Source organism: Rhodopseudomonas sp. RCAM05734, assembly GCF_052658035.1.
On sequence record NZ_CP199742.1, the window covers coordinates 5,319,922 to 5,376,005 of the forward strand.

Consider the following 56,084-nt stretch of genomic DNA (forward strand, 5'->3'; position numbering starts at 1 on the left):
TCTTCCGACAGCAGCTGGCGGTCCTTGAGCGCGGTGAGACCCGGCTCAAGAACGACGTAGTATTCAAAGTACAGGATCCGCTCGAGATCCTTGAGGGTCATGTCGAGCAGCTGGCCGATGCGCGAGGGCAGCGACTTCAGGAACCAGATGTGGGCAACGGGGGCCGCCAGTTCGATGTGGCCCATGCGCTCGCGACGGACGCGCGACAGGGTCACTTCGACCGAGCACTTCTCGCAGATGATGCCCTTGTACTTCATGCGCTTGTACTTGCCGCACAGGCACTCGTAATCCTTGATCGGCCCGAAGATGCGGGCGCAGAACAGGCCGTCGCGCTCGGGCTTGAAGGTCCGGTAATTGATGGTTTCCGGCTTCTTGATCTCGCCGTAGGACCACGACAGAATCTTCTCCGGAGACGCGATCGAAATCCGGATCTGGTCGAAGACCTGAGCCGGCGTCGTCGGATTGAAGAGATTCATAATTTCTTGGTTCATAGTCTTCTCCTCGCGTGCCGGTCGCCACCAGCAGCAAATTCGAATTTCTCGGGTCGCGGCGCGCCTTGCTCAACGTCCGGGCAAAACGCGGGTGCCCGGCCAGACAGGCCGGGCATTCGCTTTTAAATTACTCAGCCGCCTCGGACGGGGTCGGCGCCTGCTTCGAGTTGTGCAGGTCGACGTTGAGGCCCAGCGAGCGCATTTCCTTGACCAGCACGTTGAACGATTCCGGAATACCGGCCTCGAACGTGTCGTCGCCGCGCACGATGGCTTCGTAGACCTTGGTACGGCCCGCGACGTCGTCCGACTTCACGGTCAGCATTTCCTGGAGGGTGTACGCCGCGCCGTAAGCCTCGAGCGCCCACACTTCCATTTCGCCGAAACGCTGTCCGCCGAACTGCGCCTTGCCGCCCAGCGGCTGCTGGGTGACGAGCGAGTAAGGACCGATCGAACGCGCGTGGATCTTGTCGTCCACGAGATGGTGCAGCTTGAGCATGTAGATGTACCCAACCGTCACCTTGCGATCGAACTGATCGCCGGTCCGTCCGTCATAGACGGTGGACTGGCCCGACGCGTCGAGGCCTGCCATCTTCAGCATTTCCTCGATGTCGGCTTCCTTCGCACCGTCGAACACCGGCGTCGCAATCGGCACGCCGGGCTTCAGGTTGCGCGCGAGCTCCAGGAGCTCGCTGTCGTTCAGCGACTTGATGACCTCGTCGTCGCCGTAGATCTTCTTCAGGGTCTCCTTCAGCGGCTTGAGATCCTGCTTGGCGTAGTAGGCGTCAACGGTCTGGCCGATGCGCTTGCCCATGCCTGCGCAGGCCCAGCCGAGATGGGTCTCGAGGATCTGACCGACGTTCATGCGCGACGGCACGCCGAGCGGGTTGAGCACGATGTCGGCATGCGTCCCGTCTTCAAGGAACGGCATGTCTTCGATCGGAACGATCTTCGACACCACGCCCTTGTTGCCGTGACGGCCGGCCATCTTGTCGCCCGGCTGGATCTTGCGCTTCACCGCGACGAAGACCTTGACCATCTTCATCACGCCGGGCGGCAATTCGTCGCCACGCTGCAGCTTTTCGACCTTGTCAAGGAAACGCTGTTCGAGGCCCTTCTTCGACTCGTCGTACTGCTTCCGCATCGCTTCGATTTCGGACATCAGCTTGTCGTTCGCGGTGGCGAACATCCACCACTGCGACTTCGGATACTCCTCGAGCACGGCGCGGGTGATCTTGCCGTCCTTCTTGAAGCCCTTCGGACCGGCGATGCCGACCTTGTTCTCCAGAAGATCGGTCAGACGGCCGTAGACGTTACGGTCGAGAATGGCCTGCTCGTCGTCGCGATCCTTGGCGAGGCGTTCGATCTCTTCCCGTTCGATCGCCAGCGCGCGCTCGTCCTTGTCGACGCCGTGACGGTTGAACACGCGGACTTCGACGATGGTGCCCTGCACGCCCGGGGGCACGCGGAGCGAGGTGTCGCGAACGTCGGACGCCTTTTCGCCGAAGATGGCGCGCAGAAGCTTTTCTTCCGGCGTCATCGGGCTTTCGCCCTTCGGGGTGATCTTGCCGACCAGGATGTCGCCGGCGCGGACTTCGGCGCCGATGTACACGATGCCGGCTTCGTCGAGGTTCTTCAGCGCTTCTTCCGACACGTTCGGAATGTCGCGGGTGATTTCCTCAGGGCCGAGCTTGGTGTCGCGGGCCATCACTTCGAATTCCTCGATGTGGATCGAGGTGAAGACGTCTTCCTTCACGATCCGCTCGGAGAGCAGGATCGAATCTTCGAAGTTGTAGCCATTCCACGGCATGAACGCGACCAGCACGTTGCGGCCGAGCGCGAGCTCGCCGAGGTCGGTCGACGGACCGTCCGCGATGATGTCGCCCTTGGCAACGCTGTCGCCCACCTTCACCAGCGGACGCTGGTTGATGCAGGTCGACTGGTTGGAACGCTGGTACTTCATGAGACGATAGATATCGACGCCCGACTTGGTGGGATCGAGATCTTCGGTGGCGCGGATCACGATGCGCGTGGCATCGATCTGGTCGATCACGCCGGTGCGGCGTGCCGCGATCGCAGCACCCGAGTCGCGCGCCACGACGGCTTCCATGCCGGTCCCGACGAACGGCGCTTCGGCGCGTACCAGTGGCACGGCCTGACGCTGCATGTTCGAGCCCATCAGCGCGCGGTTGGCGTCGTCGTTCTCGAGGAACGGGATCAGCGCCGCAGCGACCGAAACCAGCTGCTTCGGCGACACGTCCATGTAGTCGACCTTGTCGGCCGTGATCGCCAACACGTCGCCGGAGTGACGGCAGACGATCAGGTCGTCGGTGAAGCGGCCCTTGGCGTCGAGGGTCACGTTCGCCTGCGCGACGTGGTAGCGGCCCTCTTCCATCGCCGAGAGGTACACGACCTCGTCGGTGACGCGACCGTCCTTGACCTTGCGGTAGGGCGTTTCCACGAAGCCGTACTTGTTGACGCGCGCGAAGGTCGCCAGCGAGTTGATCAGGCCGATGTTCGGGCCTTCCGGCGTCTCGATCGGGCAGATGCGGCCGTAATGGGTCGGATGCACGTCGCGGACTTCGAAGCCGGCGCGCTCGCGGGTCAGACCGCCCGGTCCAAGCGCCGACAGACGGCGCTTGTGGGTGATCTCCGACAGCGGGTTGGTCTGATCCATGAACTGCGACAGCTGCGACGAGCCGAAGAATTCACGCACGGCAGCGGCTGCCGGCTTGGCGTTGATCAGGTCCTGCGGCATCACGGTGTCGATGTCGACGGACGACATGCGCTCCTTGATGGCGCGCTCCATGCGCAGCAGGCCGACGCGATACTGATTTTCCATCAGTTCGCCGACCGAACGCACACGGCGGTTGCCGAGATGGTCGATGTCGTCGATCTCGCCCTTGCCGTCGCGCAGATCCACCAGCGTCTTGATGACGGCGAGGATGTCTTCCTTGCGCAGCGTGCGATGGGTGTCGGGCGCATCGAGTTCGAGGCGCATGTTCATCTTGACGCGGCCGACCGCGGACAGGTCGTAGCGCTCAGAGTCGAAGAACAGCGACTGGAACATGTTCTGGGCGGAGTCGATGGTCGGCGGCTCGCCGGGACGCATCACGCGATAGATGTCGAACAGCGCGTCTTCACGCGTCATGTTCTTGTCGGCGTTCAGCGTGTTGCGGATGTAGGCACCGATGTTGACATGGTCGATGTCGAGCAGCGGCAGATCCTTGTAGCCCTCCTCGACCAGCGCCTTCAGCGACTTCTCGGTGATCTCTTCGCCCGCCTCGGCATAGATCTCGCCGGTCTTGGTGTTGACGAGATCTTCGGCGAGATAGTTGCCGACCAGTTCCTCGTCGGACATGCGCAGTGCCTTGAGGCCCTTCTCGGCGAGCTGACGGGCAGCGCGCACGGTGAGCTTCTTGCCGGCTTCGAGCACGACCTTGCCGGTATCGGCATCGATCAGGTCGTTGATGGTCGAGTAGCCACGGAAACGCGTGGCGTCGAACGGTACGCGCCAGCCTTCCTTGATCTTCTTGAACTGGATCTTCTTGTAGAACGTCGAGAGGATCTCCTCGCCATCCAGACCCAGCGCGAACATCAGCGACGTCACTGGAATCTTGCGGCGACGATCGATGCGCGCGAACACGATGTCTTTGGCGTCGAACTCGATGTCCAGCCAGGAACCGCGATACGGGATCACGCGGGCGGCGAACAGCAGCTTACCCGACGAGTGGGTCTTGCCCTTGTCGTGGTCGAAAAACACGCCGGGCGAACGATGCATCTGCGAGACGATGACGCGCTCGGTGCCGTTGACGACGAAGGTGCCGTTCATAGTCATGAGCGGGATATCGCCCATGTAGACGTCCTGCTCCTTGATGTCCTTGACGGAGCGCGCGCCGGTTTCCTCGTCGATATCGAACACGATGAGGCGCAGCGTCACCTTCAGCGGCGCAGCATAGGTCATGCCGCGCTGGCGGCACTCGTCGACGTCATATTTCGGCGGCTCGAATTCGTAGCGAACGAATTCCAGCATTGAAGTGTTAGAGAAGTCCGAGATCGGGAAAACCGACCGGAACACCGCCTGCAGACCCTCGTCAAGGCGACCGCCGACGGGTTCATCGACCATCAGGAACTGGTCGTAGGACGCCTTCTGAACCTCGATGAGGTTCGGCATCTCTGCGACTTCTTTAATATGACCGAAGAACTTGCGAACGCGCTTGCGACCTGTGAACGTCTGCTGACCCATCGTGGCCTCTCATTGCGTCGCCCGTAACGGGCGAACCTTCCGAAGCACGACTGGCGTCGCCCCCGGGTTGAATTTCCAAAACGTTCGCGACCCCGGCTCAAATTCAGGACTAAAATCCCGATGTCGAACGCTTAAATCGCGGAACGCAAAACGACGTGCGGAGCGCTTGTCTACGCCCTGCCCGTCGAAACCGTCTTCTTACGGACTGAAAAAGCCCGAAATGGCCCATCTCCCAACGGCTTAGCCAGAAACGTTGCCGTCCCCGCGCGCAAACCGTGCTTTCGTGCTGCCGTCCCGATATGGGATGGCAATAATGGAGATTCGAGGGTGGTTCCCACGAAACCTCACACAATCTTGTGTACAATTCAATTCCGTACCAAGGGGCAGTCGCCATGGCGACCGCCCCCGGAACGAAAAGTCGCTCTTACTTGAGTTCGACCTTGGCGCCAGCCTTCTCGAGCTGAGCCTTGATCTTGTCGGCTTCTTCCTTGTTGACGCCTTCCTTGACGGCCTTCGGGGCGCCTTCGACCAGGTCCTTGGCTTCCTTGAGGCCAAGACCCGTGATCGCACGGACTTCCTTGATGACTTCGATCTTCTTGTCGCCGGCGGCAGCCAGCATGACAGTGAACTCGGTCTTTTCTTCAGCGGCAGCAGCCGGAGCGCCGGCAGGGCCAGCAACAGCGACGGCAGCAGCGGCGGACACGCCCCACTTTTCTTCGAGCAGCTTGGCGAGGTCGGCAGCCTCGAGCACGGTCAGGCTCGAGAGTTCTTCAACGATCTTATTGAGGTCAGCCATTGATCTATTTCCTTAAGCGTATCTTGGTTCGAACCAGGGTTTGAATGCGAAGGGCGTCAGGCCGCTTCGCTCTTTGAGGCATAGGCCTGAACGACGCGTGCGAGCTTGGACGCAGGCGCAGTCGACAGCCGAGCGATCTTGGTCGCGGGCGCCACAAGGAGGCCAACGATCTTCGCGCGCAGTTCGTCGAGCGACGGCAGCGCGGCCAAAGCCTTGACGCTGTCGACGGTCAGGACGGTTTTACCCATCGAGCCACCAAGGATGACGAAGTTCTCGTTCAGCTTGGCGAATTCGACGGCAACCTTCGGTGCAGCTACCGGATCGTCCGAGGTGGCGATCACGGTCGGACCCTTCAACAGGGACCCGATGGCAACAACATCCGTGCCTTCAAGAGCAATTTTGGCGAGACGGTTTTTCGAGACCTTCACGGAGGCGCCAGCCAGCTTCATCTGCGTACGCAGCTTCTGCATCTGGGCCACGGTGAGGCCGGAATAATGGGCGACGACCGCAACGCTGGTGGTCTTGAACAGACCGTTCAGCGCTTCGACCGCGTCCTTTTTTGCCGCTCTTTCCACAGCAAGCTCTCTCCGGTTGGCGACCTTTGCCTCAGAACTTTGTCTGGGCAGGGCCGCCGGGTTACACCCAATCGACCCGCCCTAACCTGACCTCAAGACACCAGTCTTTTACAAAGACCAGGTCTTCGGACACGTCGGGCGCGACGATGTTGAAAAGCCTGCCCTCCCGAACCGTTTCCAGCGCGGGGTGTCGAGGTTCGAACCATATTCGTTGCCCGTCGCATGGCGCGACGCTGGCGAAATCCGGTCTTCACCCGTCTATGCTGGCTGCAAATATTATCGATTAAGCCGTTGATGAAACTTGCGTTTCCTCGCGAGCGCCAGCAGTCTCGGACAGGATCGAGATGATCGGCAAGCCGGTCACCCCTGCCCGCCTTCGTCCAGCAAGGACAGTCCACCATCCCCTTCGAGCAATCCATGCGGATGTCTTGAAGGAAACGATCTCCAGGTCCATTGTTTTCGGAATGCGTGCACAGACGTGCCGACTCAAGCCAGCGCGCCCGGAACCAATCCTTTAACGAGTCTTTTCAATGTTGCCAAGGGGGTTTTTGCCCGGCGGCATCTTTTATGCAGGGCGGCTCTTGTGCCTTCCCCGCGCCGTCGCGCGGGAAAGGAAAAGAAGCCGCCACAGCCCTACCCCTTCGGGCAGGCGGCGCCTGCATCGGCCCAGGCCTTGAACAGTTCACCGAACTGCTTCTGGGTGCCCGGCGCCGGGGTGCGGTTGCCGCCGGGGTGCCAGCCCCAGCCGACCAGCTCGTCTTCGGCCATGTGCTTGACCAGCGCCGCCATGTCCTTGCCGCCGTTGCGCGCCTTGTCCTTGATCTGCACGCAGATCTGGCCAAGCGTCTTGCCCTGCCAGGCCATTTCCGCGGGCGCCAGCGCCCACTTCGGATTGCCCGGCACGTTGGCGGCGTCGAAATTGGCCTCGTGATGACAGGTCGCACAGGCCAGCCCGCCGGCCGCGCCGACGCCACCTTCGCCGCGCACCACCAGCGGGATGTGCGGACGCATCTTGTCGGTCTGCGTCGGGCGTTCGGTGGCCGGATGGCAGTTCATGCAGCGCGGCGAGTTCAGCACCTTGCCGGCCTCCTGAAACAGCGCCACCGCGCGCTGGTTCTTGTCCTTGATCTTGGCGAAGGCCGAGACCGGCTGCAGCCTGTCCGGACCGGTTGCGGTTGCCGCATCGGCCTGAATGTCCGGCACGGCGACAGCCAGCACGCTGGCCGCAATGGTGCCGGCGGCGAGCGCCAGCATCGATTGCTTGAACAGGCTCATGCCGACGCTCCCGGTACGATCGGCAGTTGCCGCGGCCTTCCCACACCGAGTTTCGCCATGGCATTGGCCACTGCCGGCCCGAGCGGGGGCACGCCGGGCTCGCCGACGCCGCTGGGCTTTTCGGTGGACTTTACGATGACCACCTCGATCTCCGGCATCTCGTTGATGCGCAGCGAGCGATAGCTGTCGAAGTTGCCGGAGACCGGCACGCCGCCCTCGAGCTTCTGCTCGGCATAGAGGATGTGGCCAAGGCCGAAGCCGATGCCGCCTTCCATCTGTGCGCGGATGATGTCGGGGTTGACGGCGACGCCGCAATCCACCGCGCACCACACCTTGTGCACCTTCGGACCGTCGTCGGTCATCGACAGTTCAACCACCTGCGCCACGAAAGTATTGAAGCTCTCCACCACCGCGACGCCGCGGGCGCGGCCTTCCGGCACCTTGTAGTTCTTCCAGTCGGCCAGTTCCGCAACGGCCTTCAACACGCCGGCATGGCGCGGCTTCTTGCCCATCAGTTCGAGACGGCCCTCGACCGGATCCTTGCCGGCGGCCTCAAGAAGCTCATCGATAAAAGCCTCGACGGCGTAACCGGTATGGGTGTGGCCGACCGAGCGCCACCACAGCACGGGCACGCCGACATCGACCTGGTGCATGTCCATCTTGAAGTTGGCGACCTCGTAAGGGATCTCGTTGGAGCCCTCGTAGGAGGTCGGGTCGAGACCGTCCTTGAACATGATGGATTCAAAGAACGAGCCCTTCATGATCGACTGGCTGACGATGGTGTCGCTCCAAGCCTCGATCTTACCGTCGCGCACCGTGCCGCGCATCCGGTGGATGCTGTAGGGGCGATAATAACCGCCGCGCATGTCGTCCTCGCGGGTCCAGACCAGCTTGACGCCTTTGCCCGGCCCGATCGCCTTGGCGACCTCGGCAAGTTCGATCGCCTGGTGCGTGGACTGCTGGGCGCGGCGGCCGAAGCTGCCGCCGGCGAGCAGGACATCGATCTTCACCTTCTCCATCGGCAGGCCAAGCACCTTCGAGATCGCCTTGTGGTCAGGGGTCGGGAACTGACAGCCGTAACGGGCATAGGCGGTGTCGCCGTCCCACTTCAGGTAGCCGTTGAGCGGCTCCATCGCGGCATGGGCCAGATAGGGGAACACATACTCCACTTCGACGACGCGACCGCCCTTGGCCATCGCCCCCTCGAAATCCCCCTCGTTCTTGACGACCTTGCCCGATGTCTTCGACTTCTCGCGGAATTCCGCGAGCGGCTGCGCCGAGCCGCGGGTCTCCGCCTTGCTGTCGTCCCAGACGATCTTCAGCGCGTCGCGCCCCGTCTTGGCCGGCCAAAAACCCTTCGCATAAACCGCGACGCCGGTCGGCACTTGCTTGACGTCGACCACGCCGGCGATCGACTTGGCCGCGGTGGCATCGAAGGATTTTACGGTGCCGCCGAATTTCGGCGAACGCGCGATCACCACCGTCAGCATATCCGGCTCGTTGATATCGAGCGTATAGAATGCCTTGCCGTTGCTCTTGTCGGCGCTGTCGAGGCGCTTCACGACGCCTTCCTTGCCGATCAGCTTGAACGTCGAGGGATCCTTCAGCTTGGGATCGGCCGGCACCGGCATGGCCATCGCCTTGTCGGCGAACTCGCCGAACCGGCCCTCTTTGCCTGAGGCGTGCTTGATCACGCCGTTCTCGACGGTGATCTCATCCGCCGGCACCTGCCAGGCATCCGCGGCAGCGGCGACCAGCATCTGCCGTGCGGCGGCGCCGACCTGACGCATCTGGATGTAGGAGTTGGCGATCGCGCTGGAGCCACCGGTGCCCTGCAGGCCGAACGCCAGATTCTTGTAGAGCTGCGGGTTCGACGGCGCGTGGTCGGCGCGCATCTGCGACCAGTCGGCGTCGAGTTCCTCGGCGACCAGCGTTGCCATGCCGGTGAAGGGCCCCTGCCCGAACTCGATGCCCTTGCACAGCACCGTCACGGTGTTGTCGGGTTTGATAATCAGGAACGTATTGGGCACAATATTGTAAGCCGGCGCCGCGGGAGCCGCTTGCGCAAACGCATTGCCGCCGCGTGCGACATAGGCGCCGATCACCAGGCCCGCACCGGCCTTGAGGATGGAACGGCGCGACAGCGACGTGTCGTGGATCGTTTTGTCATGAATGGTCATGGCTCAACCCTCCAGCGTTTTGGCGGCGCCATGAATGGCAGCGCGGATGCGGACATAGGTGGCGCAGCGGCAGATGTTGCCGTTCATGGCCAGATCGATGTCGCGATCGGTGGGAGCTGGGTTGAGCGTGAGCAAAGCGGTGGCGCTCATCACCTGGCCGGACTGGCAGTAGCCGCATTGCGGCACGTCGAGCGCCACCCACGCGCTCTGCACCGCCTTGGCCTCCTTGCTGTCGAGACCTTCGATGGTGGTGACTTCGCTGCTACCCACCGCCGACACCGGCAGCGAGCAGGAGCGCACCGTCTGGCCATCGAGATAGACCGTGCAGGCGCCGCATTGCGCGACGCCGCAGCCATATTTGGTTCCAGTGAGCCCCGCGCCCTCGCGGATCGCCCAGAGCAAGGGCGTATTGGGGTCGACATCGACCTGGTGAGTCTGACCGTTGATCTTGAGCGCGAACGCAGCCATCGCTGAGCTCCCTGGTAGGTCGAATGTACGCCTACATTCGACTGCTTCTAAATGACCAGCGACAACTACAACGAGACGACGGTTTCAAACACTCAATTATTTTTGTGCTTCTGCGGAACCAACTACAGCTTACGGACTTCGATTGGGATCCATATATATGCCGCGTGTCATATGATGACGGGGTACGGCAACGTCTTGCCTGCAAAATATGCAGACAGATTGGCGATGACGCAGTCCTGCATCGCCGTGTGCGAATCCAGCGTGTGACCGCCGATATGCGGCGTCAGCACGACGTTCGGCAGCGCCGTCAGCGCATCGGGCGCGTGCGGTTCCTTCTCGAACACGTCGAGGCCGGCGCCGGCGATGGTCTTGTCGGTCAGTGCGCCGACGAGCGCCGCCTGATCGATCACCGAGCCGCGCGAAATATTGATGACAAAACCGTTCGGGCCGAGTTTCTTCAGCATCGCGGCGTCGACGATGTGGTGGGTGTCGGCACCGGCGCGTACTGCGATCATCAGCACGTCGCACCATTCCACCAGCGCGTCGAGGCTCGGCATATAGGCATAGGGCACGTCGTGCCGGCTGCGGCTGTAGTAGGCCACCTCGGTCTCGAACGCCGCCGCGCGCGCCGCGATCTTGCGGCCGATCTCGCCCATACCGTAAATGCCTACCTTGCGGCCGGGATTGCCGGGGAGCGGTGACATCAGCGGCGACGGCCTTGCGGCCGACCAGCCGCCCTCGCGCAGATAGTGGTCGGCCGGCAACAGCCGCCGCGTCACCGCCAGCATCAGCGTCATCGCCAGGTCGGCCACCGAGGCCGCATTCGCCGCCGGACTGTTGCCGACCACGATGCCGCGCTCAGCCGCGGCCTTGAAGTCGATACCGTCATAGCCGGTGCCGTAGCAGATGATGGCGCCCAGCGAAGGCAGCATGTCCATCACGTCGCCAGGCAGTTTCTGGCCGCCAGCGGTGATGAGCGCGCGGACATTCCTGAGCTGCTCGGGCGTGAAGGTCTCGAGCGGCGGCTTGCCGGCAGCATCGATCAGGTCGAAGCGCTCGCCGATGCGCGCCATCATCGCCTTCGGAAAACGCGAATAGATCAGTACCTGCTCCGCCATGCCGCCATTCCTGCTCTGAATCAAAAAGAAAGGACGGCCCCGGTGTCACCCGATCCGCCCCATGGTTTGCCGCGACGGCATGCGCCGACAGCCCAGCTTTTCGCTTTGGCTCTGTCTACGAGATATTCAACCGGAAAGCACCCTGCCCGGACGCAATCGGATTTCCACACGCCTGCCGCGCGCCATGCGAGGACGATCCTCGTCACAGACACGTCGGCACCCGTCGGCTACGCAGCGGATCGCGATCTCCTGCCGACCACATCAGGCGTCGGCGCGGCCTTCCGCAACGGGAGCGGCAACGCCGGCCTCGGTTGCCCAATGCACCCGAACGCTGGCGCGCGGAAAGACGACGACTTCCGAGGAATCGCCGGGTCCGGGCACCGACCGCGTCGGGCGCCGATCACTTTTTACGAAAGCGAGAATTTCAGCCATGGCACGGCTCCAATTGCTCTTCCGGAATGCGCCGAGAATCGACGGCGCGTTCCTCAAGCCTCGGCCTGCATGGTTAACGGAGTTTTAAGCAATGCATCCCGTGCAAACACGGATGGACCGGGCAAACGAAAGGGGCGGAACCGGTCGCCCGGTGCCGCCCCTGGATTTTGTCAGTCGGAGAATAGCTTAGCCGAGCACGGTGGCCGGCTCGACCTTCACGCCCGGGCCCATGGTCGAGGACACCGCAACGCGCTGAACGTAGGTGCCCTTCGAGCCAGCCGGCTTCGCCTTCGCAACCGCGTCGGCAAGCGCCTTGATGTTCTCGATCAGCTTGACCTCGTCGAACGACGCCTTGCCGATACCGGCCTGCACGATGCCGGCCTTCTCGACGCGGAACTCGACCGAACCGCCCTTGGCGCCCTTGACCGCCGACGTGACGTCCATGGTCACGGTGCCGATCTTCGGGTTCGGCATCATGCCGCGCGGACCGAGCACCTTACCCAGGCGACCGACCAGCGGCATCATGTCGGGAGTGGCGATACAACGGTCGAAATTGATTTCGCCGTTCTGCACCTTCTCCACCAGGTCCTCGGCACCGACGACGTCGGCGCCAGCGGCGCGGGCTTCGTCAGCCTTCGGGCCACGGGCGAACACGCCGACGCGCAGGGTGCGGCCGGTGCCATGCGGCAACGTGACGACGCCACGGACCATCTGGTCGGCGTGACGCGGGTCGACGCCGAGATTCATCGAGATTTCGATGGTCTCGTCGAACTTCGACTTGGCACGTTCCTTCACCAGCTTGATGGCGTCGGTGATGGTGTACAGCTTTTCGCGATCGATGCCCTCGCGGGCGGCCTTCAAACGTTTTCCAATTGCCATGACCGTTACCCCGCCACCTCGACGCCCATCGAACGGGCAGAGCCCTCAACCATCTTCATGGCTGATTCAATGGTGTCGCAATTCAGATCTTTCATCTTCGCTTCGGCGATTTCGCGCACCTGCGCCTTGGTCACCGAGCCGGCCTTGTCACGGCCAGGCAGCTTGGAGCCCGACTTGAGATCGGCGGCCTTCTTGATGAAGAAGGACATCGGCGGCGTCTTCAGTTCGAACGTGAAGGAACGATCTGCGTAGATCGTGATCACCACGGGGATCGGGGTAGCCTTCTCGATCTTCTGCGTCTGCGCGTTGAACGCCTTGCAGAATTCCATGATGTTGAGGCCGCGCTGACCAAGCGCGGGACCGATCGGGGGCGAGGGGTTCGCCGCACCGGCCGGCACCTGAAGCTTCAGGTATCCGGTCACTTTCTTTGCCATGTGTCACTCCTGTTGTGCCGGCTTGCGGCCGGCGGTTGCAGGTACCGTGGTTGGGTCGACGAGCGGCTGGCGACCGCCCTCTTCCTCCCACAGCTAACGACGCGAAGCGTACTTCGCGTATTGCGATCAGACCTTTTCGACCTGACCGAATTCCAGTTCGACGGGGGTGGCGCGACCGAAGATCGACACCGCCACCTTGACGCGCGAACGCGCCTCGTCGATTTCCTCGACCACGCCGGAGAACGACGCGAACGGGCCGTCGGCGACCTTGACGTTCTCGCCGATCTCGAACGACACCGACGCCTTCGGGCGCTCCACGCCTTCCTGCACCTGGTGCAGGATGCGCATGGCCTCGGCTTCCGAGATCGGCATCGGCTTGTTTTCCGCGCCGAGGAAACCGGTGACCTTCGGGGTGTTCTTGATCAGATGAAACGCTTCGTCGGTGAGCTGCATCTTCACCAGCACGTAGCCTGGGAAGAACTTGCGCTCGGCTTCCATCTTGCGGCCGCGGCGCACTTCCGTGACCTTCTCGGTCGGGACCAGCACCAGCTCGAACAGATCCTCAAGACCCCGCTGCTTGGCCTGCTCGCGAATCGATTCCGCGACCTTCTTCTCGAAGTTCGAATAGGCGTGAACGATATACCAGCGCATGCTCATGGGGTCAGGTCCGCACGCTTGTCATCAATGGATGCCGAGCAAAAAGGTCACGATAAGGCGGATAATCTGATCCGCCGCGAAAAAGAAGATCGAAGCCAACGCCACCATCACGAACACCATGATCGTGGTGATCGTCGTCTCGCGACGCGACGGCCAGGTTACCTTGGCGGTCTCTGACCGCACTTCCTGCAGGAATTTGAACGGGCTGAAAGCCATCGTTTTATGATCCGCGTCCGTCCTCAGACGATTGTCAGGTTTCAGGAATCCGAACAGCCCTCTGGCGCCCTACCCTCTTCCAAGGATGGGCCGCCAAGCGGGCCATTTTGTTTCGGAAAATCAAAGCCGCGTCGGAAGTCCGTCAAGCGGGCCGACAGCGAGTGCTGCGTTGTATGGCGAGTCCGGTCAAAGGTCAAGATGCCGGGCCGGGAGCAATCCTGCTGCCGCCGAACCACCCAAGTGGCGGCAAAAATCGCCGAAAATCCGGTTAAAGCCTTGAAATTGCTGGCAGGGGCGGCAGGGCTCGAACCTGCGACAACCGGTTTTGGAGACCGGTGCTCTACCAACTGAGCTACACCCCTAAAGGGAAACGGCGCAGAAGCTGTTTCCGCGCCGTTTGAAGCATAAGCGATGCCCCGTTTGCAAGGGGGCAACTGGGGAATGACGATATCCTGCCATTCCCCTCGCCGGATTACTCGATGATGCTTGCGACGACGCCTGCACCCACCGTGCGGCCACCCTCGCGGATAGCGAAGCGCAGCTTCTCTTCCATGGCGATCGGCACGATCAGGTGCACTTCCATGGCGATGTTGTCGCCCGGCATGACCATTTCGGTCCCTTCCGGCAGATGAACCACACCGGTCACGTCGGTGGTGCGGAAGTAGAACTGCGGACGGTAGTTGGTGAAGAACGGGGTGTGACGACCGCCCTCTTCCTTGGTGAGGATGTACGCCTCAGCCTTGAACTTGGTGTGCGGCTTGACCGAACCCGGCTTGCACAGCACCTGACCGCGCTCGACTTCCTCACGCTTGGTGCCGCGCAGCAGCGCGCCGATGTTGTCGCCGGCCTGGCCCTGATCGAGCAGCTTGCGGAACATTTCCACGCCGGTGCAGATGGTCTTCTGGGTGTCGCGGATACCGACGATCTCGATTTCCTCGCCAACCTTGACGATGCCGCGCTCGACGCGGCCGGTGACGACGGTGCCGCGGCCCGAGATCGAGAACACGTCTTCCACCGGCATCAGGAACGGCTGGTCGATCGGGCGTTCCGGCTGCGGGATGTAGGCGTCGACCGCCTTCATCAGCTCCAGGATCGCGTCGTGACCGAGCTTCTGGTCGGAGTTCTCGAGGGCGGCCAGCGCCGAACCCTTGATGATCGGAATGTCATCGCCCGGGAAGTCGTACTTGGAGAGAAGTTCGCGAACTTCCATTTCCACCAGTTCGAGCAACTCGGGATCGTCGACCATGTCGCACTTGTTGAGGAACACGACCAGCGCGGGAACGCCGACCTGGCGGGCCAGCAGGATGTGCTCGCGGGTCTGCGGCATCGGGCCGTCAGCGGCCGACACGACGAGAATGCCGCCGTCCATCTGCGCCGCACCGGTGATCATGTTCTTCACATAGTCGGCGTGGCCGGGGCAGTCGACGTGGGCGTAGTGGCGGTTGGCGGTCTCGTACTCGACGTGAGCGGTCGAGATCGTGATGCCGCGGGCCTTCTCTTCCGGCGCCTTGTCGATCTGGTCGTAGGCCGTGAACGTCGCACCGCCCGTCTCCGCCAACACCTTGGTGATCGCCGCCGTCAGCGACGTCTTGCCATGGTCGACGTGACCGATCGTACCGATGTTGCAATGCGGCTTGTTACGTTCGAATTTTGCTTTGGCCATTGATCCACCTGCTGCGGCCAGCGCGGTTGCGCGGCACCAAACCGGCGGCTGGTTACTCAAGAAAACGGCCCTGTTCAAGCCTGAACTTCTGGGCCAAGCTTTGGCAACCCCCGCCGGGTCTCGCCCTATCTAGTCCGGCGCACAAAAATATCAATCGGGAGAGCTTGATGACCGCCCAAACTGCCAGACAGTCCGCCACGCCACAGACCCCGCCTCTGCCGCAGGCGAAGCCGGAAACCCTCGGCCTGTCATCAGGCCGTCTTCAAAAGATGTCTGACGCGTTCCGGCGCGAGATCGACAAGGGCACCACGCCGGGCGTGACCATGCTGGTGGCGCGCCGCGGCCAGATCGGCTGGTTCGAGGCACTGGGCCGGCAGGGTCCGGACGGCGACGCAGCGATGGCCCGGGACAGCATTTTCCGCATCTTTTCCATGACCAAGCCGATCGTCTCGCTGGGTATCATGCAACTGGTCGAGGACGGTCAGATTCTGCTCAACGAGCCGCTGGCCAAGTACATCCCCGAATTTGCCGACAGCAAGGTCGGCGTCGAGCGCAACGGCCAGCTCGAACTGGCCTTGCCGCTGCGGCCCATCACCATCCAGGACCTGCTGCGCCACACCTCCGGCATCGCCTATGAGATCACCGGCAATGGCATGGTGCAGCGGATGTACCAGAAGGCCAATGTCCGCAATCGCAACATCAGCAATGCCGAACATGCCGCCATCGTCGCCGGCCTGCCGCTGATCTGCCAGCCCGGAGCCGAATGGAACTACAGCCGCTCCACCGACATCCTCGGCCGGGTCATCGAGGTGGTGTCCGGCAAGACGCTCGGCGCGTTCCTCACCGAGCGGATTCTCGCGCCGCTGCGGATGACCGAAACCGGCTTCCACACCGACGCCGCCAACAGCGGCCGCATCGCCCAACCGTTCCCGGTCGATCCGTGGACCGGCGACAAGGTGACGTTGTTCGATCCGCTGGAACAGCCGAAGATGGAATCCGGCGGCGGCGGGCTCGTCTCCACCACCATGGACTATGCGCGGTTGTGCCAGATGCTGATGAACGGCGGCACGCTCGACGGCGTCAGAATCATCGGCCGCAAGACGCTGCACTTCATGGCGTCCAACCATCTCGCGGCGAATGTGAAGGTCGAGAGCCACCTGCTGCCGCCCGGCCACGGCTTCGGCCTCGGCTTCGCCGTGCGTACCGACGACGGCATGGCGCCGTTCGCCGGGTCGAAGGGCCAGTTCTTCTGGAGCGGCGTCGCCGGCACCTTCTTCTGGATCGATCCCGTGGAAGAGCTGTTCGCGGTGTTCATGTCGCAGGGACCGGGGCAGCGCGAATATTTCCGCACGCTGATCCGCAGCCTGGTTTACGCGGCGCTGGAGTAATTGAAAGACATGTGCCGCGAACACCGGTGTCATGCCCCGCGAAAGCGGGGCATCCAGTATTCCGCGACGCCCGCGTGAATCGCAGCAACCGCGTTGACTGGATCACCCGCTTTCGCGGGTGATGACAACAGAGGTTGTTGCGACGATCAGCTGATCGTCGCGCCGCCGTCGATCACCATGGTCTGGCCGGTCATGAAGTTGCCGGCCGCCGAGCCGAGGAACACTGCAGCACCGGCGATCTCGTCGGGGATGCCGATGCGCAGCAGCGGCGAGCGCGCGGTGGAGGCCTTCAGCGTGTCGGGATTGTCCCACAGCGCTTTCGCAAAGTCGGTCTTGATCAGGCCGGGCGCGATGCAGTTCACGCGCACATTGTGCGGCCCGTATTCGCAGGCGAGATTGCGCGCCAGCTGCATGTCGGCGGCCTTGGAGATGCAATAGGCGCCGATGGTGGTCGAGCCCTTGATGCCGCCGATCGAAGACACGATGATCACGCTGCCGTCCTTGCGCGCGATCATGTCGGGAACGACCATGCTGGTCAGCCAGTTGTTGGCGACGATGTTGTTGCTGAGGATCTTGTTGAACTGGTCGTCGGAGATGCCGGCCAGCGGCCCGTAGTAGGGATTGGACGCGGCGTTGCAGACCAGCACGTCGATCTTGCCGAAGGCGCGCTTGCTCTCGTCGACCAGGTTCTGCAAATTCTCCTTGCTGGAAATGTTGGCAGCGATCGCCACCGCGGAGCCAGCACCGAAACGATCGTTGATCTCTTTCGTCACCTGATCGCAGACATCCTGCTTGCGCGACGACACCACCACCTTGGCGCCATGTTCCGCCATGCGCTCGGCAATGGCGCGGCCGATGCCGCGCGTCGAGCCAGTGATGACGGCCACTTTTCCGGTCATGTCGAACAAGGTCATGAATCGTCTCCCGTGTTGTCCGGTCTGTGCCGGCTTTGTTGTTGGATCAGGCAAGTTTCGTCGGCGTCACTTCCGGACCGGCCGGCTGATGCATCGCGGCGTGTTCGGGGCTGGCGATCCATGGCTGCTGGTTGACCATGGGAATGCGCCAGCCGGAATGGCCGTCGCTGGCGAGATGGTCGAGCCGGGTCACCGAGCAATTGTCGATGGTGAAGGCCAGCCCGCGATCCGGCTGGTTGCTGAGCGCGAGACCGATCGCCGCCTTGATGGTGCCGCCATGGGCGACAGCGATGACGTCCCGGCCCGCATGGGTGACGTTGATGCGGTCGATGGCGCGGCACACCCGGTTGTAGAGATCCATGAAACTCTCGCCGTTCGGCGCGGGATCGTCGATCGGGGCGAACCAGTAGCTGCCCACCGCGATCGGTCTGGACGCAAAGAACTGCGCGCGGTTCATGCCCTGCCAGTCGCCGAGATGCTGTTCGGCGAGATCGGGTTCATGCAGCATGACATCGGGCCGGGGAAACCCCGCCGCCCAGATCGCGTCGGCGGTCTGGTGCGTGCGCTTCAGGTTGCTGGCGAACCATACCGCGTTGCGCGGCAGGATCTTGCCGACCGCGTCGAACACCACGCGATCGCTGCAGTCGCAGTCCATGTCCTTCTGGCCGTAGATGTTGCCGCCATCGTTGCGCACCGGCGCGTGGCGCACCCACCACCAGCGCGTCGCGACGACTCCTGCCGGCACGGTATGTTGCGCAACGAATGGCTTGGCGTCGTTGGACATCGCGATCACCCTTCAATAGTGTTTCATCACTGGTACGTCAGAGCGCACATCCCCTCAAGCGCCTTCACATGCGCACCACAACGAACGAATTCCATCTGGCGGCAAGCCGCTCACAAAAAGCAACGGGAGAACACCATGGGCCGTCTCGCAGGCAAATCCGTCGTCATCACCGGCGCCGGCAGCGGCATCGGCCGCGCCGCCGCGCTGATGTTTTGCAAGGAAGGCGCAAGACTGATCGCGGTGGACCGTTCCGAGGCGACCCATGAGACCGTCGACATGGTGCGCAAGGCCGGCGGCATCGCGGAAGCGGTCACCGCCGATGCAGGTTCCGAAGCCGACGTGAAAGGCTTCATCGATCTCGCGGTGTCCAGACACGGCCGGCTCGACGCCATCTGGGCCAATGCCGGCATCTCCGGTGGCCTTGTGCCGTTGCTCGACCAGACGGTGGAACAATGGCAGGAGATCCTGCGCATCAACCTGATCGGCCCCTTCCTGGCGATCAAGCATTCGATGCCACACATGATCGGGCAGAAATACGGTTCGATCGTCTGCACCGCGTCGGTGGCCGGCCTGAAGTCCGGCGCCTCGGGCCATCCCTATGCGGCGAGCAAGGCCGGCGTCATCAGCCTGGTGCAGACCACCGCCTATTCGCTCTCCGGCACCGGCGTGCGCATCAATGCGGTGTGTCCCGGCCTGATCGAAACCGGCATGACCAAGCCGATCTTCGACAACGCCAAGGACCGCGGCACCGAGGGCAAGATCGGCCAGCTCAACCCGCTGAAGCGCGCCGGTCAGCCGCATGAGCTGGCGGCGATGGGACTGTTCCTGGCCAGCGACGACGCGTCCTATGTCAACGGCCAGGCGATCCCGGTCGATGGCGGGCTGACGGCATCGATGCCCTATGCGGGCAAGCCGATCTGATCCGTCTCACCCTCCCCTTCGGGGCGGGTGAGCTTACAGCGCGTCCTGAGCCGAGGCGGTGCTGGCCAGCGGCCGGTTGCGCACGCGCTCGCGGTGGAAGGCATAAATGCCCGACAGCACGATCACGCTCGAACCGAGCACCATGGCGCCGTCGGGCGAATCGCCGAACACGAGATAGCCAAACAGCATCGCCCACAGCAGTTGCGTGTAGCGGAACGGCGCCACCGCCGAAATATCGCCGGCCCGCAGCGCCAGGATGATGCATTGATAGCCGACCAGCATCAGCACGGCGGCAACCGCCAGCAGCCCAAGCGCAGAACCGGATGGCGTCACCCAGCCGCCGAGCGGCACCATCACCACGGCACCGACCATCGCGATCGCGACGGTGGTGAGAAGCGTGACCAGCAGCGCCGGGATCTCCGCCGGAATTTGCTTGGTAGCGAGATCGCGCAGGGCATAGAACGCCACCGAGATGAGCGCCAGCACGGCATACTGGTTGAAGCCGTCGACGCCCGGTCGCACGATGATCAGCACCCCGGCAAAGCCCGCCGCGATCGCCAGCCAACGCCGCCACCCGACCCGCTCGCCGAGGATCAACACGGCGGCCAGGGTGACGGCCAGCGGCTGGGCCTGGATGATGGCCGTCACATTGGCCAGCGGCAGGTTGGTGATCGCCGCCAGGAACAGGATGGTGCCGCCGATCTCCCCGCCGATGCGCATCAGCACCGGCGCCACGACCACGACGCGCAGCGGCCGCAGGGCGCGTCGATGCAGGACGAGCAGGCCAATCAGGACCCCCGCAAACAGGCCGCGGAGCAGCATCACCTCCCCGAAATTCATCTGCAAGGTCAGGAATTTAGTAAGTGCGTCGGTGACGCTGAAGCTGGCCATGGCGAGCGCCATCAGCAGGCTTCCACGCAGATTGGGAGAGAACGGCAAGAGGAGTGTCCGAAGATGATTGAATGCGGCGAATACGGCGGATCGATCACCGTGCAACCTGCTTCATGAAACACCCGGGCGCGCAACACAATGGGCGCAGCGGCGGGTTTGCCGCTGCGACAGTTTTCGCGCCGCGCCATCACGGCGGCTTGATCAGGACCGCGCCTGCCGCAGCGAGCTGAATGGCTATGCCGACCGACAACGGCAGCGCATAGCCACCGCTCAGGTCGCGCAGCAGGCCCATCGCTGCAGGCCCGCAGGCGTTGACGACACCGCTGATGCCCATGGATAGCCCGAGCACAATGCCGAACGCGCCGCTCGGGAATTCGCGCTGCACCACCAGCGCCGGCAGGGTGATCAGATTGCCGATCGAGAAGCCGAACACCGCACAGGCCGGCAGCAGCGCCCGCGGATCGACCGAGTGTCCGATCACCGCCAGCGCCACCGCCTGGCTGAGGATCGACACCGCGGCCGTGCGCCGCGGATCGAGGCGATCGACAAACAGGCCGAGACCGATGCGGCCGCCGAGCGCCATGAATGTCGTCAGCGCCACCGCGCCGCCGGCCGGCTGGAAGCCGATCAGAGGCGTCAGGATCGCGATCTGGTGCACGATGAACGCCACCTGGACCAGCAGCGCCAGCGCGAACGGCGCGGTGAGCGACCAGAATCTGGCATCGCGCAGTAATGACAGCCGGGACGCCACCGCAGTGGGCTGTGGAGCCATTGCAACCGAGCGATCGATCGGCAGTGGCAATCTGATGACGATGGCCACAATCGGCACCAGCACGCTGACCGCCAACGACGCCGCAAGCCACAGCGCGTCGCGAAATCCCAACGTTCCGACCAGCCACACCAGCCCCGGCGCAAGCACGATGCCGCTGCATGTCGCGCCGGTGAATGTCAGGCTGATGGCCAGGCCCCGTTTGTGCTCGAACCACGCGCCGACAATCGCCGCCGCAGTCACGGTGCCGAGGCCGACCCAGGCCAAAGCAAGCATGGCAAAGCCCGCATAGAGTTGCACCACCGATGCGGCCGATGCCAGCAAGGCCAGGCCCGCCGCCAGCGCCGCAATCCCTGCCAGCACCAATCGGCGCGGCCCGAACCAGCGCAGCAGGTCGCTGACGAACACGGAGAACAGCGATCCCAGCAACAGACAGAGCGTGGCGCCGCTCGCCACCCGCGCGGTCGACCAGTCGTTGAGCCGACGAAGCTCTGTGACATAGATGCCCTGGCCATAGAGACCGAAACCGAACATCGCGAGTTCGACCAGGAACAACGCGGCGACGATCCGCCACCCGGCGTAGCGCAGGGAGCTCTCGTCGACCGGCTGCGACTGGTTCAAGTCTCAAAGCCCCCTGCCCGCACGACGTCCCCATTCGCGCCGTCGATTTCTACTCTCGATTGCGTCGCGCCGCCAGCAACGCCGGCAAAGCTGCCGGTCAACAAATAAGACAACGCATAACAATGGCTCCGGCATCGGCGCTATCGTAGGTGCTGCTGCAATATGGTTGCCCTCCTCCGGATACGGCGGCGCCGGGGCTCGCGTGCCCCGGACGCGGTGCAGCGCGCCGCGCTTGCGCGGCGTGGTGCGCCGCAGATCCGGGGCCCAGCTTGGTAACATCAAGAAGGTGGGTCCCTGTGTAGTCGGGATCTGACATGATGGGTGCGGGCGGGATGCCGTTGGGCCCCTGGTCATGAAGACCGTGATCCGGCTTGGCACCCGCCCGCGCTACATTACCCACACCTGAACAGTTGATCGAGGCCGTTCGCCGCGGACCTCGCAGCACAGGGACAGGCATCATGATCATACATCCTGGCTTCGTTGGAATCGATATCTCCAAGGACTTTCTTGACGTCTTCGACAGCAACATCGGCACGGTGCGCCGCATCGACAACCTCCCCGAGGCGGTCAACGCCTTGATCGCGGGGTGGGCCGGCAGCGATGTATTCGTGCTGTTCGAGGCCACCGGCCACTACGACAAGGCGCTGCGCCGGGCCTTGAGCGCGGCCGGCATCGCTTTCGCGCGGGTCAACCCCGCCCGCGCCCGGGATTTCGCCCGCTCCATCGGCTTGCTCGCCAAGACCGACGCAATCGACGCGCGGATGCTGGCGGCGATGGCCCAATGCCTGCGGCCCGGCGCCGACGGCACCACCGACCCGGCGCGGGAGCAGCTTGCCGACCTGCACAAGCGCCGCGATCAGCTCGTCGCCTGCCGCAAGCAGGAGCGCACCCGCCTTGCCGCAACCGGCGCCGACCTGCTGGACGAGCTGATGCAGCATATCGCCTGGCTCGATCAGGCTATCCAGCGCATCGATCGGCGGATCGCCACCCTGATTGCCGGGCAGCAGGGCCTGCACGCCGCACAACGCCTGATGCGCTCGGTGCCGGGCATCGGCCCGGTTTGCGCCGCCACGCTGTTGGCACTGATGCCGGAACTCGGCTCCCGCTCGCCAAAGGCCATCGCCGCTTTGGCTGGGCTGGCGCCCTTCAATGTCGATAGCGGCAAGTTCCGCGGTGCCCGCAAGATCCACGGCGGCAGGCGCCGGGTCCGCGAAGCCCTCTACATGGCGGCCGTCTCCGTCACTCGAACCAAATCCCGGTTCGCAGCAGCCTATCGTGCCCTGAGAGACGCGGGCAAACCCGCCAAAATCGCCCTGATCGCCGTCGCTCGCAAGCTGCTCGTCACCCTCAATGCGGTGCTTCGTGATCAAGCGCCCTTTCACGCTTGATCACGAAAATTACAGTTGCCGGATCTGCGCAGCGGCGTTTCGGACGATGCTGCGCATCGTCGCTCACGCCGCAGCGCGTCCGGGACACGAGACGTCCGCATCCGTGCGACGCGCGGTTTCGAATTTCGGATTCAATTGTCAAACAGCCATGCAATCGCATCCCCGCGACGCCAATGCGTCCGGGCTATGCTGCATTCCCTTGCCCTCCCAATCGAGAGGTCGCGCGGAACGCCGGGTGCCCGATGCACCCATGGGCTTGTGCGCAAAATGTAGTAAGCGCACAAGGCTTGCCACGGTCACACCGGACTGATCCGGCGTTCCGCGCGCGATGGTGTTAACGGTCTATGTCGTGCTCTCCCCGGCGGCCGACACGGTTTCTCGTCGCCGTCGCTTCCGGTTGAGGGTGTTCCGCGGACGGATTGCCGCGGACTCTCCACCGGGCTTGGTGCTCACGCGGGGCACCAGGACCACACGCCTTCGCCGTCCGCGCAGCGCTGTCGTCTGCACTTCCTCCGGTTCTCACTGGCCATTCTGGCGAGCCCTGAACCGAATTCCGCGCCTGACGCTGCCGCGTCCACCGCACCCCGCCCAGCGAACCTGACGATCGCGATACGCCCCTCTCGGTGGGGCGGGATGCGATGGATTATAAACCTAAACTGATGATCGTCTATAGAGTCTAGGAAAAAATATCGCAGTCCGAGTTCGGTCTGTTCCCCGGACGCGGTGCACTGCGTCGCGCTTGCGGCGTGGTGCGCCGCAGATCCGGCAACTGTAATTTTCGTGATCAAGCGTGAAAGGGCGCTTGATCACGAAGCACCGCATTGAGGGTGACGAGCAGCTTGCGAGCGACGGCGATCAGGGCGATTTTGGCGGGTTTGCCCGCGTCTCTCAGGGCACGATAGGCTGCTGCGAACCGGGATTTGGTTCGAGTGACGGAGACGGCCGCCATGTAGAGGGCTTCGCGGACCCGGCGCCTGCCGCCGTGGATCTTGCGGGCACCGCGGAACTTGCCGCTATCGACATTGAAGGGCGCCAGTCCAGCCAAAGCGGCGATGGCCTTTGGCGAGCGGGAGCCGAGTTCCGGCATCAGTGCCAACAGCGTGGCGGCGCAAACCGGGCCGATGCCCGGCACCGAGCGCATCAGGCGTTGTGCGGCGTGCAGGCCCTGCTGCCCGGCAATCAGGGTGGCGATCCGCCGATCGATGCGCTGGATAGCCTGATCGAGCCAGGCGATATGCTGCATCAGCTCGTCCAGCAGGTCGGCGCCGGTTGCGGCAAGGCGGGTGCGCTCCTGCTTGCGGCAGGCGACGAGCTGATCGCGGCGCTTGTGCAGGTCGGCAAGCTGCTCCCGCGCCGGGTCGGTGGTGCCGTCGGCGCCGGGCCGCAGGCATTGGGCCATCGCCGCCAGCATCCGCGCGTCGATTGCGTCGGTCTTGGCGAGCAAGCCGATGGAGCGGGCGAAATCCCGGGCGCGGGCGGGGTTGACCCGCGCGAAAGCGATGCCGGCCGCGCTCAAGGCCCGGCGCAGCGCCTTGTCGTAGTGGCCGGTGGCCTCGAACAGCACGAATACATCGCTGCCGGCCCACCCCGCGATCAAGGCGTTGACCGCCTCGGGGAGGTTGTCGATGCGGCGCACCGTGCCGATGTTGCCGTCGAAGACGTCAAGAAAGTCCTTGGAGATATCGATTCCAACGAAGCCAGGATGTATGATCATGATGCCTGTCCCTGTGCTGCGAGGTCCGCGGCGAACGGCCTCGATCAACTGTTCAGGTGTGGGTAATGTAGCGCGGGCGGGTGCCAAGCCGGATCACGGTCTTCATGACCAGGGGCCCAACGGCATCCCGCCCCCACCCATCATGTCAGATCCCGACTACACAGGGGCCCAGCTTGTCGACCAAGAAAGCTGGATCCCGGGTCTGCGCAGCAGCACTGCCGGCGATGCTACGCATCGCCTGTGCTGCAGCGCGCCCGGGAAACGTGGAGCACAGCGCGCGCCATGCATCGAGCGAACGCAACAAAAAGGCGCCACCTTGCGGAGACGCCTTTTCAGTCGATCGTTACTTTTCTTGATTTTATTCGGATTATTTGGCGCCGGCCTTCTGCGCATAGTCCCAGGCGGCTTTGGCCAGCGGCACGGTGCGCTTGGCGGATTCCATAGCCTTGGCGGATGACGCCGTGCCGTCGCGGACGCGGCCGGCGATGCCCTGCAGAATGCCGGTCAGCCGGAACAGGTTGTAGCAATAGTACCAGTTGAGATCCGGCACGCTGTCGCGGCCGGTGGCCTTGCAATAGATCTGCGCGGCCTCCTCCATGGTGGGAATGTTGAGCGCGGCGAAATCCAGCCCGGCGAGGCCCGGCATGGTCCACTGCATCAGCAGATAGGTGAAGTCGGCCATCGGATCGCCCAATGTCGACAGCTCCCAGTCGAGCACCGCCTGCACGCGCGGCTCGGTGGCATGGAACACCATGTTGTCGATGCGATAGTCGCCGTGCACCACCGACACCCGCTCCTGCGCCGGCACCGTGGTCGGCAGCCATTCGATCAGCCGGTCCATTTCCGGAATCGTCTGGGTTTCCGAGGCGCGGTACTGCTTGGTCCAGCGATCGACCTGCCTGGCAAAATAATTGCCGGGCTTGCCGAAATCGCCGAGGCCGATGGCCACTGGATCGTACATGTGCAGCTTCGCCAGCGTCTCGATCTTGCTGGTGAAGATCGGCCGCCGCTCTTCCTTCGCAAGCTGCGGCAGCGCCGGATCCCAGAAGATCCGGCCGTCTTCCATCGACATGATGTAGAACGCCGAGCCGATCACGCTGTCGTCCATGCACAGCGCGTAGGCCCGGGCGACCGGAAAGCCCTGCTTGCCCAGCGCCGCGATCACCTTGAATTCGCGATCGACGGCGTGGGCGGAGGGCAGCAGCTTGCCGAACGGTTTTCGGCGCATCACGTAGGACCGACCGGGCGTGTTCAGGCGATAGGTCGGATTCGACTGCCCGCCCTTGAATTGCAGGACGGTCAGCGGCCCCGCATAACCCTCGACGTTCTCCGCCATCCAGCCTTCGAGGCGGATCTCATCGATCCGATGACGCTCCTCGACCGGCCTGGTGCCGGAGAATTCGTCGTCCTTGCGCACGCCGTCAGTCACGCTGCACCCTCGATCAATGCTTCACAGGCGCATTGGCATACTTGCGAAGCTCGAGCCGCGCAATGGCGCGGTTGTGAACCTCGTCCGGACCGTCGGCCAGACGCATGGTGCGCATGGAGGCGTAGTCGCGGGCGAGACCGGCATCGTCGGAGACGCCGGCAGCGCCATAGGCCTGGATCGCATTGTCGATGATCTTCAGCGCCATGTTCGGGCCGGACACCTTGATCATGGCGATCTCAAGCTGGGCAGTCTTGTTGCCGACCTTGTCCATCATGTCGGCGGCCTTGAGGCACAGCAGACGGTTCATCTCGATGTCGGTGCGGGCCTCGGCGATGCGCTGCTCCCAGATCGAATATTCGATGATCTTCTTGCCGAACGCAGTGCGCGACGACAGCCGGCGCACCATCTTCTCCAGCGCTTCCTCGGCCTTGCCGATGGTGCGCATGCAGTGATGGATACGGCCCGGACCGAGACGGCCCTGGGCGATCTCAAAGCCGCGGCCTTCGCCGAGCAGGATGTTGCTGGCGGGCACGCGGACATTGTCCAGCTTGACCCGCGCATGGCCATGCGGCGCGTCGTCGAAGCCGAACACCGGCAGCAGCTTTTCGATGATGACGCCCTTGGCGTCCGATGGCACCAGGATCTGCGACTGCTGCTGATGCTTGGGCGCCGACGGATCGGTCTTGCCCATCACGACCATGATCTTGCAGCGCGGATCGCCCATGCCCGACGACCACCACTTGGTGCCGTTGATGACGTATTCGTCGCCGTCGCGCACGATCGAGGTCTCGATGTTGGTGGCGTCCGACGACGCAACATCCGGCTCGGTCATCAGGAAGGCCGAGCGGATCTCGCCGTTCATCAGCGGCTTCAGCCACTTCTGCTTGTGCTCTTTCGAGCCGTAGCGCATGAACACTTCCATGTTGCCGGTGTCGGGCGCGGAGCAGTTGAACACTTCCGAGGCCCAGCCGATGTGGCCCATCTGCTCGGCCAGCAGCGCGTATTCGAGATTGCTGAGACCGGCGCCGTGAAACTCCTCGTCCTCATGGGACGACGGCGGCATGAACATGTTCCACAGGCCCTCGGCCTTGGCCTTGGCCTTCAGTTCCTCGACGATCGGGATCACCTTCCAGCGTTCACCCGCCTCGTCCTGCTGCCGATAGATGGGAACGGCGGGGCGCACGTGCTTGTCCATGAAGGACGACACGCGATCGAGCCATTCGCGCTGGCGGTCAGACATGTTGAAGTCCATCGAGCGTTCCTCATTTTCTTGGGAAAGATTTTGGCGGCACTGTCTCCCTGCCGATCATCATCCGCAAGGGAATTTTTTGGGCGTTGTCGCGCGTCATCCATCTCGCAGCTGCGGCGATCGCAGGTCATGTGCTTGCGGGAAATGTCCGCGCCGCGGAACGGCACATTGACAATTCCCCACCGTCAAACGATAGTTTCATACGACTGTTTGAATTGCAAGACGGCTAGCCGTTCCCTCTCCCCGCCGCGCGAAGCTTCGCTTCGCTGTGCGGGGAGAGGTGAAGCAAGTAAGATCTGACCCTGAGACAGCAGACTGGCGAAAACCTTGGCGGCAGACCACACCAGACAGGCGATCCTGACAGCGGCGGAGCGGCTCTATGCCGAACGCGGATTCGCCGACGTGACTCTGCGCGACATCGTCGCCGCCGCCGACGTCAACCTCGCCGCGGTGAACTATCATTTCGGCAGCAAGGACGAATTGATCGCCGAACTGTTCGTCAGCCGCAGCCTGGTCACCAACCGCGAACGCTTCAACCTGCTGAAGGCAGCCGAGGAAGCAGGCGGCGGTCGCGCGCCCGTCGACGCGGTGCTGCGGGCCCTGGTCGGCCCCACCTTGCGCGGCTGCCTCGGGCCGGACAAGCAGCGCTCCGACGCCGCACGCTTCATGATCCGGGCCTCCATCGAGTCGATCGCACCGATCCGCAAGATCAAGAACCGCGAGATCGGCCATCTCCGCCGCTTCGCCGCAGCGATGCAGCGCTCGCTGCCTGACCACGCCATGGTCGACATCTACTGGGGCATTCATTTTGCCCTCGCCATGGCCCACCAGACCATCCGCGACAGCGAGCGGCTCGACAAATTGTCGGAGGGCCTGTGCGACCTCGACGATGTCCAGGGCATCATCGAGCGGGTGGTCGCGGTATCGGTGATGGCTTTGACCGGGCGGGCCGCGGCGCGGGCTTAAGCGCCAATTTCGACCGTGCGCCGGCGCGATTCGCGGCGTATGCCGGGGCCAGACCGGAATGATCCCATGCTCGTGCAGCAAGCCATCGCCTTCGTCACCGACGACATCGCCGAGGTCGGCGCGCTGATGCGCGACCTGTCCGGCCGCTACGAGGCGATCTTCGCCAATTTGCGATCGGCGCTGGCGGTGACGCTGGCGCAGGCGGCGACCATGGCCGACGCCGCCCGAGAGGCCACGGCCATCGCCGATGCCGCCAGCGCCGCGATCCGCGACCACATCCCCAACCAGCCCGCCCTCGCCTGCGCCAGCGGCTGCAGCCCGTGCTGCCATCTCTATGTCCAGGTGCCGCCCGGCACCGCCGCGTCGATGGTGGCGCATATCGACGCCACCTTCACGCCCATGGAGCGCGAGGCGCTGCAAGCCCGGCTGACCGAGGCGGCAGCGACGCTCGGCGCCGCCACCGATCCGGCGGCATTACGACTGCGCTGCCCGCTGCTCGGCACTGACGACCGCTGCACGGTCTACGCGGTGCGACCGCTGTCGTGCCGCGCCTTCACCTCGACCTCGCTGCCGCGCTGCCAGCAGGTGGTGTTCGGCAACGACCCATCCGCCGGCGGCGTGGCGCAGAACGCCGCGCATTTCCGCATCCATCTGGAAGCCACCTCTGCGCTCGAACAGGCGGCCCGCGACCGCGGACTGCCCGATGCGCAGCAGCCGCTGGCGCAGGCGCTGCTCGAAGAATGGCGGGGGCCAGCGATCTGACGATCAGCATGACGGCTTACGCCGCCTTGGCCAATCCCACCTCGGCCCAGATTGCCACCAGCGCCTGGACCAGGTGCTCGATATCGTCGTCGCTGTGGTGCGGCGACGGGGTAATGCGCAGGCGTTCGGTGCCGCGCGGCACCGTGGGATAGTTGATCGGCTGCACGTAGATGCCGTAGCGGTCGATCAGGGCGTCGCTGATCTGCTTGCACAGCACGGGATCGCCCACCATGACCGGCACGATGTGGCTGGGGTTGTCGAGATGAGCGACACCGCTCTCATCGAGCCGCCGCCGCAGCCGCGCCACCCGGTCCTGATGCCGTTCGCGCTCCGCCGCGCTTTGCCTGAGATGACGGATGCTGGTCAGCGCTCCGGCCGCCACCGCCGGCGGCAGCGACGTCGTGAAGATAAAGCCGGACGCGAAACTGCGGATGAAGTCGCAGATCGTTGCCGATGCCGCGACATAACCTCCAATGACGCCGAATGCCTTGGCCAGCGTGCCCTCGATGACCGCGAGACGGTGGCTGATCCCTTCGCGGTCGGCGATGCCGCCACCGTTCGGTCCGTACAGGCCGACGCCATGGACTTCATCCAGATAGGTCATGGCGTTGTGGGCGTCCGCCACATCGCAGAGTTCGGCGATCGGCGCGATGTCGCCGTCCATCGAATAAACCGACTCGAAGGCGACCAGCTTTGGTGCGTGCGGGTCGAGATCGCTGAGCTTGCGTTCGAGATCGCGCGGATCGTTATGGGCAAAGACACGGGTCTCGCAGCGGCTGTGCCGGATACCCTCGATCATGGAGGCGTGGTTGAGTTCGTCCGACAGAATGGTGCAACCAGGCATCCGCGAGGCCAGCGTGCTCAGCGAGGCCATGTTGGACACATAGCCCGAGGTGAACAGCAGCGCGGACTCCTTGCCATGAAGGCTGGCCAGTTCCTGCTCCAGCAGCACCAAGCGTGGTCTCGTGATGGCCGCCTATCTCGACGGCGAAAGCCGGGACCGGCTCTCCGAACGCTATGGCGTTCCGGTGAACACCATCAAGACCTGGATACGGCGCGCGCTGATCGAGATCAGATCGAACTTGCAGGGGCCAGGCGGTGCGACCGAGTGGGCAAGCCTTCGTCGGGGGCCGGCGACGTCCTATGCAGACCGCGCATGACCCACCGGATGGCGCCCTCCGTCCCCGATCGCGAGAGACACGTCGTCGCTGACTGTTGGCGCTGGATGTCGCTCACGGTCAGCTATGCGCCAGAAGCCATCGTTCAGAGGGAAGGATCACTCTCCCCCCAGTCCGATCCTGTTCGGCATCCGCTTCTCGATGTTGAACTTGAGCAGCGCGGCGGAGCGGAAGATGCCGTGGGCGAACTTGCCGTAAGGCAGCGTCAGGAACAGCGCCATCACGGTCCCCAAATGAATCGCCAGCCACAGCGCCATGGCACCGGTGTCGCGCAGCAGCAGGAGCGCAAAGCCGGTGATGCTGACCAGCAGCAACAGCATGATGAAGCCGCGGTCCATCGCCTTCTGATTGGCATCGGAGCGCAGCGCATCGCGCTGCAGATTCAGCCAGAGCAGGCCAATCGGCCCGACGATCAGCCCGATGCCGCCAAGCGAGCCGAGAATGACCGGCGCGCTGGTGAAGGCATAGGGCGCATGCAGGTTCCAGAGATAGTGATACAGCGTCGCCACGCAGGTGGCGGCAAAACACAACAGGAAGCCGTACAGCGTGAATTGATGGAAGCGGCGACGCCACAGTGAGAAGGCGTCGTCATTCTCGTTGCAGCCCTCGCCATGGCCACCGCCGAGATAGCGCAATCGCGCGACGTCGGTGACCGCTTCGGCCATCGCCGGCATCCGCGCCTTGGCGGCCGCGGCGATATCGGCTGGATGGTCACCCTTGGTCGGCGAAACTTCGCGCCAGAATTTGGTGACGCCGATGCCGAGCGCCAGGATGGCGAACAGGAACACGATGCCGAACAGCGCGGCCAGGAAATTATGCGGGAAGATCGCGTAGAAATTGCCCTGCAGCGGCTCGTGGATCAGCCGCCCCGTCATCGCGATGACCAGGATCATGAACAGTGCCAGACCGCCGGACAGTGCGAAAGCGACGGTGAGGCCGGCGCGCTCATAGAGCGCCCCGAAGGCGCGCGGCCACGCATAATCCTGATAGGTGCGCACCCGCAATTTGGCCATCGCCTGCGGGACATTGACGGCGAATTCGTGCGGCGGCGCATATTGGCACGCATAGAGGCACGAACCGCAGTTGTGGCAGAGGTTGGCGAGATAATGGGTGTCGGCGGCATTGAAATCGAGCCGCCGCGTCATCGCCGGAAACACGGCGCAGAATCCCTCGCAATAGCGGCAGGCATTGCAGATCTGCATGATCCGCGCGACCTCGGCCTCGCCGGCCGTCATTGCTGCGGCGAAGTTGACGCCGCCCTCGCAGGCGCCGCCGGCGACGGGCGCGACCAACTCAGTGACCGGCGGCATAGCTGAACTCCTCGTGGAATGTGGGGTGGCGATGGCCGGCGCTGGCGGCGGCGTTGACGCCGGCGATGCGGCCGAAGGCGGTGCCGATGCTCATGCCGACGCCGGCGGTGTAGCCCTTGCCGAGCACATTGCCGGCAACCATCTCGCCGGCGGCAAACAGGTTGTCGCTCGGCGCGTTGCCGAACCGGCAGGCGGCGGTGGCATCGGTCTTCATGCCCAGATAGGTGAAGGTGATGCCGGGCCTGAGCGGATAGGCATAAAACGGTGCGGTATCGATCACCCGGGCCCAATGGGTCTTGGCCGGTGTCAGCCCCTCGGTGCGGCAATCATCGAGCGCGGTGTGATCGAAAGTGCCGGGCCGGCAAGCTGAATTGTAAGCGGCCAATGTCGCGACAAAGGTCGCGGGATCGACGCCGATCTTGACCGCAAGCTCCTCCAGCGTGTTGGCCGTGGTGCCGTCGAACACCGGCGGCATGAAGCGGCCGATGGCTTTCTGATCGATGATCGACCACGCCGTCTGGCCGGGCTGCTGTGCCACCAGACGGCCCCAGATCGCATAGCGCTTCGGCCAGAAGTCTTCGCCTTCGTCATAGAAGCGTTCGGCGTCGCGATTGACGACGACGCCAAGCGACACGCAATCGATCCGCGTGCAGATGCCGCCGTCGTACAGGGGCGCGCGGGCATCGATGGCGACACAGTGCGCCTGGGTGGGATCGCCGATGGTTTCCGCGCCTGCGTCGATCATGAACTTCAGCAGGACGCCCTGATTGAAGCGGGTGCCGCGGATCAGGAAATTCTCCGCGGTCCATTCGCCACGCTCGTTCTGGCCCCAGGCCTCGCGCTGCCATTCCAGATTGGACTCAAAGCCGCCGCAGCCGAGCACGCAGCTCTTGGCCTCGATGCGCTCGCCGGCCTCGGTGATGGCGGCGATGAAGCGGCCGTCCTTCACTTCAAGACTCTTCACCGGCGAATCGTAACGGATCTGCACGCCAAGCGCTTCGGCGCTGCGATAATACGCATTCACCAGCGCCTTGCCGCCGCCCATGAAGAACGCATTGGTCCTCGCCACATGCAGTGCACCGGACAGAGGTGGCTGGAAATGCACGCCATGCTTGCGCATCCACGGCCGGCAGCGCGACGAATGGCGGATGACCATCCGCGCCAGCGGCTCGTCCGTGAGGCCGCCGGTGACCTTCAGGAGATCCTGCCAGAATTCCTCTTCGGGATAGGCCTCGATCAGCACGTCCTGCGGTTCGTGATGCATGCAGCGCAGGTTGCGCACATGCATGGAATTGCCACCGCGCCATTCCTTCGGCGCCGATTCCAGCATCAGCACCGAGGCGCCGGCCTCGCGCGCCATCAGTGCCGAACACAGCGCCGCGTTGCCGCCGCCGATCACCAGCACGTCGGGCTGTGCAGAGATTGTTGCCATGGATCAGGAAGTCCCTTCGCAATGTGCCATCGTCAGCAATGCAGTCAGCCGCGATAGGCTGGCCACTCTCCACCGAGGTTGACCGTGAGCGCCTGCGCCACCGGGCCAAGCACGCGTTTCATTTCGGCGATCTCCGCTTCGCCGAAGCGTTCGCGCGGCCCCGACAGCGAGATCACCCCGATCAGCATGCCGCGCGGGCCGAACACCGGCGCCGCCACCGCCGCGCAGCTCGGATCGCGCTCGCCCAGTGACACATCCGACCCGACCCGGCGAATGGCGTCGTAACGTGGGCCGGTGCTACCGGCATAAGCCAGAATGATATGCCCGGCCGCACCGCGCAGCAGCGCGTAACTCTGACCGGCCTCGACGCGATCGAGCGTCGCATGGCGCGAATTGACCCGGTACAGGCAGAGGCGGTTATCGGCATCCTGCCGGACATGGAACGATGCGCTCTCGGTGCCGCGATCGACCAGTTCCTGCAACGCGGGCACCACGTGATGCCCGAGCGCATTCTTGCGGGAGAAGGCTGCACCAAGGCGGAACGCCGCCGGCCCGAGGTCGTAGCTGCCGTCAGGCAGCCGCGTGACATAGCCGTTCGCGATCAGCGATCCCAGCAGCCGCAGGATCGTGCTCTTGTAAAAGCCGGTGCGCACCGCCAGTTCGGCCAACGTCATCGTTTGGTCGGCGCTTTCCAGCGCAGCCACGATCGACAGTGCCCGCTCGACCGCAGCCACGCCCTCGCCGGCGTCGCGAACGGCCGGCTGGGGCTTCACTTGTGAGGGCGCGGGCTTCTTCATGGGTATCCGTCAGGCCGTGTGCGACGCCTTGATCACGCGCGCCAGTACTGGCCAGTAGAGATCGCCATGCCCGGCGTCAATCGCCTCGCCGAGCAACTTGTCGGCGAGTTCCGCTCCCTGCAACCTGATGTCGACGGACTTGGCGAGATCGAGCGCGTAGCTGATATCCTTGCGGGCATATTCGGTCGAGAAGGCACGTTCCGGGAAGGTGTCCGGCAACATCGCCTTCATGCCGTGATTGCGCAGGGCAAAGCTGTCGGCGGACCCCTTGGCAAGCGTCTCGAAGACCACTTTGGGATCGAGCCCGGCGCGCTTCGCCGTTTCCAGCGCCTCGCCCAGCGCGACGACGGTTTCCATCAGCACCATGTTGTTGAGGATCTTGACCACCTGCCCGGCGCCGACAGCGCCACAATGAGTGATGTCGGTGGCGAAGGTCGCGATCAGCGGCTGCAATTTCGCGAAGATCGCCGCATCGGCGCCGACCATCACGCTCAGCGTGCCCTCTTCCGCAGCCTGCCGGGTCCGCGCGATCGGCGCATCGGCATAGGCCGCACCTTTGGCAGCGAACCGCTTGGCGAGTTCGCGGCTGGCTTCCACCGGCGAGGTGCCGAGATCGACAATGGTGTGGCGCGCCTGCGCATGGGCGACCAGCCCATCGTCGCCGTCACATACCGCGGCAACATGCTTGCCGCTCGGCAGCGCCATAAAGATCACGTCGCAGCTGTTTGCCAGCTCGGCGAGCGTCGCCGCGCGCTTGACGCCGGCCTCCGCCAGCCGTTCGAGCGGCGCATCGGCGCGGTCGAAGCCGTAGACCGGCAGGCCCGACTTGCGTGCCAGATTGCGGCACATCGGCTCGCCCATGACGCCCAGACCGATAAAACCAATGGCATTCGTCATGCCGTATTCCTTCTATTCCAAGTTCAATTGAGAAGCGGGCGCAGCCGGGCTGCGCCCGCGATCTCGCGGCGGCTCAGCCCTTCGCCAGCGGGCACCCGCCTTCGCTCATCGGCCGGAATGCCTGTTCGCCCGGCGAGGTCGTGATCACCTTATAGTAGTCAAATTTGTATTTCGACTCTTCGGGCTTCTTCACCTGCACCAGATACATGGTGTGCAGCACGCGCCCGTCGGGACGCACGACGACATCCTTGTTGTACATGTCGTTGACCTTCATTTCGTGCATCTTCTGGGCAACGATGGCGGGGTCCTTGGTGCCGGCGGCCTTCACCGCCGCAAGATAGTGATGTACGCCGCTATAGACGCCGGCCTGCACCATGCTCGGCACCTTGCCGCCAGTCAGCGCCAGGTAACGCTTGGTCCAGGCACGGGTCTCATCGTTGAGATCCCAATAGAACGAGGTCGTCACCTGCAACCCCTGGGTCGCCTTGAGGCCGAGCGCATTGACGTCGGTAATGAAGACCAGAAGACCGGCGAGCTGCTGCCCGCTTTCGACGATGCCGAATTCGCCGGCCTGCTTGATGGCGGTCTGCACGTCCGCACCGGAGGTGGCAAGTCCCACCACCTTGGCCTTCGAGCCCTGCGCCTGCAGCAGGAATGACGCCATGTCGGTCGTGCCCAGCGGATGCGCGGCCGAGCCGATCACCTTGCCGCCGGCCGCCTCGATGAACTTGGTGGCGTCGCGCTGCAGTGCATGGCCGAAGGCGTAGTCCGCCGAGATGAAATACCAGGTCGAGCCTCCGGCCTTGGTCACCGCTTCGCTGGTCAGCTTCGACAGCGCGTAGGTGTCGTAATTAAAGTGGAACGAGATCGGCGAACAGGACTTGCCGGTGAAGTCCGACGAGCCGGGGCCGCTGATGGTGAAGATCTTGTTCTTCTGGCGGGCGACTTCGAGGATGGCGAAGCCGGCGGACGATGCCGCGCCGTCGGCGATCATGTCGACGCCTTCGGTGTCGAACCAGCGGCGCGCAGTGGATGCCGCGATGTCCGCCTTGTTCTGGTGATCGGCCGAGATCACCTCGATCTTTTGCCCGAGCAACTCGCCGCCGAAATCTTCCGCCGCGAGCTTTGCGGCAGCCACCGAACCCGGGCCGCCGTTGTCTGCGAACACGCCGGATTGGTCGTTCAGGACGCCGATCTTGATCGTCTCGGCGGCGCCGGCGATTTGCACCGACAGCAGCAGTGCAGCGGATAGATAGAGACTTGTCGTAAATGCCTTGATCGTCATGTGATGCTCCTCCTCAGGTTGCTTTTTGTTGTAGGATCTCTGCGAGGACCGGCGCGATGTAGCGCCTGAACTGCACGGGATTTTCGCTCATCGGGAAATGGCCGAGTTGCTCCATGATGGTCACGTCCGCGCCGTCAATGCTTTCGGCCGTGCGCACGGTATCCTCCGGCATGCAGGAGAAATCGTATTCGCCGGTGAGCAGATACAACGGACAGATCTTCGTATCGATCGCGTTGGTGCGGCCGCGCAGGTCGCCATCGACGCGATAGAAATAAAGATCGCCCTTGAACACGCCGGGGCCGCCCTGTTTGTAGGCCCACAGCGTTTCCATCCGGGCCGCCGCCGGACTTTGCGGCGCGACCAGGCCGGAGACCAGCGCCGCGCAAACCTCGCCGCCGTGAATGTCCGGACGGTTCAGCCAGGCGGTGTCGTACCACGGCGCCTGGAAATCCGCGGCTTCCAGACCGATCAGCGCGCTGAATTCGCTGGCATGATCGATGGCGAGATTAAGCACAATGCGGCCGCCGATCGAGCATCCCATGACCACCGGTCTGTCGAGCGCCAGCGCGGCGCAGAATGCACGAATGGTGTCGGTGTAGCGCGCCGTGGTCAGCTGATATTCACTGCCATCCCATGCCTCAGGCGGATTCGACTTGCCGTGCCAGGGCATGTCGAAGGCGATGATTCGATAGTGTTTGGTAAATTCGGGATCGGCGAGCAGATAGCGCCACTGCCGCCCGTCGGAGCCCGCGGTGTGCAGGCAGACGAGCGGAATACCCTGCCCGGCTTCCTCGAAATAGATTCGGTGAGTGATGCCGTCGATATCGACATGCACGTAGCGGCCGATCATCGGCTCAATGTAAGCTGTCATGCCGCGCCTCCCGTCCCGCGCGGCAGAGCCAACAGGTCCTTGAAATATTGCAGGTTGGTCATGAAAGGTCGGATATCGCCGTCGAGCGTGGCCACACCGCGCTTGGTCAGCGAAAGCAGATCGTGCCATCCGGCCTTCGGCATCGGTTGCCAGAACGCGGTCCATGCCGCGGGCGTGGCCCGGTAGCCGAACGTCCAGGAGCGCATCAACACTGGCGCCGGCGCCATGTCGACGATGCGCCCGGCGTGGATGGCGACGTGAAACGCCTGCTCGGTCGATCCGAGCAGACAATCGACATCGAGGAAACGCCCGCGCTGGATCAGCGCGGCGTCGCCGTCGAGCAGGGCCGGAAGCCGCGCGAAGGCCGCGGCCACGTCGTCGTCAGATTTTTTCAAGGCCGGATTCCTTGATGATGCGGCCCCATAGCTCGGTCTGCTTGGTGACGTGATCGGCAAGGCCTTGCGGCGTGCTGGTATCGGGCTCGAGGCCGATACCGGCAAAGAACTTCTTGGCCTCATCGGTGGCCATCACCTGGAGGAAAGCCTTGTTGAGCTTTTCGACGACGTCGGCCGGGACGTTCTTCGGTCCGAACAAGCCGCTCCACGCGGCAAAGTCGTAGCCGGGCAGACCGACCTCGGCCATCGGTGGCACCTCGGGCAGCGAGGCAACCTTGGCAAGAGTCGTGACGCCGAGTGCACGCAGGCTGCCCTGGTTGATGAATTCGCGGGTCACCGCCACGTCGGTGATGACGAATTCGATGCGGCCGCCGAGCAGATCGGTGATGGCTTGCGGCGTGCCCGGATAGGAAACGCGCACGGCGTCAATGCCCGCCATCGACTTGACGAGCTGCGCCGCCGCCATGCTGCCGGTATTGCCCGAGCCGTAGCTCAGCTTGCCGGGGTTGGCCTTGGCATAGGCGATGAACGTCTTGAGGTCGCTCGCCGGGAAATCCTTCGCCACGACCATGACCAGCGGATTGCGCGTCAGGCGCGCGATCGGCGTGAAGTCGGCCACCGGGTCGAACGGCATCTTGTTGTAGAGATGCACATTGGCCGAATGCGTCGAGTTGGTCGCAAGATAGAGCGTGTAGCCGTCGCCGGGCGCGCGTGCGACTTCCGCGGCGCCGATATTGGCGTTGGCGCCCGGCTTGTTGTCGACGAGGATTTTCTGGCCGAGCACCGCGCCGACCTTATCGGCAAGAAAGCGTGCTTCCACATCGGTGGCGCTGCCCGCCGGAAACGGCACCAGCAGTCGGATCATCTTGGTCGGATAGCTGTCGGATGCGCGTGCCGACGGCGCGACAGCCGTCGCACCGATGGCCAGCAGTGCCGCTGCTACAACCGAGCGCCGCGTCGGCGACCGCTTATCCATCTTGTCCGCTGTCATGTCTCTCTCCCATCCGTCTTTTGGCGGCGTTGGGTCGGCAGGTTCGCGGCGCGACGACACGCCCCTCCCCGATCCGATCCATTCCGCATTGTTCTGTCTAGCAGAATGCTTGTTCTGTTATATCAACATATGATTGGATGCCGCGCAAGTGAGGCGACCTCAATGCCTCCAAGAAATCAGAAGTGGACGCTGCAATGCCCTATCCAGAGATCGAGATGTATGTGGACGGAGGTTGGCGCCGTGCATCCGGCACGCCCATCATCAATCCCGCCGACGAAAGCGTGCTTGGCACCGTGCCGCATGCGAGCCGGAACGATCTGGACGATGCGCTCGACGCCGCCACTCGTGGATTTGCGGTATGGCGCAAGACCGCGCCGAATGCGCGCGCGCAGATCATCCTCCGTGCCGCTGCGCTGATCCGTACCCGCGTCGAGGAGATGGCGACGGCGATGGTCCTTGAGCAAGGCAAACCGCTCGATCAGGCCCGTCTTGAAGTCTTGCGGGGCTGCGAGATCATCGAATGGGACGCCACCGAAGGCATGCGCATCTATGGCCGCGTGATTCCAGCCGGTCCTCAACTGCAGCACACGGTGTATCGCCAGCCGATCGGCCCGGTTGCGGCATTCTCGCCGTGGAATTTTCCCATGAGCTCACCGGCTCGCAAGGTCGCCGGGGCGCTGGCGTCGGGCTGTTCGATCATCCTTAAAGCCTCGGAAGAGACGCCGGCCGGCGCGCTGCAACTGGTCCGCGCCTTCCACGATGCCGGCCTGCCCCCGGGCGTGCTCAATCTCGTCTTCGGCGACCCCGCGGAGATTTCCAGCTATCTGGTGCCGCATCCAGCGATCCGGCTGATCACCTTCACCGGCTCGGTGCCGATCGGCAAACATCTCGCCGCGATGGCCGGCCAGCACATGAAGCCGGCGATCATGGAACTGGGCGGCCATGGTCCGGTGATCGTCTGCGACGATGCCGATCCCGTGACCACCGCAAAGGCGTCGGTGATTACCAAATCGCGCAATGCCGGCCAGGTCTGCGTCGCGCCGACGCGATTCTTCGTCCATGAAAAGCATTACGAGAGCTTTGCGCAGACCTTTGCCGAAGGCGCGGCGAGCTTGAAGATGGGCAATGGCATGGATCCCTCCACCCAGCTCGGGCCACTGGCGAACCCGCGCCGCATCGCGGCGATGGAGCATCTGGTCGCGGATGCCAGGCAGCGCGGCGCGCGTGTCCTCGCCGGCGGCGAGCGCGTCGGCAATCGCGGCTACTTCTATCCGCTCACGGTTCTGGCTGACGTGCCGGACGATGCGCTGGCCATGACCAATGAACCGTTCGGGCCGCTCGCGCTGATCAATCCAGTGCGTGATCTCGACGAGGCGATCGCGAAAGCCAATGCCCTGCCGTTCGGCCTTGCGGCTTACGCCTTCACGACATCGGCGAGCAATGTGCAGCGCCTGTCCGAGGATGTCGAAACCGGCAACCTCACCATCAACCACTTCGTCGCCTCGACAGCGGAAACCCCGTTCGGCGGCGTCAAGGACAGCGGCTACGGTCGCGAAGGCGGTATTGAGGGTCTCGGTTGCTACACCGTCACCAAGAATGTCTCGCACAAGTTTGCATGAGACGGCGCAAAGGCGGCTTCTGCCCGGCCACCACCGGGCGTCGCCCTGCGCCGGCCACTTCGGACCGTTGGCGATGAGTCCTGATCGCTGTTAAGACCAAGAGGTCGAGGCACCAGATCGCCGACAAACAATTCAAAAATGAAGGAAGAGACGAGGGATGACGCCGCTACAGCCGACTTACGAAATCTATGCGATCCGCTACGCGACCATGACGGCCCGGACGCCGCAGATGAATCATTTGTCCCCGGACCCGCACGAGACGACAGCAGCCGATCTGGATTATTTCGTCTGGCTGATCCGCGGCAAGGATCGCGATATTCTTGTGGATACCGGCTTCAACGAGGCTGCGTCGAAGTCGCGCAAGCGGACACTCGACATGAATCCGGTGGACGCGCTGGCCCGGTTCGGCGTCCAGGCCGAGAATTTGCGCGACGTCATCATTACCCACCTGCACTATGATCACGCCGGAAATCTGGATCGTTTTCCCCGTGCAACGTTCCACCTGCAAGATCGGGAAATGAGCTATGCAACGGGCCGCTGCATGTGCAGCGGCGTGTTGCGACATCCCTTCTCCGCGGAGGACGTCACGCTGATGGTGCGGCATGTCTACGATGAGCGTGTCATCTTTCATGATGGCGACGGCGAGGTCGCACCCGGCGTCACGCTACATCGCGTCGGCGGACACTCCGATGGGCTGCAGGTGGTCCGCGTGGCGACAGCGCGCGGTCCCGTCGTATTGGCATCCGACGCCTCGCACTACTTCGCGAACATGCACCGCCGCAGCCCATTTCCGATCGTCTACAATATTGGCGACATGCATAACGGCTGGACGATCTGCGAGCGCCTGGCAGGCCACCCCGACCGCATCATTCCCGGCCACGATCCTCTCGTCAGGAAGCTCTACAGGCGAGTTGAAGGAGAGATCGATGCCTATGCATTGCACGAGGAGCCGTCACAGTCCTTCATGCGGCCGGACGCGCCGGATTTTCCCCAGACTTCGTAGCACGTACGCGGCAGCAGTCTGACGTTCGATCGCGGCCGAGACTGACATCCCCGCCATGCTCCGCTCACCGGCCATCGTAAGGCCGCTGCAGTAGCGTTTCATAACAAGAACCTAGAGATTGGAGCGGGTGGAGGGAATCGAACCCTCGTATTCAGCTTGGAAGGCCGAATTTGCTTGAGACCGCTCCGATTTCTAATGCGCGCAAACAACTGAAAACCCTCATTTTTCCCCTATTTTACCTCCTATAGACGCCTGATGCTTTATACGCATATCGGTAGCTGTTGTTGTATGAGCGTTGTACGGGGGCGAGAGTGGTCAAAAAGGTTGGATACGAACGAGAAACGAAGAAAATCGCCCATGATTGGGACCTGCAGCCGGCTTACTCCTTCAGCAAAAGCGGAAAATTGGTGGGAAAGGTCGCTGAGTGGTGTGTCGCTGACGCGCCGGGCCTGACGCTCAGAATAACACCAGGAAAGGTCGTTTGGTACATTCGGCGGCGAGACTTTTCATTACGTCTCGGCCTCGCGCAGGAAATCGGCGTCGAGACGGCAAAGTATTACGCCAAACAGGTTCACTTAGCTGCGGAACGCAAGCGTGAAGTTCGCGTTCGTTGCCCGATGATCTTAAATGTCTGATCGCGGCTAGAGCAGCGGCACATACCGGCGGGGGAAGTGCCGTCGTAAAAATGAAGCCTGGCGCATACGACCGCACCGCATCCACCCAACTGGTACGACCGGCGATATAGCCCCCAAGGCCTCCGAAAGCCTTGGCCATCGTTCCCTCGATAACGTCGACCAGATCGGAAACTCCATCTCTTTCTGCAACGCCAGCGCCCGTGGGACCGTACATCCCTACCGCATGGACTTCGTCGCAATAGGTCATAGCATTTTGCGAGTGGGCCAATTCGCATATCGACCTTATCGGCGCAAAATCCCCGTCCATCGAGTAAAGGCTCTCGAAGAGTACGATTTTTGGCCGACGATATCCCGCCTCTTTGAGCAGATGCTCCAGGTGCTTCAGATCGTTATGGCGGAAAATCTGCTTTGCGCAATTGGCTTGGCTTACGCCTTCGATCATGGAGTTGTGATTCATCTCGTCAGACAAGATCAGGCAGTCAGGGATGAGTTTTGCTATCGCCGCGATGCTCGACTGGTTCGCGACGTACCCCGAGGTGAAAACAAGCGCGGCTTCCTTAGCGTGAAGCTCCGCAAGCTCGCTTTCGAGTTGGACCAGAGGATGGTGGGTGCCCGCGATGTTGCGGGTCCCTCCTGATCCCGTACCCAGGCGGAGAGCCGTGTCGACCATAGCCTTCACAACGGACGGGCTTTGGCTCATACCGAGATAGTCGTTCGAGCACCATATGGTCACTTCGCGAGGACCGCTCGGTGAATGCCAGGTGGCAAGAGGAAATCGCCCTGCCACCCTCTCGATGTCTGCGAACGTCCTATACCTGCGCTCTTCCTTTAGGAGCTTGGTAGCCCGGTCGAATGCGTCGTTGAAATCGAATGACTTCATCTCAGTCAATTCCAGGATCGATTCATTGACGGCCGCATTGCCTATTTCAAACGATGCGTACATCGACGGTACGGCATTCGCCGCCGAACCCGACCTGGCATATTTCAGCTGAGACATTGAAATTACCTGCTTTTCTGGCTCCGCTCCGTCGGGGGATGGCGGAACCGTCCCAACAATCCATGAGTCAGGAAAGAAGTGGACGCAACTTTAAAACGTGGTTATACATTTATGGAAAGTTCTTTATGATGTCAAATACATCAATACTGACGGATTGAGCAATTGAAGGTCATCGGCCATTTTCAAGGTGTACTCGGTCAAATCGCCATTTGGGAAAGCGAGACGTCGGGCGACCGGCTCTATCGCGAGGGTGAGATTTTCCAGAGTCAGAGCTCCCCGTCCGGAGAAAGCCGGTTCCCGTACGTCCAGATGGTCAGGCGCTTCCTTGAGCCGACAAAAAACATACTGCTTCTGGGATGTGGCGGCGGCAACCTTGCTACTATGCTGGTGCGCAGCGGGAAGCGGGTCGTCGTCGTCGATTGCAACCCGACCAGCTTCGAGATCGCGCAAAATTACTTCGGCATGCCGAAGGAGATTCCGTGCGTCACCGCTGACTTTCGGGAGTTTCTGCTTGAAACGACGGAGACGTTCGACGGGATCGGAATCGATGTCGGGGGGCCCGGCTTCTGTTATGAGGAGCAGTTCGACGCCGCCACCTGCAGGTCGATCGTCGACAGGCTGAATCCGGGAGGACGGACGATCATCAACATGCTCGTCGCCACCGATTTCGACAGTGCCCCCGACAAGATCGGGATGCGTCTGTCGACGGACATGACGCGCGGCTGGATCTTGGACCAGCCTGGCGAACTGAATCGGAATGTATTGATTGCGACTCTTCCGAAGGTTAGAGGCCCGGCAAACAAACGACACATGTCCGAACTTCGCCAGTTGGGTCCCCTATGGGATCTGCGCCGCCCGCGACCTCCGCTACCGACCGCCCCGTCACCGTCGACGTATCCTGTGGTTCGAGATGGCCGTAACAACCCGCAAAGTCGCTCGGGCCGAATCTGCCCCCAGCAGGCTTCGTAACTTCCGTATCTGTCCGCGTTTCATCGTCCTCTTTGGGATCTGGGTTTGGGACGCAACCGTCAGTCCGACTGCGAATCCGGAAGGTCACGAATGTCCGCAAGTGAAACTATTGGTCCTGTCCGGTTTTGGCCCGCGATACGCCGCGCCGCCCGACGGAAATGCCCGCAGTGCGGTGAAGGAAACCTTTTTCAGAGCTATCTGCGGCAGGTCGATAGATGTTCGGCCTGCGGAGAGAGCTTCGGTCTCATCCATGCCGACGATGGTCCGGCCTGGCTCACGATCGGCGTCGTCGGTCATGTCGTCGTTCCGATGGCCTTGTTCGCCGAAACTCACTCACAGTGGCCTCTTCCGGTCAGTATGGCCCTTTGGCCTTTGTTGGCGTTGATGTTGACGTTGGCGGTTCTGCCGTTGGCGAAGGCTATGTTCATCGCGGCAATCTGGGTGACGAAGGCGCCCGGAATTGAATAAGCGGACAACGCTTTTGGCCTCAACCCTCGCAGCGAAGGCATTTTCTGTAAGTGTTGAAAATAGGCCAGGACTGACAACCTGGAACAGGCATAGCAGTCGAAAGCAAAGACCTAATAAATTCTACGCTTGGATCGCTGTCGCTACTCGCTGCCTTGGACTTGCTTTTTTCTTTATAGAATTCTTTCTGGGTATCGAACTCAGCTCGGTAGCGTTTTTTGCTGACAGCTTGGGCTTCCTTGAAGCGGCAGCGCTGGGGTTTTGAGCGCGTCAGAAATCGGCTGGAGCATTTCCGGACGAGAGATATTTTGACGCGTCTCGAGCGCGCTTCTCCTGGTCCCGACATGCTTCATTTTTTGGATGACCGTCCCAAACTACCGGTCGGAGAGGCTACTCCGGCTGTGCCGCTGGCTGTCACCGGTGACGCGCTGTTGCTGGTCGATCTCTCTGGTCTTTTCGCCGTCAAACAAGGCATCGTGGCGCATATGGGACCTGTTGCTGTCCTTCGCCGCCACGCCAAGATCAGCGCGGTGCTTGTCTTGGCCGAGTTGTTGATCCAGGCGTCGGATTCGATGTGGCCGGACGTCTTGGCCGGCCTCTACATCTTTTGCATGAATGCAAACGCGACCCAGAACATCAATTTTTCCGCCCAGGGGCCTGCCTAGTTAGATCGCACGTACGGATCGTAAGCGGGATTCCACATCTTTTGCCTGATGGCCCGGACAAGTGCCGCTTCGCCTGCATCGATGGCGAGCATTTCGTCCTGAGCCTTCGACCCGACGGCTTTTGCGATCTCGAAGGCTATGCCTCGGAGCGCAGAGACCGGCGGCAGGATATTTCCGTTGGGGCTGACGGTCAGCCGGGATATATCCGCTAACGTCTTGGCGGCAGCCATGAACATTCCGTCGCTGATACGCAGCGCCTTGGATGCGACAGCCCCGAGCCCAACTCCTGGGAAAATGTAGGAGTTGTTCACCTGATCGGCGCTGAACATGACGCCATTGCGCTCGAATGGCGGGAACGGGCTGCCTACGCCGACAATGGCCCGGTCATCCGTCCATGCATATAGATCCGCGGGTTCCGCTTCACAGCAAGCGGTCGGATTGGAAAGCGGAAAAATGATCGGACGAAACGTGCCCTCGGCCATCTTTCGTACGATGGCTTCGCTGAATGCACCACGTTGACCGGAGACGCCAATCAGGACGGTCGGTTTCACTCGAGTAACCGTCTCGAGTAGATCGACGCCGCCTTTGGCTCCGCGTGTCCAGTGCACGACATCTTGCGCTGCGCGAGCGAATGGGTACTGGCTCGTCGACAATTCTGGCATATCGTCTAGTAGCAGGCCGTTCACGTCGACCATGAAGATGGAGCGCGCGGCGGCGGCGTCGGAAAGGCCGGCTTCGACCATCGCGCGAACGAGAAGCCCGGCAATTCCGCAGCCCGCCGATCCCGCGCCAAGAATACAGATCCTCTGGTCCGTAATCGGCACGTTGGTGACGTTGAGTGCCGCCAACAGAGTGCCTGTCGCGGCGGCGGCGGTCCCCTGCACGTCGTCATTGAAGGTGCAAAGTCGATCCCGATATCTGTTCAGCAGGCGTAGCGCGTTGTTTCTGCCGAAGTCCTCCCACTGCAGGACGACGTGAGGCCAACGATCGTTAACCGCGACGACAAAAGCATCAAGAAATTCGTCGTATTGCTCCCCGGTCACTCGGGGATGGCGCCAGCCCATGTAGAGCGGGTCGTTTAGGAGTGCCTGGTTGTCCGTTCCGACATCCAGGAAGATGGGCAGCGTGGTCGACGGATGAAGTCCGGCACAGCAGGTGTATAGAGCAGTCTTCCCGATGGAGATGCCCATCCCGCCTACCCCCTGATCGCCGAGGCCGAGCACGCGTTCGCCGTCGGTGACAACGATTACCTCCACGTTGTCGAAGCGATCGTGCGAAAGGATGCGCTTCATCTGGTTCTGCAATGGAATGCTCAGAAAATAGCCCCGTGGCCGCCGGAATATCCTGCTGAACTGCTGCGAGCCGGGGCCTACCGTCGGCGTATAGACGATGGGCAGCAGTTCTTCGGTATTCGAGACGAGCAGGCTGTAGAAGAGCGTTTCGTTGGTGTCCTGCAGGTCTCGCAGATACACATAACGATCGAGATCGTTTGACAGACCGCGCAGGGCGAGGAGCCGGCGCTCGACCTGTTCTGCGAGGGTCGAGACGTGCGCAGGCAGAAGCCCGTTCAGGCCGAACTCCCAGCGCTCACGTTCGGTGAAGGCCGTCCCTTTGTTCAGGGCCGGACTTGTCAATAACTCGTACCCGCTTTGAGAAACCGGCACCGCGTCGTGATGCAGTCCGATATCGAGGTTTGTCATGTGCGCATTTCTCTCATATATCGCCGTTGAATGACAATCGTTGGCTTCGCAGCGCCGCGGCTAGATCCAAATCCGGAACCATACAGGCGACCGGTCGCTATGACGGCCTGGTACCAGAACAGGCGGCCGTGGCCCCATGCCGTTCAAGTCGCAGACTGGACCGCCGTCCGCGCGTGCGATCGTGGGGTTACCTAGAGGCTCAATCCCGGATCCTGGGAACCAACCGCCCTTGCATCGCCCTGTGATTGTGCTGCAGGGCGATGAGAAGGCTTTTCAGGACCCTCAGCGGCCAGAGGGTCAACGCGAGAATCATCGGAACCCACAGCGCCGCGTGTAGCCAGTATGGAGGCTGGTATTTGACCTCGGTGACCAAGGCCGCTCCGACCACGATTGCGCCTGCGATCATGATAACAAATATAGCAGGCCCGTCGCCCGAATCCGCGAAACTGAAGTCCAGGCCGCACACGTCGCATTGAGGTTTCAGGGTCAGATAACCACTGAACAACCTGCCCTTGCCGCATCGGGGACAACGGCACAGTAGGCCTGCCAGGTATGGTGACGGCATGCCCTCAGGAGCTTGCTTGTCTAGGAATTTCATTCCAACTTTCCGGATGGTCGCGTCTGGCGGCCAGCCCATTTTTCGGATTCGCTAATGGAAACCAGTTTCCGCGAGCCGAATGGAAACCGCGGCGCAAGGTACGTCGACAAGGGCCGTCTCGACGCTCGCGGTCTGCTGGCGGTCGGGATAGTCCGCCAGATTGGCGGCGACCGTCAGGCAGAAGAGCGTCCGGCCGTCGCGGCCACCCAACTGACAGGCCACCGCATGGCGTCCTGGCACGTGGACGCGATGGGTGACTCGCCCGCCTTGGAGTATCCGCACGAAAAGCGGCTGCCGCGCAGCCGCCGCCCAGACAGCTCCCTCCGAATCCGCGCAGATGCCGAGTGGGCTCATTCTCTCGAAATTCGCGAAGACCTTTCTATGCAGCAATTCGCCATCGCCATCGATCTGAAAGGCGAGAACGCGGTTGCCGAGGGTCTCCGAGACAAGGAGGTCATGTGCGCTTGTGATCGCCAATCCGCTCGGATGGGCCATCCCGTGTGCAACCGACCGAACGGCACCATCTGTCGTAGCCAGAAGCACGCGAGCCGATGAGAAGCCGTCGGGACCGGCGGCGGCGGCGTCGAACGCAGTCACGTACGCGTTTCCGTCGCGCGCGACCGCCAAGTCGCGCAAGAATCCGGCTGCGTGGTCCGACATGTCAGCGTGGACGATCTGGTTCCCGGACCCGAAGTTCAGGATCTTTCGCTGGCTCATCGACGCGACCAGCAGGTCTCCGCCAGGCAAGAACCCCAAGCCGGACGGGCGACTTGGCACGTCCGCGGCAACCGAGACCTTGCCGTTAAGATCGATCCGGAAGACCTTTCCAGCGCGGGTATCGGATACCCACAAGGCGCCCAAGTGCCATCTGGGTGCCTTCAGGCGCCAGAAGCCGCTCGCCAGCAGGCTTGTCTTCAGAGTTTTCGTCATTGTCGGCCGGGCAATCGTTGTTGCAGCACCCCGTAGCTATCGAGCGCGCTCCAGGCTTCGCGAAGTTGAAGGCTTGGGCGGCTTGATGTTCTTCATCTTCGGCTTCGTGATATGCTCTCTTAGCCGGACGCCCCGACCTGTGGCTGAACTGGCGCTGTCGGGATTGATCAATTCGACCCCGGCGCTTTCAAGCGCAGAGACCAACTTCATCAGGGAATCAACGTTGCCGCGAATAACACCGTCGCTCGCCTCCATGCGCTGGATGGTGGGCACGGAAAGATCCGCCAGTTCGGCCGTTTGCCGCTGATCTATGTTCAGCAACGCGCGAGCGGCCCTGAGTTGGTTGGCGGTAATCATAAGCTGTCGGCCTCCGGTGCGATGTTCGCCTAATATAGGTACACTATACAAATCCGCGCTTCAACCATCAATTTACATGCGCAAGATATCATTCCCGTTTTTATGTGCAATCTCCCAGATCGACGGGGTTAGCCTTGCCTCTTGCAATGTAATGGCGCCCCGACGAGCGAGCTGCCAGTCCCTGCGAACACCATTCGCGCAATTCAAATTGGCTTGCATGTTGTACATTACGTGATAAAAGATGTTTTATGCATGTTATTTAATGCCTTGGCTCTTATATGGTGTCGCCGTGCGATTGTTAGGACGTTACTTGGGGCGAAACGGAGAGATCGAGATCGCCGAGTATTCGTCGGACGGCACGCGTGTGTATTTCGAAGAAGGGGTCCGGCAAAGCCAAGCGACGCCCGACGGCGAAAGCATCTTTACCTACGTGAAGCTGATGGAAGAGTTGCTGCGAACGTCGAATAACATTCTTGTCCTGGGGTGCGGCGGCGGAAACCTTGCCACCAAACTGGCCGGGCTCGGGAAACAACTGACGATCGTCGACAACAATCCAATCAGCTTCGTGATCGCGCAACAGTTTTTCAAGCTACCCGAAGACCTGCCTTGCATGGTCTCCGACTTCCGAAAGTACGTTTTCGAGGATCGCACGCAGTATGACGGCATCGCAATCGACGTGGGCGGCCCGGGCTTCCGTTTCAACGAGGAGTTTGATGCTGAGACTTGCGACGCGATCCGCGCCCGACTGGCCACCGGCGGGCGGATCGTGATGAACGTCACGGCCTCGAACGACATCGACCCTATCCCGGACCGGATCGCCGCGCGCCTGGCTGGTGACAGCCTGCATGCATGGATCGTCGACGAGCAAGGGATTGAAGATCGTAATGCAGTTATCGTCTGCGTTCCGGAGAAGCAGATAACTAGGCGTGTTTCCCTCAGGGACGCTATGCGCAACAACCATGAAGAGTGGTCGCTGCGCCGAGGAAGACTGCGCAGCCGCGATGTTGCCTGTGGCGCGCGCAGATGAAGAAGTCCACCCCGGAGCGCCGTGAGACTTGGATCACCGGCATTGGAATCGTCTCGTCCCTCGGAGACGGGCTGGAAGCGACTTGGCGCGCGCTCCAAACGGGCCACATCAATGTGGATGAAACAACATTTGCTCCCTGGATGGTACATCCTTTGGTTCCGCTCGCACTTGATGCTCAGATCCCCAAAAAGGGCGACCAGCGCCAGATGCAGGCGTGGCAGCGCATCGGCACCTATGCGGCGGGCCTTGCCCTGGATTCCGCAGGCATCAAGGACAACAGCGAGATATTGGCGCGGACGGACATGATCGTCGCGGCCGGCGGCGGTGAACGCGACCTGGCGGTCGACAGCGCTATTCTGACAGCGCGCGGCGGCGGGAATTCCGGGCCTGAAATGCTTAACGAACGGCTTATGAATGACCTGCGTCCGACGCTATTTCTCGCGCAGCTTTCCAATCTGCTGGCAGGCAACATTTCCGTCGTCCACGGCGTATCGGGCTCGTCGCGGACGTTCATGGGCGAGGAAGCCGCCGGTGTAGACGCCGTCCGAATCGCATGGGCAAAGATAGCGGCCGGCCAAAGCGAGATCGCGCTTGTCGGCGCGGCTCAGAACGCCGAGCGCAAAGAAATGCTGATGCTGTACGAATGCGGGGGCTTCAATCTCAAGGAAAAGATGTCTCCCGTCTGGTCCCGCAACGGTGGTGGATTCGCTCTCGGGTCCGGCGGAGTATTTCTCGTGCTCGAATCCAGATCCCATGCCGAGTCCCGCGGCGCGGTGCCGTTTGCGCGGCTCGTCAACGTCGTTTCCGCGCACTCCTCTCGCTCTGCGGCTGGCGGGGTGGAAGCCGTTCTAGGAGGCCTGTGGGAGGCTTTGGAAATCGAGGAAGAGCCATCGGCGATCGTCACCGCGGCGTCTGGTGCGTCCCCTGCGGCCGCTGAAGAAAGTGCCTTCCTTTCGGACCATGCCGATACTCCGGTTCGCGCAGTCGGAACTTCCTTCGGACATCTGGTGGAAGCTCAATTTCCGCTGGCGATGGCGATGGCGGCGCTGAGCATATCGCGCGGCGAATTATTTCCTTCGAACGACCCGTCCGGTTTTGAGGTCGAGACGAAAGAAAAGCCGTCTCGAGTCGTGGCCATCGGCGTCGGCCATTGGCGCGGCGAAGGTATGGCGCTCCTCGAGGCCATCGCTTGAAGAAAAATCGATCATGAACCTGCGCACACATCCTGCGGCGCCCCGCGCCACTTCCCTTTACCTCGATAGCGGCGGACGGCCGATCGTCGTCGTCACCGGCATGGGCGTCGTTACCTCGCTCGGCCAAGGCAAAGCGGAGAATTGGGCCAAGCTGACGACCGGAGTGTCCGGCATCAGCACCATCCGGCGCTTTGCCACACATGGCCTGAAGACCCGCATCGCCGGCTGCATCGACTTCGTGAAAGTCGAACCGTTCTCGTCGACAACCCTGGCCGAACGCCTAGCCGATATCGCGATCGAAGAGGCGATCGGCGAATCGGCGATTGGAAGAAAAGGAGACTTCCCGGGCCCCCTGTTCCTCGGATTGGCGCCGGTCGAGGTTGAATGGCCGCAACGCGAAGAAATAGCCCTGGCCTCGGGAGAAACCGGGACGATAGACTACGATATATTGCTTCGAACAAGCGCCAGCGGTCGTTTCGCCCATGTCCATGCGCGCTATCTTTTCGGTTCGGTTGCCGACCATGTCTGCGAGACGTTCGGCACAAAAGGATCGCCCATCTCAGTCTCGACGGCCTGCGCGTCCGGGGCGACGGCAATCCAGCTTGGCGTCGAGGCGATCAGGTGTGGCGAGACCAATGCCGCGCTGTGCATAGCCACTGACGGCTCGGTCAACGCCGAGGCCCTGGTACGTTTTTCCCTGCTGTCCGCGCTGTCGACACATAACGATGATCCCTGCGGTGCATCGAGGCCCTTCTCGAAAGACCGCGAAGGCTTCGTAATGGCAGAGGGTGCGGGTGCACTCGTTCTCGAAAGCCTTGAGGCCGCAAGGGCCCGCGGAGCCCGAATTTTGGGAGTGATCGCCGGTTGCGGCGAGTTGGCGGACACATTTCATCGTACCCGTCCGAAACCGGACGGCAAACCGATCGCGGATTGCATCCGCAAAGCGCTCATCGACGCGGACCTGACCATCGACCAGATCGACTATATCAACGCCCATGGCACCAGCACCGTTGAAAATGATAAGATGGAATATCTTGGCACTGCCGCAGTGTTCGGCGACCGTATCCGCAAGATCCCTGTTTCCTCCAATAAATCCATGATCGGCCACACGCTTTCTGCTGCCGGCATCATCGAGGCGATATTTACGCTGTTGACGTTGGAACACCAGCGGATCCCGCCCACCATCAACTATGATGCCCCCGACCCCGGAATTCTATTCGACGTCGTGCCCAACAAAGCGCGAGACGCGCGGCTTACGACAGGCATGTCGAATTCATTCGGCTTCGGCGGCCAGAATGTGTCGCTGATCATGAGACGGGATCTAAACTGAACTGAACAAGGCCGCGTCGAATGTAAATGCGAGAAAGCGCCAGGTCGACATGCTGTTGCTCCGAGATTGCCGTGCAGCCACAGTGCTTGTGGTGGAAGATGATGAAGTATTGCGCATGTGTTCGGCCGATATAGTCTCCGACGCCGGCTTCGCCCCCGTCGAAGCAGCGAATGCCGACGAAGCGGTGGCCATACTCGAGAGTCGGTCAGACATCGCGCTACTGCTTACCGATATCCAGATGCCGGGTAGCATGGATGGCCTGGAACTCGCCGCAACCGTCCGACGCCGTTGGCCGCGCATCAAGATTATCTTGGTGTCTGGAGGCGTCGAAGCGGCAGAGAGCGACATGCCCGCCGATAGCCGCTTTTTCAGCAAGCCATTCCGGTCGCTGCAAATGATCCAGGCGCTGCAAGAGATGATGCTGGCGTAGCGCCCTCCCCCTTTCAGTTCAAGAGATGAGGCATTGCAATGAGCGGCGATCGATCCAGGCGGCTGAAGGTTGGGGAAGACGTGTACTGGCAAGGTCGGGCGAGTGATCGCGGCCAAGTTGTCGAAAACGGTTGGAGCGCGGTGAAGATACGTTGGGACAACGACGGAATCCTGAATTCGATCTGCCACAATGACATGCTTCACGTCGCTCTTACGCCCATGGAACCTTGATATTGAGATTGAACTGCCGGGCCATCGCTCGGCCAAGAATGGCGGCCAATACGTCCCCGATCGGCCGCACCATCATTGCGGACGGCGGCAAGGAGCAAGGAATGAAAATCATGACTATCGAAAAGCGCGAGCAATACGTCGGGTACGCTGAGTACTGCGTTATTCTGGCAAAACGCGCGACGGACATGGAGTGCCGGGAAATTTTGCGAGGAATGGCATCGGAATGGCTAAAATTGGTCGATGCCGCCGATCATTGACACTGGCTACGGTTCCACAGAATTTCGAATCCCGGGCATGTCGAACCTCGCTGTGATCCGGCCCCTGCATCTCCACGAACCCCGTCCGTGGTTCAGCCTCGACGTTATGATTTCGTCAAACGGCGGAAAACAGTTTGTCCGTCGCTTTAACTAGGTGCCGTTCGGAGCTCCGAGCATCGGCCAAATGGCCGACGAGCGCCCCCGTTAGTGTATAGATGTTGGCACCCTTGATGCGATAGAGTTTCTCGCCCTTGAGGTTGAAGGCGTTCCCGCCCCGAACCACGCCGACCTGCGTTCCCGCACTGTTAAATATATTGCCGTCCACGATAGCCTCCTGAACTCAAGCGGGGGTCTGATGTTTCGCCCGGGCGATCGACGAAGCCGCAAGCAATTGCGCCAATTGGATCGCTATAAGAATTGACCAATATTCAGCCGCTTGGGGTACCGCGAGGGAGCGCAGGCTTAAAGTTCGGAATTTCCTTGGGAATGATCTTGATGGTCCAGCGTTGGGACTCGCTGGACTTCTCTTCCATGACCGAATGGACGATACCCGTCGCTACAATGTCGCCGACGGAAACGGCCGTGATCGCTCCCGAATACTGCGCCCTTCGGCAGAGTCGGGCTTCACTCACGTCGCTGGTGTAGATGACCTGCATGGATGTCCCAACCCCTTCCTTCGTTCTCCGACTTGGCGGGCGAGCCCTCGAACAGCCAGCAAACACCGCCAGAATTCGCTTCACCCGCGGCTGGCTTTGTCCTGCGCCTGGTTCGCTGCCTGGGCATTGGCCCCGAAAGCCGCTACACCGATGCTGGTAGTGGCGGACCACAGTACCTGTCCGGTTCCGAAAGGACCCAACTGCCACAAGTCTACAGGGACCGCCGTTGGCGAAGTAGCAATTGTCATTGCAGCCAGTCCAACCGTGCAGATCCAGAGGCAGAGGAGCAGTGTGCTGGCCGCAGCCGCCGGCTCCGAACGGTTCATTTTTCGGGATGCGGTAGCGATAGCAGCGGCCGTAGATTCCACAAACCGGTTTTTTGTAAGGGCTACCCCCACGGCGAGCAACAGGTACGTCAGCTTAAGTAGATGAACGACATCAAAAGAGAGGTCGTTCCGATCAAACCCGGGTTGGATGAGTGCAATGACGAAAGGTGTCGAAAGCGATATCGCCACGCCTTGCATAATTGCTCCGGAGATACCCGCGCGGACCAACGGCAAATGCGATGCAGTTTTCAAAGAGCAGATGCCCGAAACAAAGAGTTCCAGAAACCGTCAAACGACATGCCGACGGCATAGACCGCCCACAAATTATCCCCCCCAAAACGGCACATGTCATGCCTCTTACAGTCTAAATAATGCTTGATATGTTTCTATTGACGTTTAATATATCCCATCTGCCGTCGACATTCCAGTGTCCGATTATCAAAAGTACACGCTGCGACGCACCGGAAAGACGGGATTTCGCACTGCGGCGAGGTCAACATCGAGGCTCCGCTGGAGCCGATTTGTGGGGCGCTCGATCAGGCGCCTATCCCCGGACCCCCTCATGAAATAGCAGAAATCTCTCCCCGCTTTTCAGGTCGATCTCGGCACCGACTGCGTCCGCCGCGATACTGAAGATAACATTGGGTGTGAGACAACGGCCTGCAATATCTGTTCGCATCAACTGTTCATATGGGTTTCATCCAGATCGCCGCCGCGACCCTGAGGCTCGGCCCCCTCATGAAATTTGTGTCACGCTCAGCGACGACTGGCTTTGTTAACGCGCTGGCGATACTGATCTTCCAGACAATGCCCGATGCCCCAGGCAGAGCAACGTCAGCCCCCTATTGCCGCCGTCGGGCATGTCGCCAGCCGTTTCGTCTGCATCCGGCTGATCGTCAACACGTCAACCGCGACGATGGCGCCATCGTTCGGAGCGCCGAACACCACTCCGAACCCAGCTGCGTCGCGCGAGCATCGTAGCCATCCGCCGAAGACCGCAGGCTATGTTGCTTTTGGGCGCTTGGCAGTCGTCCGGGACCAGCGCTTGGCGAGAATCATAAGTTCGTCCGCCAGCCACTCGGGATTGACGACGGACGGATCAAAGTTTTCCGGCATCCATTCCTTGCACTCTTCATGGCGCTCGTGCTTCGGATCGCTGATGGCCTCGAGGGCTTCGGCGTAGCCGATTGGACCACCCACATCTTCCGGAGGGCAGCGCCCAACGGCCTCCAGGAGGCGCGGATAGCGGATGCCAAATTCCGGATCGATCAGCCGCTCGATCTTGATGGTGTGGTCCCAACCATCGCCGAAGTCATAGAGATAGCGCAGGGTTCTGGTTCCGGTGTCTTCGATAATATCGTCGAGCCGCGCCTTGCGGGCGTCGAGCGGGCCGTCGGGCCAATCTGGATCGGGCTGTCCCCAGCCAGCGCCGCCGGCGCGGATTTCATAGAGATGGCTGTTGGTCCAACCCATCGCTGCCTGCACTATCAGATGCAGGCGGTCCAGCCGAATGTCGAACGGAACCTCGACACGGCGCAGCACCGCGGGCTCGACATCGTCGAGCGTGATCTTGAGACGGGCGATGGTATCGGCGGTCATGCCGCCATTGTACGACGCTCGCGGGCCGCCGCCCAGTGCCACGGTAGCAGCGCGGCGAGATCAGCGCTGCTGTGGTCGTTGATGCGGGCCAGAACGTCGGCAAGCCAGGCCTGCGGATCGACGTCGTTGAGCTTCGCCGTCATGATCAGCGTGGCCATGGCCGCCGCTCGGTCGGCACCGCGTTCCGAGCCGGCAAACAGCCACGACTTGCGCCCCAGTGCAAATCCACGAAGCGCCCTCTCAGCCGCATTATTTGTCAGACAGATCCGGCCATCGTCGACGAAGTGAGCGAACCGGCCCCAACGCTTGAGCATGTAGTCGATCGGCTTGGCGACAGAGGCCGATCGTGACAGGCGAGACCGCTCGTCGCGCAGCCATGCTTCCAGAGCAGCCAGCAGCGGCGCACTCTGTTGCCGGCGCACCCGCAGGCATTCATCGGCGCTCAGGCCATTGAGGCCGCGCTCGATGTCGAACAGCGCGTCGATGCGCTTGACCGCCTCCAGCGCAATCGGCGAGATCGCCGGCGCGTTCTTGCCGCGACGGGCATTGGCAGCGATATCGGCCAGTTCGAAGAACTGACATCTTGCATGGCTCCAGCATAGCGCCGACGTGATCGGTCCCGGCGAACGAGACGGCTCGTAAAGTCCGTTATACCCGCCATAGGCGTCAGCCTGCAGAATGCCGGCGAAGCCTTGAAGATGCCCGAGGGGGTGTTCATG

The 56,084-nt window shown here is 62.3% G+C and carries 54 protein-coding genes, 1 tRNA gene and 3 pseudogenes (2 of these 58 only partly in view); 17 read left to right on the forward strand and 41 right to left on the reverse strand.

Annotated features, from left to right (window positions below):
- From rpoC to tuf, 15 genes are all read right to left on the reverse strand, one after another.
- On the reverse strand, positions 1–491 hold the start of the coding sequence (gene rpoC, locus ACUXVA_RS25255; RefSeq protein WP_445488869.1) for a DNA-directed RNA polymerase subunit beta'. 3,712 nt of this gene lie to the left of the window's left edge; only the first 491 of its 4,203 coding nucleotides appear in the window; the start codon lies at positions 489–491; its stop codon lies off the left edge, out of view.
- A gap of 127 nt (positions 492–618) precedes the next feature.
- Complete coding sequence (rpoB, locus tag ACUXVA_RS25260) at positions 619–4,734, reverse strand: DNA-directed RNA polymerase subunit beta (RefSeq protein WP_265083139.1); 4,116 nt, start codon at positions 4,732–4,734, stop codon at positions 619–621.
- A 424-nt stretch (positions 4,735–5,158) separates the two neighbouring features.
- A complete protein-coding gene (gene rplL / locus ACUXVA_RS25265) occupies positions 5,159–5,530 on the reverse strand; it encodes a 50S ribosomal protein L7/L12 (protein ID WP_265083138.1) in 372 nt (123 codons plus the stop codon).
- 56 nt (positions 5,531–5,586) lie between these two features.
- Positions 5,587–6,105: a 50S ribosomal protein L10 gene (gene rplJ, locus ACUXVA_RS25270; RefSeq protein ID WP_445488872.1), complete on the reverse strand. Its 519-nt coding sequence runs from the start codon at positions 6,103–6,105 to the stop codon at positions 5,587–5,589.
- Positions 6,106–6,738: 633 nt separating this feature from the next.
- Positions 6,739–7,380, reverse strand: a complete 642-nt coding sequence (locus tag ACUXVA_RS25275) for an Isoquinoline 1-oxidoreductase subunit (protein WP_265083136.1) — start codon at positions 7,378–7,380, stop codon at positions 6,739–6,741.
- Positions 7,377–9,560 carry a molybdopterin cofactor-binding domain-containing protein gene (locus tag ACUXVA_RS25280; RefSeq protein ID WP_445488874.1) on the reverse strand — a complete coding sequence of 728 codons (2,184 nt, stop codon included), beginning with the start codon at positions 9,558–9,560 and terminating at the stop codon, positions 7,377–7,379. The genes ACUXVA_RS25275 and ACUXVA_RS25280 overlap by 4 nt, the downstream gene beginning before the upstream one ends.
- Positions 9,561–9,563: 3 nt before the next feature.
- Positions 9,564–10,028 carry a (2Fe-2S)-binding protein gene (locus ACUXVA_RS25285; RefSeq protein ID WP_265083134.1) on the reverse strand — a complete coding sequence of 155 codons (465 nt, stop codon included), beginning with the start codon at positions 10,026–10,028 and terminating at the stop codon, positions 9,564–9,566.
- Between the two features lie 167 nt (positions 10,029–10,195).
- Entirely contained in the window at positions 10,196–11,146 is a 951-nt protein-coding gene (locus tag ACUXVA_RS25290; RefSeq protein ID WP_265083133.1) for a 2-hydroxyacid dehydrogenase, read from the reverse strand.
- Between the two features lie 261 nt (positions 11,147–11,407).
- Positions 11,408–11,578 carry a hypothetical protein gene (locus tag ACUXVA_RS25295; protein ID WP_265083132.1) on the reverse strand — a complete coding sequence of 57 codons (171 nt, stop codon included), beginning with the start codon at positions 11,576–11,578 and terminating at the stop codon, positions 11,408–11,410.
- A 186-nt stretch (positions 11,579–11,764) separates the two neighbouring features.
- The gene (rplA, locus tag ACUXVA_RS25300) at positions 11,765–12,457 is read right to left on the reverse strand and encodes a 50S ribosomal protein L1 (RefSeq protein ID WP_265083131.1); all 693 of its coding nucleotides are present in this window, start codon (positions 12,455–12,457) and stop codon (positions 11,765–11,767) included.
- A 5-nt stretch (positions 12,458–12,462) separates the two neighbouring features.
- Positions 12,463–12,891, reverse strand: a complete 429-nt coding sequence (gene rplK / locus ACUXVA_RS25305) for a 50S ribosomal protein L11 (protein ID WP_265083130.1) — start codon at positions 12,889–12,891, stop codon at positions 12,463–12,465.
- Between the two features lie 126 nt (positions 12,892–13,017).
- Positions 13,018–13,548, reverse strand: coding sequence for a transcription termination/antitermination protein NusG (gene nusG / locus ACUXVA_RS25310; RefSeq protein WP_265083129.1), 531 nt, complete (start codon positions 13,546–13,548; stop codon positions 13,018–13,020).
- A gap of 24 nt (positions 13,549–13,572) precedes the next feature.
- Positions 13,573–13,764, reverse strand: coding sequence for a preprotein translocase subunit SecE (gene secE, locus ACUXVA_RS25315; RefSeq protein ID WP_265083128.1), 192 nt, complete (start codon positions 13,762–13,764; stop codon positions 13,573–13,575).
- A 286-nt stretch (positions 13,765–14,050) separates the two neighbouring features.
- Positions 14,051–14,126, reverse strand: a tRNA-Trp gene (locus ACUXVA_RS25320).
- 110 nt (positions 14,127–14,236) lie between these two features.
- The gene (gene tuf, locus ACUXVA_RS25325; RefSeq protein WP_265083127.1) at positions 14,237–15,427 is read right to left on the reverse strand and encodes an elongation factor Tu; all 1,191 of its coding nucleotides are present in this window, start codon (positions 15,425–15,427) and stop codon (positions 14,237–14,239) included.
- A 167-nt stretch (positions 15,428–15,594) separates the two neighbouring features.
- Between tuf and ACUXVA_RS25330 the strand changes: the two genes are divergently transcribed.
- A complete protein-coding gene (locus ACUXVA_RS25330; RefSeq protein WP_265083126.1) occupies positions 15,595–16,815 on the forward strand; it encodes a serine hydrolase domain-containing protein in 1,221 nt (406 codons plus the stop codon).
- 146 nt (positions 16,816–16,961) lie between these two features.
- Here ACUXVA_RS25330 and ACUXVA_RS25335 read toward each other — a convergent pair whose 3' ends face one another.
- Both ACUXVA_RS25335 and ACUXVA_RS25340 read right to left on the reverse strand, forming a co-directional pair.
- Positions 16,962–17,729: an SDR family NAD(P)-dependent oxidoreductase gene (locus ACUXVA_RS25335; protein ID WP_265083125.1), complete on the reverse strand. Its 768-nt coding sequence runs from the start codon at positions 17,727–17,729 to the stop codon at positions 16,962–16,964.
- A 46-nt stretch (positions 17,730–17,775) separates the two neighbouring features.
- Positions 17,776–18,513: a histidine phosphatase family protein gene (locus ACUXVA_RS25340; protein ID WP_265083124.1), complete on the reverse strand. Its 738-nt coding sequence runs from the start codon at positions 18,511–18,513 to the stop codon at positions 17,776–17,778.
- A 135-nt stretch (positions 18,514–18,648) separates the two neighbouring features.
- Between ACUXVA_RS25340 and ACUXVA_RS25345 the strand changes: the two genes are divergently transcribed.
- Positions 18,649–19,434 (forward strand): SDR family NAD(P)-dependent oxidoreductase, encoded by a 786-nt coding sequence (locus ACUXVA_RS25345; RefSeq protein WP_265083123.1) that lies wholly within the window; start codon positions 18,649–18,651, stop codon positions 19,432–19,434.
- A gap of 33 nt (positions 19,435–19,467) precedes the next feature.
- On the opposite strand, the gene ACUXVA_RS25350 is transcribed toward ACUXVA_RS25345, so the two are convergent.
- Positions 19,468–20,373, reverse strand: a complete 906-nt coding sequence (locus tag ACUXVA_RS25350) for a DMT family transporter (RefSeq protein WP_445488880.1) — start codon at positions 20,371–20,373, stop codon at positions 19,468–19,470.
- A 139-nt stretch (positions 20,374–20,512) separates the two neighbouring features.
- Entirely contained in the window at positions 20,513–21,715 is a 1,203-nt protein-coding gene (locus tag ACUXVA_RS25355) for an MFS transporter (RefSeq protein WP_445488882.1), read from the reverse strand.
- A 458-nt stretch (positions 21,716–22,173) separates the two neighbouring features.
- Between ACUXVA_RS25355 and ACUXVA_RS25360 the strand changes: the two genes are divergently transcribed.
- Positions 22,174–23,103 carry a transposase gene (locus ACUXVA_RS25360; RefSeq protein WP_265080989.1) on the forward strand — a complete coding sequence of 310 codons (930 nt, stop codon included), beginning with the start codon at positions 22,174–22,176 and terminating at the stop codon, positions 23,101–23,103.
- Between the two features lie 784 nt (positions 23,104–23,887).
- Here ACUXVA_RS25360 and ACUXVA_RS25365 read toward each other — a convergent pair.
- The 3 genes from ACUXVA_RS25365 to ACUXVA_RS25375 all read right to left on the reverse strand — a co-directional run bounded on the left by ACUXVA_RS25365 (position 23,888) and on the right by ACUXVA_RS25375 (position 27,498).
- Positions 23,888–24,817, reverse strand: coding sequence for an IS110 family transposase (locus tag ACUXVA_RS25365; protein WP_445488884.1), 930 nt, complete (start codon positions 24,815–24,817; stop codon positions 23,888–23,890).
- Between the two features lie 367 nt (positions 24,818–25,184).
- On the reverse strand, positions 25,185–26,246 hold the full coding sequence (locus tag ACUXVA_RS25370; RefSeq protein ID WP_445488886.1) for a phosphotransferase family protein: 1,062 nt from the start codon (positions 26,244–26,246) through the stop codon (positions 25,185–25,187).
- Positions 26,247–26,259: 13 nt separating this feature from the next.
- On the reverse strand, positions 26,260–27,498 hold the full coding sequence (locus tag ACUXVA_RS25375; RefSeq protein ID WP_445488888.1) for an acyl-CoA dehydrogenase family protein: 1,239 nt from the start codon (positions 27,496–27,498) through the stop codon (positions 26,260–26,262).
- 324 nt (positions 27,499–27,822) lie between these two features.
- Here ACUXVA_RS25375 and ACUXVA_RS25380 point away from each other — a divergent pair, with 324 nt between their 5' ends.
- A complete protein-coding gene (locus ACUXVA_RS25380) occupies positions 27,823–28,461 on the forward strand; it encodes a TetR/AcrR family transcriptional regulator (protein WP_445488890.1) in 639 nt (212 codons plus the stop codon).
- 66 nt (positions 28,462–28,527) lie between these two features.
- Positions 28,528–29,223 carry a YkgJ family cysteine cluster protein gene (locus ACUXVA_RS25385; RefSeq protein WP_265083118.1) on the forward strand — a complete coding sequence of 232 codons (696 nt, stop codon included), beginning with the start codon at positions 28,528–28,530 and terminating at the stop codon, positions 29,221–29,223.
- 16 nt (positions 29,224–29,239) lie between these two features.
- Here the strand turns inward: ACUXVA_RS25385 and hemA (ACUXVA_RS25390) are convergent.
- Positions 29,240–30,175: pseudogene (gene hemA, locus ACUXVA_RS25390) on the reverse strand (5-aminolevulinate synthase); the annotation flags it as partial.
- Between the two features lie 16 nt (positions 30,176–30,191).
- Here hemA (ACUXVA_RS25390) and ACUXVA_RS25395 point away from each other — a divergent pair.
- Entirely contained in the window at positions 30,192–30,383 is a 192-nt protein-coding gene (locus ACUXVA_RS25395) for a hypothetical protein (RefSeq protein WP_265083117.1), read from the forward strand.
- 116 nt (positions 30,384–30,499) lie between these two features.
- Here ACUXVA_RS25395 and tcuB read toward each other — a convergent pair whose 3' ends face one another.
- The 8 genes from tcuB to ACUXVA_RS25435 form a co-directional block, all read right to left on the reverse strand.
- Positions 30,500–31,711: a tricarballylate utilization 4Fe-4S protein TcuB gene (tcuB, locus tag ACUXVA_RS25400; protein ID WP_445488893.1), complete on the reverse strand. Its 1,212-nt coding sequence runs from the start codon at positions 31,709–31,711 to the stop codon at positions 30,500–30,502.
- Entirely contained in the window at positions 31,695–33,143 is a 1,449-nt protein-coding gene (gene tcuA / locus ACUXVA_RS25405; RefSeq protein ID WP_445488895.1) for an FAD-dependent tricarballylate dehydrogenase TcuA, read from the reverse strand. Before tcuA ends, tcuB begins: the two co-directional genes overlap by 17 nt.
- A gap of 44 nt (positions 33,144–33,187) precedes the next feature.
- Positions 33,188–33,940 (reverse strand): IclR family transcriptional regulator, encoded by a 753-nt coding sequence (locus ACUXVA_RS25410; RefSeq protein ID WP_265083115.1) that lies wholly within the window; start codon positions 33,938–33,940, stop codon positions 33,188–33,190.
- 9 nt (positions 33,941–33,949) lie between these two features.
- Positions 33,950–34,837 (reverse strand): NAD(P)-dependent oxidoreductase, encoded by an 888-nt coding sequence (locus ACUXVA_RS25415; protein ID WP_445488897.1) that lies wholly within the window; start codon positions 34,835–34,837, stop codon positions 33,950–33,952.
- Positions 34,838–34,910: 73 nt separating this feature from the next.
- Positions 34,911–36,122 carry an ABC transporter substrate-binding protein gene (locus ACUXVA_RS25420; protein WP_445488899.1) on the reverse strand — a complete coding sequence of 404 codons (1,212 nt, stop codon included), beginning with the start codon at positions 36,120–36,122 and terminating at the stop codon, positions 34,911–34,913.
- A 13-nt stretch (positions 36,123–36,135) separates the two neighbouring features.
- Positions 36,136–36,993 (reverse strand): alpha/beta fold hydrolase, encoded by an 858-nt coding sequence (locus tag ACUXVA_RS25425; protein ID WP_265083112.1) that lies wholly within the window; start codon positions 36,991–36,993, stop codon positions 36,136–36,138.
- Positions 36,990–37,388 (reverse strand): hypothetical protein, encoded by a 399-nt coding sequence (locus ACUXVA_RS25430; protein WP_445488902.1) that lies wholly within the window; start codon positions 37,386–37,388, stop codon positions 36,990–36,992. The genes ACUXVA_RS25425 and ACUXVA_RS25430 overlap by 4 nt, the downstream gene beginning before the upstream one ends.
- Positions 37,375–38,379 carry a Bug family tripartite tricarboxylate transporter substrate binding protein gene (locus ACUXVA_RS25435; RefSeq protein WP_445488904.1) on the reverse strand — a complete coding sequence of 335 codons (1,005 nt, stop codon included), beginning with the start codon at positions 38,377–38,379 and terminating at the stop codon, positions 37,375–37,377. The genes ACUXVA_RS25430 and ACUXVA_RS25435 overlap by 14 nt, the downstream gene beginning before the upstream one ends.
- Before the next feature lie 194 nt (positions 38,380–38,573).
- Between ACUXVA_RS25435 and ACUXVA_RS25440 the strand changes: the two genes are divergently transcribed.
- A complete protein-coding gene (locus ACUXVA_RS25440; protein WP_265083110.1) occupies positions 38,574–39,998 on the forward strand; it encodes an NAD-dependent succinate-semialdehyde dehydrogenase in 1,425 nt (474 codons plus the stop codon).
- Between the two features lie 157 nt (positions 39,999–40,155).
- On the forward strand, positions 40,156–41,001 hold the full coding sequence (locus ACUXVA_RS25445; RefSeq protein ID WP_265083109.1) for an N-acyl homoserine lactonase family protein: 846 nt from the start codon (positions 40,156–40,158) through the stop codon (positions 40,999–41,001).
- A 594-nt stretch (positions 41,002–41,595) separates the two neighbouring features.
- Here the strand turns inward: ACUXVA_RS25445 and hemA (ACUXVA_RS25450) are convergent.
- A pseudogene (hemA, locus tag ACUXVA_RS25450) lies at positions 41,596–42,516 on the reverse strand (5-aminolevulinate synthase); the annotation flags it as partial.
- Positions 42,517–42,795: 279 nt separating this feature from the next.
- Between hemA (ACUXVA_RS25450) and ACUXVA_RS25455 the strand changes: the two are divergent.
- Positions 42,796–43,602: a methyltransferase domain-containing protein gene (locus ACUXVA_RS25455; protein WP_445488906.1), complete on the forward strand. Its 807-nt coding sequence runs from the start codon at positions 42,796–42,798 to the stop codon at positions 43,600–43,602.
- An 84-nt stretch (positions 43,603–43,686) separates the two neighbouring features.
- On the opposite strand, the gene ACUXVA_RS25460 is transcribed toward ACUXVA_RS25455, so the two are convergent.
- Positions 43,687–43,899, reverse strand: coding sequence for a hypothetical protein (locus ACUXVA_RS25460; protein ID WP_445493389.1), 213 nt, complete (start codon positions 43,897–43,899; stop codon positions 43,687–43,689).
- On the opposite strand from ACUXVA_RS25460, the gene ACUXVA_RS25465 reads away from it, so the two are divergent.
- Together ACUXVA_RS25465 and ACUXVA_RS25470 are read left to right on the forward strand one after the other, a co-directional pair.
- Positions 43,849–44,070, forward strand: coding sequence for a DUF983 domain-containing protein (locus ACUXVA_RS25465; protein ID WP_445493352.1), 222 nt, complete (start codon positions 43,849–43,851; stop codon positions 44,068–44,070). The genes ACUXVA_RS25460 and ACUXVA_RS25465 overlap by 51 nt on opposite strands.
- Before the next feature lie 305 nt (positions 44,071–44,375).
- Positions 44,376–44,732 (forward strand): hypothetical protein, encoded by a 357-nt coding sequence (locus ACUXVA_RS25470; protein WP_445488908.1) that lies wholly within the window; start codon positions 44,376–44,378, stop codon positions 44,730–44,732.
- Here the strand turns inward: ACUXVA_RS25470 and ACUXVA_RS25475 are convergent.
- From ACUXVA_RS25475 to ACUXVA_RS25490, 4 genes are all read right to left on the reverse strand, one after another.
- Complete coding sequence (locus ACUXVA_RS25475) at positions 44,729–46,432, reverse strand: NAD-dependent malic enzyme (RefSeq protein ID WP_445488910.1); 1,704 nt, start codon at positions 46,430–46,432, stop codon at positions 44,729–44,731. The genes ACUXVA_RS25470 and ACUXVA_RS25475 overlap by 4 nt on opposite strands.
- A 199-nt stretch (positions 46,433–46,631) precedes the next feature.
- Complete coding sequence (locus tag ACUXVA_RS25480) at positions 46,632–47,030, reverse strand: DUF983 domain-containing protein (RefSeq protein ID WP_445488912.1); 399 nt, start codon at positions 47,028–47,030, stop codon at positions 46,632–46,634.
- Positions 47,031–47,081: 51 nt separating this feature from the next.
- Complete coding sequence (locus tag ACUXVA_RS25485) at positions 47,082–47,960, reverse strand: SMP-30/gluconolactonase/LRE family protein (RefSeq protein ID WP_445488914.1); 879 nt, start codon at positions 47,958–47,960, stop codon at positions 47,082–47,084.
- Positions 47,961–47,996: 36 nt separating this feature from the next.
- Positions 47,997–48,317 (reverse strand): helix-turn-helix domain-containing protein, encoded by a 321-nt coding sequence (locus ACUXVA_RS25490; protein ID WP_445488916.1) that lies wholly within the window; start codon positions 48,315–48,317, stop codon positions 47,997–47,999.
- A 310-nt stretch (positions 48,318–48,627) separates the two neighbouring features.
- Between ACUXVA_RS25490 and ACUXVA_RS25495 the strand changes: the two genes are divergently transcribed.
- The 5 genes from ACUXVA_RS25495 to ACUXVA_RS25515 all read left to right on the forward strand — a co-directional run bounded on the left by ACUXVA_RS25495 (position 48,628) and on the right by ACUXVA_RS25515 (position 52,784).
- Entirely contained in the window at positions 48,628–49,344 is a 717-nt protein-coding gene (locus ACUXVA_RS25495; RefSeq protein ID WP_265083106.1) for a class I SAM-dependent methyltransferase, read from the forward strand.
- A complete protein-coding gene (locus ACUXVA_RS25500) occupies positions 49,341–50,537 on the forward strand; it encodes a beta-ketoacyl-ACP synthase (protein WP_265083105.1) in 1,197 nt (398 codons plus the stop codon). The genes ACUXVA_RS25495 and ACUXVA_RS25500 overlap by 4 nt, the downstream gene beginning before the upstream one ends.
- Before the next feature lie 13 nt (positions 50,538–50,550).
- Positions 50,551–51,867, forward strand: a complete 1,317-nt coding sequence (locus ACUXVA_RS25505; protein ID WP_265083104.1) for a beta-ketoacyl-ACP synthase — start codon at positions 50,551–50,553, stop codon at positions 51,865–51,867.
- A 49-nt stretch (positions 51,868–51,916) separates the two neighbouring features.
- Entirely contained in the window at positions 51,917–52,297 is a 381-nt protein-coding gene (locus tag ACUXVA_RS25510) for a response regulator (RefSeq protein WP_265083103.1), read from the forward strand.
- Between the two features lie 268 nt (positions 52,298–52,565).
- Positions 52,566–52,784: a hypothetical protein gene (locus ACUXVA_RS25515; protein WP_265083102.1), complete on the forward strand. Its 219-nt coding sequence runs from the start codon at positions 52,566–52,568 to the stop codon at positions 52,782–52,784.
- Positions 52,785–52,899: 115 nt separating this feature from the next.
- On the opposite strand, the gene ACUXVA_RS25520 is transcribed toward ACUXVA_RS25515, so the two are convergent.
- On the reverse strand, positions 52,900–53,109 hold the full coding sequence (locus ACUXVA_RS25520; RefSeq protein ID WP_265083101.1) for a hypothetical protein: 210 nt from the start codon (positions 53,107–53,109) through the stop codon (positions 52,900–52,902).
- Positions 53,110–53,212: 103 nt separating this feature from the next.
- A complete protein-coding gene (locus tag ACUXVA_RS25525; protein WP_445488920.1) occupies positions 53,213–53,440 on the reverse strand; it encodes a hypothetical protein in 228 nt (75 codons plus the stop codon).
- A 925-nt stretch (positions 53,441–54,365) separates the two neighbouring features.
- On the opposite strand from ACUXVA_RS25525, the pseudogene ACUXVA_RS25530 reads away from it, so the two are divergent.
- A pseudogene (locus ACUXVA_RS25530) lies at positions 54,366–54,567 on the forward strand (SulP family inorganic anion transporter); the annotation flags it as partial.
- Between the two features lie 201 nt (positions 54,568–54,768).
- Here the strand turns inward: ACUXVA_RS25530 and ACUXVA_RS25535 are convergent.
- A complete protein-coding gene (locus ACUXVA_RS25535) occupies positions 54,769–55,365 on the reverse strand; it encodes a plasmid pRiA4b ORF-3 family protein (protein ID WP_265083098.1) in 597 nt (198 codons plus the stop codon).
- A protein-coding gene (gene tnpC / locus ACUXVA_RS25540) for an IS66 family transposase (protein ID WP_445493353.1) crosses the window boundary here: on the reverse strand, positions 55,362–56,084 show its 3' portion. The gene runs 888 nt beyond the window's last position; only the last 723 of its 1,611 coding nucleotides appear in the window; the start codon falls outside the window, past its right edge — the gene reads right to left on this strand; the stop codon is at positions 55,362–55,364. Before tnpC ends, ACUXVA_RS25535 begins: the two co-directional genes overlap by 4 nt.

Coding starts and splice junctions, on each gene's coding strand:
- rpoB (WP_265083139.1), bottom strand. CDS start 4,734: ATGGGTCAGCAGACGTTCACAGGTCGCAAGCGCGTTCGCAAGTTCTTC.
- rplL (WP_265083138.1), bottom strand. CDS start 5,530: ATGGCTGACCTCAATAAGATCGTTGAAGAACTCTCGAGCCTGACCGTG.
- ACUXVA_RS25275 (WP_265083136.1), bottom strand. CDS start 7,380: ATGAGCCTGTTCAAGCAATCGATGCTGGCGCTCGCCGCCGGCACCATT.
- ACUXVA_RS25280 (WP_445488874.1), bottom strand. CDS start 9,560: ATGACCATTCATGACAAAACGATCCACGACACGTCGCTGTCGCGCCGT.
- ACUXVA_RS25285 (WP_265083134.1), bottom strand. CDS start 10,028: ATGGCTGCGTTCGCGCTCAAGATCAACGGTCAGACTCACCAGGTCGAT.
- ACUXVA_RS25290 (WP_265083133.1), bottom strand. CDS start 11,146: ATGGCGGAGCAGGTACTGATCTATTCGCGTTTTCCGAAGGCGATGATG.
- ACUXVA_RS25295 (WP_265083132.1), bottom strand. CDS start 11,578: ATGGCTGAAATTCTCGCTTTCGTAAAAAGTGATCGGCGCCCGACGCGG.
- rplA (WP_265083131.1), bottom strand. CDS start 12,457: ATGGCAATTGGAAAACGTTTGAAGGCCGCCCGCGAGGGCATCGATCGC.
- rplK (WP_265083130.1), bottom strand. CDS start 12,891: ATGGCAAAGAAAGTGACCGGATACCTGAAGCTTCAGGTGCCGGCCGGT.
- nusG (WP_265083129.1), bottom strand. CDS start 13,548: ATGAGCATGCGCTGGTATATCGTTCACGCCTATTCGAACTTCGAGAAG.
- secE (WP_265083128.1), bottom strand. CDS start 13,764: ATGGCTTTCAGCCCGTTCAAATTCCTGCAGGAAGTGCGGTCAGAGACC.
- tuf (WP_265083127.1), bottom strand. CDS start 15,427: ATGGCCAAAGCAAAATTCGAACGTAACAAGCCGCATTGCAACATCGGT.
- ACUXVA_RS25330 (WP_265083126.1), top strand. CDS start 15,595: ATGACCGCCCAAACTGCCAGACAGTCCGCCACGCCACAGACCCCGCCT.
- ACUXVA_RS25335 (WP_265083125.1), bottom strand. CDS start 17,729: ATGACCTTGTTCGACATGACCGGAAAAGTGGCCGTCATCACTGGCTCG.
- ACUXVA_RS25340 (WP_265083124.1), bottom strand. CDS start 18,513: ATGTCCAACGACGCCAAGCCATTCGTTGCGCAACATACCGTGCCGGCA.
- ACUXVA_RS25345 (WP_265083123.1), top strand. CDS start 18,649: ATGGGCCGTCTCGCAGGCAAATCCGTCGTCATCACCGGCGCCGGCAGC.
- ACUXVA_RS25360 (WP_265080989.1), top strand. CDS start 22,174: ATGATCATACATCCTGGCTTCGTTGGAATCGATATCTCCAAGGACTTT.
- ACUXVA_RS25365 (WP_445488884.1), bottom strand. CDS start 24,817: ATGATCATACATCCTGGCTTCGTTGGAATCGATATCTCCAAGGACTTT.
- ACUXVA_RS25375 (WP_445488888.1), bottom strand. CDS start 27,498: ATGGACTTCAACATGTCTGACCGCCAGCGCGAATGGCTCGATCGCGTG.
- ACUXVA_RS25385 (WP_265083118.1), top strand. CDS start 28,528: ATGCTCGTGCAGCAAGCCATCGCCTTCGTCACCGACGACATCGCCGAG.
- ACUXVA_RS25395 (WP_265083117.1), top strand. CDS start 30,192: ATGGCCGCCTATCTCGACGGCGAAAGCCGGGACCGGCTCTCCGAACGC.
- tcuB (WP_445488893.1), bottom strand. CDS start 31,711: ATGCCGCCGGTCACTGAGTTGGTCGCGCCCGTCGCCGGCGGCGCCTGC.
- tcuA (WP_445488895.1), bottom strand. CDS start 33,143: ATGGCAACAATCTCTGCACAGCCCGACGTGCTGGTGATCGGCGGCGGC.
- ACUXVA_RS25410 (WP_265083115.1), bottom strand. CDS start 33,940: ATGAAGAAGCCCGCGCCCTCACAAGTGAAGCCCCAGCCGGCCGTTCGC.
- ACUXVA_RS25415 (WP_445488897.1), bottom strand. CDS start 34,837: ATGACGAATGCCATTGGTTTTATCGGTCTGGGCGTCATGGGCGAGCCG.
- ACUXVA_RS25420 (WP_445488899.1), bottom strand. CDS start 36,122: ATGACGATCAAGGCATTTACGACAAGTCTCTATCTATCCGCTGCACTG.
- ACUXVA_RS25425 (WP_265083112.1), bottom strand. CDS start 36,993: ATGACAGCTTACATTGAGCCGATGATCGGCCGCTACGTGCATGTCGAT.
- ACUXVA_RS25435 (WP_445488904.1), bottom strand. CDS start 38,379: ATGACAGCGGACAAGATGGATAAGCGGTCGCCGACGCGGCGCTCGGTT.
- ACUXVA_RS25440 (WP_265083110.1), top strand. CDS start 38,574: ATGCCCTATCCAGAGATCGAGATGTATGTGGACGGAGGTTGGCGCCGT.
- ACUXVA_RS25445 (WP_265083109.1), top strand. CDS start 40,156: ATGACGCCGCTACAGCCGACTTACGAAATCTATGCGATCCGCTACGCG.
- ACUXVA_RS25460 (WP_445493389.1), bottom strand. CDS start 43,899: ATGACCGACGACGCCGATCGTGAGCCAGGCCGGACCATCGTCGGCATG.
- ACUXVA_RS25475 (WP_445488910.1), bottom strand. CDS start 46,432: ATGACAAACCTCGATATCGGACTGCATCACGACGCGGTGCCGGTTTCT.
- ACUXVA_RS25480 (WP_445488912.1), bottom strand. CDS start 47,030: ATGAAATTCCTAGACAAGCAAGCTCCTGAGGGCATGCCGTCACCATAC.
- ACUXVA_RS25485 (WP_445488914.1), bottom strand. CDS start 47,960: ATGACGAAAACTCTGAAGACAAGCCTGCTGGCGAGCGGCTTCTGGCGC.
- ACUXVA_RS25490 (WP_445488916.1), bottom strand. CDS start 48,317: ATGATTACCGCCAACCAACTCAGGGCCGCTCGCGCGTTGCTGAACATA.
- ACUXVA_RS25500 (WP_265083105.1), top strand. CDS start 49,341: ATGAAGAAGTCCACCCCGGAGCGCCGTGAGACTTGGATCACCGGCATT.
- ACUXVA_RS25505 (WP_265083104.1), top strand. CDS start 50,551: ATGAACCTGCGCACACATCCTGCGGCGCCCCGCGCCACTTCCCTTTAC.
- ACUXVA_RS25510 (WP_265083103.1), top strand. CDS start 51,917: ATGCTGTTGCTCCGAGATTGCCGTGCAGCCACAGTGCTTGTGGTGGAA.
- ACUXVA_RS25515 (WP_265083102.1), top strand. CDS start 52,566: ATGGCGGCCAATACGTCCCCGATCGGCCGCACCATCATTGCGGACGGC.
- ACUXVA_RS25525 (WP_445488920.1), bottom strand. CDS start 53,440: ATGCAGGTCATCTACACCAGCGACGTGAGTGAAGCCCGACTCTGCCGA.
- ACUXVA_RS25535 (WP_265083098.1), bottom strand. CDS start 55,365: ATGACCGCCGATACCATCGCCCGTCTCAAGATCACGCTCGACGATGTC.